The organism is Enterobacter cloacae complex sp. IR5428 (genome assembly GCF_049238585.1).
Classification (GTDB): domain Bacteria; phylum Pseudomonadota; class Gammaproteobacteria; order Enterobacterales; family Enterobacteriaceae; genus Enterobacter; species Enterobacter intestinihominis.
Genome location: NZ_JBMKHV010000010.1, coordinates 1 through 57671, shown reverse-complemented (window position 1 = coordinate 57671; position 57671 = coordinate 1). Strand labels below are relative to the sequence as shown.

Here is a 57671-nt window from a genome sequence, read left to right as displayed (position 1 = left end):
TCAAAGCCCTCGCTATTTTCAGGCGCGGCCAGGTAACCGATCAGATCGCCATGGACCTGATCGTAAATGGTGCGGCCGGTCGGGCAGGTGTGTTCAAACGCGTCCAGCCCTTCGTGGTACCAGCGCACCAGCACGGACTGGGCGGTTTTCTCCAGATACGGCACGTGGATCTGAATATCGTGCGCCTGCCCGATACGATCCAGACGGCCGATACGCTGCTCCAGCAGATCCGGGTTAAACGGCAGATCGAACATCACCAGATTGCTGGCGAACTGGAAGTTACGGCCTTCAGAACCGATTTCAGAGCACAGCAGAACCTGCGCGCCGCTGTCCTCTTCACCAAACCAGGCTGCTGCACGATCGCGCTCAACTATGGACATGCCTTCGTGGAACACGGCGGCGCGAATGCCTTCGCGCTCACGCAGAACCTGCTCCAGCTGCAATGCGGTAGCGGCTTTGGCGCAGATCACCAGCACTTTCTGGGAACGGTGAGCGGTGAGGTAGCCCATCAACCACTCCACGCGCGGATCGAAGTTCCACCAGGTGCCGGTGTCGCCTTCGAATTCCTGATAAATCTGCTCCGGGTAGAGCATGTCGCGCGCGCGATCTTCCGCAGATTTACGGGTACCCATAATGCCGGAGACTTTAATCGCCGTCTGGTACTGGGTCGGCAGCGGCAGTTTGATGGTGTGCAGCTCGCGTTTCGGGAAGCCTTTCACGCCGTTACGGGTGTTACGGAACAGCACGCGGCTGGTACCGTGGCGATCCATCAGCATGTCGATCAGCTCTTTACGCGCGGATCCCGCATTATCGCTGTCGCTGTTCGCGGCCTGAAGCAGCGGCTCAATATCCTGCTCGCCAATCAGATCGCTGAGAGTGTTAAGCTCATCATTAGAGAGACGATTACCGGCCAGCAGCAGCGCGACGGCGTCCGCCACCGGGCGGTAGTTTTTCTGCTCTTCAACAAACTGCTCAAAATCGTGGAAACGGTTGGGATCGAGCAGACGCAGACGGGCGAAGTGGCTCTCAAGACCCAGCTGCTCCGGCGTGGCGGTCAGGAGCAGAACGCCCGGTACGCGCTCGGCAAGCTGCTCAATCGCCATGTATTCACGGCTTGGCGCGTCTTCGCTCCAGACGAGGTGGTGCGCTTCGTCGACGACCATCAGATCCCATTCAGCGTCGCACAGATGCTCCAGGCGCTGCTTGCTGCGGCGCACGAAGTCCAGGGAACAAATGACCAGCTGTTCGGTTTCAAACGGGTTGTCCGCGTCGTGCTGGGCTTCGGCATAGCGCTCATCGTCGAACAGGGAGAAGCGCAGGTTAAAGCGGCGCAGCATTTCAACCAGCCACTGATGTTGCAGCGTTTCTGGAACCACAATCAGCACGCGCTCGGCAGCGCCAGAGAGCAGCTGCTGGTGCAGGATCATGCCTGCTTCGATGGTTTTACCCAGGCCCACTTCGTCAGCCAGCAGCACGCGAGGCGCATGGCGACGGCCCACGTCATGGGCGATATTCAGCTGATGGGGAATAAGGCTGGTACGCTGACCGCGCAGGCCGCTCCACGGCATGCGGTACTGCTCACTCTGGAACTTACGCGCGCGGTAGCGCAGGGAGAAGCGATCCATTCGGTCGATTTGCCCGGCAAACAGACGGTCCTGCGGCTTGCTGAACACCAGTTTGCTGTCGAGCAGCACTTCACGCAGGATGACATTCGTCTCGTCGGTATCAAGACGCGTTCCGATGTAGGCGAGCAGTCCATTCTCTTCTTTTACGTCTTCAACCTTCAGTTGCCAGCCGTCATGGCTGGTCACGGTATCACCCGGATTGAACATTACGCGGGTAACAGGGGAGTCATTGCGAGCGTACAGGCGGTTTTCACCGGTAGCAGGGAAAAGGAGGGTAACCATGCGCGCATCGACGGCAACGACGGTTCCTAATCCAAGTTCGCTTTCTGTATCGCTGATCCAGCGTTGACCAAGTGTAAAAGGCATAGTTGTTCGGCTCTAATCTTTAATTGCAGGCAATAGTTCGACCCCGTCAAAAAAGACGGTCATCGAAAAATGGGTCCGGGAATGGAAAGGGCGCTATGGTACTGGATGGCAACGGTTTCGTCACGCGTCAAAATAGCCCAAGTTGTCCTGTCACTAGTGTAGCAAAGTCGTCGTTGATGAACGGTAAAATTCCCTCCGCAACAGGCTGAAGCTGGCGGGTCAGGTAGTGATCGTAATCGAGCGGAGACTGCTGGTAATCAACGGGTTCTGGTCCGTTCGTTGTCCAGACGTATTTGATCGTTCCCCGGTTCTGATACTGCGGCGCGCGGCCCCGGCGAACGTTCTCTTCATCCGCCAGTCGCGCCGCGCGGACGTGCGGAGGAACATTACGCTGGTACTCCGCCAGCGGGCGGCGCAGGCGCTTGCGATACACCAGCTGCGCGTCAAGTTCGCCCGCCATCAGGCTGGCTATCGTCTCGCGCACGTAGTCCTGATACGGCTCATTGCGGAACACCCGCAGATAAAGCGTTTGCTGAAACTGCTGTGCCAGCGGCGTCCAGTCGGTGCGCACTGTCTCCAGCCCTTTAAACACCATCCGCTGCTTGTCGCCTTCCTGAATCAGTCCGGCGTAGCGCTTCTTGCTGCCCTGGTCGGTCCCGCGAATGGTCGGCATTAAAAAGCGGGCAAAATGGGTTTCAAACTCCAGCTCTAACGCACTGGTTAACCGCTCTTTTTGCAAACTTTCGCGCCACCAGGCGTTCACGAAGGCGACCAGTTCTTTGCCGATTTGCGCGGCGTCGTCTTCTGAACGGGCCGATTTCAGCCAGACAAAGGTGGAATCGGTGTCGCCATAAATAACGTCATAACCCCGGGATTCAATCAACGCTTTGGTCTGGCGCATAATGTCGTGCCCGCGCATGGTGATGGACGACGCCAGACGCGGATCAAAGAAGCGGCAGGCGCTGGTGCCCAGCACCCCATAAAAGGCGTTCATAATGATTTTCAGCGCCTGTGAGAGCGGCTTGTTGCCGTGGCGTTTTGCCTCGTCGCGGCCGTGCCAGATATTTCCCACGATCTCAGGCAGGCAGTGCTTTTCGCGCGAGAAGCGTGCCCCGAGAAAACCTTCAGTACTGTGCGCATCGTCTGGCTGCGCCATCCCCTCGACCAGCCCTACCGGATCAATCAGAAATGTGCGGATAATCGACGGGTACAGACTTTTATAATCCAGCACCAGCACCGAATCATACAGCCCGGGCCGTGAATCCATCACGTAACCGCCGGGACTGGCCTGCGGCGGCACGTCGCCGAGGTTAGGGGCCACATAGCCCGCCCGGTGCATCCGCGGGAAATAGAGGTGGCTGAAGGCCGCTACCGAGCCGCCGTGCCTGTCGACCGCGAGACCGTTTACCGTTGCGCGTTCCAGCAGGAAGGGCATGATCTCGGTTTTATGGAAAATCTGCGTTACCAGCTCACAGTCTTTCAGGTTATAGGTAGCGAGCGCTGGCTTATCCTCATTAAAGCGCCGGTCGATCTCGTCCATTCGGTCCCAGGGATTGTCGATGGATTTACCTTCACCGAGCAGCGCCTGGGCGACCGCTTCCAGCGAGAAGGAAGAGAAGTTCCAGAAGGCGGATTTCAGCGCCTCGATGCCGTCGACAATCAGGCGACCGTTAGCCTGTGCGAAGAATACGCCGTTCTTAAAACCGTGCTCACGCCACTCCAGCTCCGTGTCTCCGCGCCCTAACGTCAGGGGAATGCGGTACCGCTCGGCATGTTTTTGCAACACGCGCAGGTCAAACTGCACCACGTTCCAGCCGATCAGCACGTCGGGATCGTGCTCGGCAAACCACTGGTTAAGCTTCTCCAGCAGCTGTGGTCGGCTGGTAACGTATTCCAGATGAAAATCCAGCGCGGACGCATCGCCGTTCGGGGGCCCGAGCATATAGACAACCCGCTGCCCGCAGCCTTCAAGGCCGATGCAGTAAAGCTCGCCGTGACGGGTGGTTTCGATATCCAGCGAGACCCACTTCAGCGGCGGGCGATAGTGCGGGTTAGGCTTCAGGCGCGCGTTCACGAGACAACCGTTCTGCTCAGCGCCGTCCACCCAGACGGGGGCGGTGATAAACCGCTCCATCAGAAAACGTTCCGGCGGGCGAATGTCCGCTTCATAGAGCGTCACGCCCGCTTCGCGGAGCAATTTTTCATAGCGCATCAGCTGGCGATGGGCGCGACAGTAGAGGCCATAAACCGGCTGGCGGTGGAAGTCTTTTAGCTCAAGAGGCGTGAGGCGCCAGCCGTTTTCACCGCGCAGCAGCTGCTTTACCTTCTCGACGTGGTGTTCAGGGATAAACGCCACGGACTCCTGAGGCGGCAGGGTAACGTGCAGCGGGCCGTTATCCGTCGCCAGCCAGAACGCAACCTCGGTGCCCTGAGGGGTATCCCGCCAGTGTCGGGTCAGTAAAAAGCCTTCTTGCGCCTGTGCCACGCCGCTATCCCACAAAACAAACCAGGCCTGATTATAGCCTGGTTGAGGGGTGTTTGCTGGGGTTTTATACAGTGCCTGTTTTGCCGGATGGCGCTACGCTTATCCGGCCAACAGGATCCGTAGGCCCGATAAGCGCAGCGCCACCGGACAATGTTTTACTGCCCGTAGTACGCCTTCGCGCCGTGCTTGCGCAGATAATGCTTATCGAGCAGGGTTTGCTGCATATCCGGCAACTGCGGTGCCAGCTGGCGGCAGAAGATCCCCATGTAGGCGACTTCCTCCAGCACGATCGCGTTGTGCACCGCGTCCTCCGCGTTTTTACCCCAGGCAAACGGACCGTGGGAGTGCACCAGCACGCCGGGCATTTGCGCCGCGTCGATACCCTGTTTTTCGAAGGTTTCGACGATCACGTTCCCGGTTTCCCATTCGTACTCACCGCCGATCTCCGCATCGGTCATCAGACGCGTGCAGGGAATGGTGCCGTAAAAGTAGTCCGCGTGGGTGGTGCCGGTGGCCGGAATTGGCTGGCCCGCCTGCGCCCAGATGGTCGCGTGACGCGAATGGGTATGCACAATCCCACCGATGGTCGGGAAGGCCTGATACAGCAGGCGGTGAGTGGGCGTATCGGAGGAGGGCTTTTTATCGCCTTCAACCACTTCACCCGTTTCGATGCTGACCACCACCATATCTTCCGCGGTCATCACCGTGTAATCCACGCCCGAAGGCTTGATCACGAACACGCCTTTTTCCCGGTCAACGGCGCTGACGTTGCCCCAAGTCAGGGTCACCAGGTTATGTTTTGGCAGCGCCAGGTTGGCTTCGAGTACCTGACGTTTGAGATCTTCTAACATTGTCGTCTCCTGCCGGATGGCGCTTCGCTTATCCGGCCTACAGAACCGTAGGCCCGGTAAACGAAGTGCCACCGGGCATTCAGGGCTTAGCGTTTCGAACCGTAATAGACTTCGTTCCAGCGCAGCGCGTCTTTAAAGGCTGGCAGACGGGTGTCGTTATCAATCACGGTCAGTTCGATGTCGTGCAGCTCGGCAAACTGACGCATATCGTTCAGGTCAAGCGCGTGGCTGAAGACGGTGTGGTGCGCGCCGCCGGCCAGGATCCAGGCTTCCGACGCGGTTGGCAGGTCAGGTTGCGCTTTCCACAGGGCGTTCGCGACCGGCAGTTTCGGCAGAGAATGCGGAGTTTCCACAGCATCGACGCAGTTCACCAGCAGGCGGAAACGGTCGCCGAGGTCGATCAGGCTGGCGTTAATGGCCGGGCCGGTACGGGTGTTGAAGATCAGACGGGCCGGATCCGCTTTGCCGCCAATGCCGAGGTACTGCACATCGAGGATCGGTTTCTCTTCAACGGCGATAGAGGGACACACTTCCAGCATGTGCGAGCCGAGCACCAGATCGTTGCCGTTCTCGAAGTGGTAGGTGTAGTCTTCCATAAAAGAGGTGCCGCCCTGCAGACCGGTCGACATCACCTTCATGATGCGAAGCAGAGCGGCAGTTTTCCAGTCGCCTTCGCCCGCAAAACCGTAGCCCTGCTGCATCAGACGTTGTACAGCCAGGCCCGGGAGCTGTTTCAGGCCGTGGAGATCTTCAAAGGTGGTGGTGAAGGCATGGAAGCCGCCCTGTTCCAGAAAACGCTTCATGCCCAGTTCAATGCGTGCGGCATCCAGCACGTTCTGGCGCTTGTCACCGTTGACCTGTGCCGCAGGCGTCAGGCGGTAGCTGCTTTCGTACTCGTCCACCAGCGCGTTCACGTCGCCATCGCTGATGTCATTCACCACCTGCACCAGGTCGCCCACCGCCCAGGTATTTACGGAGAAGCCGAACTTGATCTGCGCGGCCACTTTATCACCGTCGGTTACGGCAACTTCACGCATGTTGTCGCCGAAACGCACCACTTTAAGGTGACGGGTATCCTGCTTAGAGACCGCCTGACGCATCCATGAGCCAATGCGTTTTTGTGCCTGGCCGTCCTGCCAGTGGCCGGTCACCACGGCATGCTGTTGACGCATACGCGCGCCGATGAAGCCGAACTCGCGACCGCCGTGCGCGGTCTGGTTCAGGTTCATGAAGTCCATGTCGATGCTGTCCCACGGCAGGGAGGCGTTGAACTGAGTGTGGAATTGCAGCAGCGGTTTGTTGAGGATAGCCAGGCCGTTGATCCACATTTTGGCTGGCGAGAAGGTGTGCAGCCACACCACCAGGCCAGCGCATTTGTCATCGTAATTGGCATCGCGGCAAATGTTGGTGATTTCGTCCGGGGTAGTCCCCAGCGGCTTCAGCACCAGTTTGCACGGCAGTTTGGCTTCCGCGTTCAGCGCATTCACAACGTGCTCCGCGTGTTTCGTCACCTGCTGCAACGCTTCCGGTCCGTACAAATGCTGGCTGCCAATCACAAACCACACTTCATAATTATTAAAAATGGTCATTATCGTGTCCTTAATGTGTCAGGGTTGCCGTAGTGTCCGCGGTGCTTTTGGCCGGGGCGGCGACAGGGAGATAGTGAAGTTCGGCGCTTTTTGCCCATTGCTGGTAGCGCTGATAAAGCTGTTCAAAGCGTTGTGCCTGCTGAGCCTGCGGCTGAAGCGTACTTTCGACGGCGCTCGCCATATGCTGTTGCGCGGTCGGGATATCCGCATGGACACCTGCGGCCACGGCAGCGAAAATCGCTGCGCCCAGCGCACAGCACTGATCGGAGGCCACAATTTGCAGCGGACGGTTGAGCACGTCGCAGCAGGCCTGCATGATCACCGGGTTTTTACGGGCGATACCGCCCAAAGCCATCACGTTGTTCACGTCAATGCCCTGCCCGGTGAAGCACTCCATAATGGCGCGCGCGCCGAACGCGGTGGCGGCGATCAGGCCGCCAAACAGCGCGGGCGCGTCGGTCGCCAGGTTGAGATCGGTAATCACCCCTTTCAGACGCTGGTTGGCAAACGGCGTACGACGGCCGTTGAACCAGTCCAGCACCACCGGCAGGTGATCGAGAGACGGATTTTTTGCCCAGGCTTCGGTGAGCTGCGGCAGGAGCTGTTTTTTGCTCGTGGTAATCTGGTTTTTCAGTTCAGGATGCGCGGCCGCCAGCTGATCCAGCGGCCAGCCGAGCACCCGGCCAAACCAGGCGTAGATATCGCCAAACGCGGACTGACCCGCTTCGAGGCCGATAAAATCGGGCACCACGCTGCCGTCAACCTGACCGCAGATACCCTTCACCGCGCGGTCGCCAACGGTCGTTTTATCCGCCGTCAGAATGTCGCAGGTGGAGGTGCCAATCACTTTCACCAGCGTGTTAGGCTGCGCACCCGCGCCCACGGCGCCCATATGGCAGTCGAACGCGCCGCCGGAAATGGTCACGTTTTGCGGCAGACCGAGGCGTTTCGCCCACTCTTCGCAGAGCGTGCCGACCGGAATATCGGCGGTGAAGGTGTCGGTAAACAGCGGGTAGGTCAGGTTTTTGTTGATGATCGGGTCGAGTTCATCGAAGAACGCTGCCGGAGGCAGACCACCCCAGCTTTCATGCCACAGCGATTTATGCCCGGCGCTGCAACGGCCACGGCGAATAGCCTGCGGGCGAGTGGTGCCGGAAAGCAGGGCGGGAACCCAGTCGCACAGCTCAATCCATGACGCCGCTGCCTGTGCGACCGACGCGTCCGCGCGGGTAACGTGCAGGATTTTTGCCCAGAACCATTCGCTGGAGTAGATCCCGCCGATGTAGCGCGAGTAGTCGGTTTTGCCCGGCTGGTGGCATAAGCGGGTGATGGCTTCCGCCTCTTCCACGGCGGTATGGTCTTTCCACAGCACAAACATGGCGTTCGGGTTATCGGCAAACTCCGGGCGAAGCGCCAGTACGCGGCCTTCTGCATCAACCGGGGCCGGCGTTGAACCGGTACTGTCGACGCCAATCCCCACGACGTCGGCCCGCTGGGCATCCGTCAGCTCTGCCAGCACGGTTTTGATCGCCGCTTCCATTGATTCAATGTAATCGCGCGGGTGGTGACGGAACTGGTTGTTCGGCGCATCGCAGTAGCGCCCCTCTTGCCAGCGCGGATACCACTCAACGCTGGTTGCTATTTCCTGGCCAGTCGTACAGTCCACTGCCAGCGCGCGAACTGAGTCGCTGCCAAAATCGAGGCCAATTGCAATTGCCATGGTGTTGCTCCATCCAAAACAGGTATGGAAGAACATTAGAGACTGAGGACAAAGATCGTCAGGCAGGATCCGCTAATCTTATGGACTAAATTGCTGTAGCAGCGGAAAGTGTGACGCCGTGCAAATATTCAATGTGGACATTTCTGCCGTACTTATAGACACTTTTGTTACTGCTTAACCGCCCGTGCTGGCGGAGAAATCAGGGGGAAAGGCTGAAACATGGCGGACGTAAAAGAGGCGTGATGCTTTTTGGATCTTTTCGCGGGCCATTTTTATACTGCTTTTATCGATATGGACAATTGGTTTCCTTCAGGACCCTTGGGAGAACTGAATCTATGGCCGAACCGCAAAACGATCCCCTGCTGCCGGGATACTCATTTAACGCCCATCTGGTGGCGGGGCTGACGCCCATTGAGGCCGAGGGGTATCTCGATTTCTACGTCGATCGACCGCTCGGAATGAAAGGGTATATTCTGAACCTGACCGTTCGCGGGGAAGGGGTGATTAAAAACGGCGATCGGCAGTTTATCTGCCGCCCCGGCGATATGCTGCTGTTCCCGCCGGGGGAGATCCACCACTACGGACGCCACCCGGATGCCAAAGAGTGGTATCACCAGTGGGTCTATTTCCGTCCGCGCGCCTACTGGCAGGAGTGGCTCTCGTGGCCGGCCATTTTCGCCCATACCGGTTTATATCGCCCGGATGAGGCGCATCTGGCGCAGTTCCGTGAGCTGTTTGCACAGATTATTGAGGCAGGGCAGGCGGGAGGGCGCTACGCCGAACTGCTGGCCATCAACCTGCTTGAACAGGTACTGCTGCGCCGCATGGAGGCCATCAACGAGTCGCTTAATCCGCCGCTGGACAACCGCGTCCGCGACGCCTGCCAGTACATCAGCGACCACCTTGCCGACAGCCAGTTTGATATTGCCAGCGTCGCCCAGCATGTGTGCCTGTCGCCGTCACGGCTGTCGCATCTGTTCCGCCAGCAGCTTGGCGTGAGCGTACTCAGCTGGCGCGAGGATCAGCGCATCAGCCAGGCGAAACTGCTGCTCAGCACCACCCGAATGCCTATCGCCACCGTCGGGCGTAACGTCGGCTTTGAAGATCAGCTCTATTTCTCTCGCGTGTTTAAGAAGTGCACCGGTGCCAGCCCGAGCGAATTCCGTGCGGGATGTGAATAATCGGTAAACATTCAGGTGAACTTCAGGCGCATCTTGTAAACTATTCAGACAATTGATGCCTTGACGCGGTGCAGGGCGCTAAGCAGAATCGCTGATTCGTTTTCTGACCGGAATAGTTATGCAGGCATTGCTGGAACATTTTATTACCCAGTCCGTTATGTATTCGCTCATCGCCGTGGCGCTGGTGGCGTTTCTGGAGTCGCTGGCGCTGGTCGGGCTGATCCTGCCCGGCACCGTGATGATGGCGGGGCTTGGGGCGCTTATCGGCAGCGGCGAGGTCAATTTCTGGCAGGCGTGGATGGCCGGTATTATCGGCTGTTTGCTGGGGGACTGGATCTCCTTCTGGCTGGGCTGGCGCTTTAAGAAGCCGCTGCACCGCTGGTCGTTCATGAAAAAAAACAAAGCGCTGCTGGATAAAACCGAGCACGCGTTGCACCAGCACAGCATGTTCACCATCCTCGTGGGGCGCTTCGTTGGGCCAACGCGTCCACTGGTGCCGATGGTGGCCGGGATGCTGGATCTGCCCGTCGCGAAGTTTGTGGTGCCGAATATCATCGGCTGCGTCTTCTGGCCGCCGTTCTACTTTCTGCCGGGTATCCTGGCGGGCGCGGCGATTGATATTCCTGACGGTATGCAAAGCGGTGAGTTTAAATGGCTGCTGCTGGGTACGGCTGTGCTGCTGTGGCTGGCGGTTTGGCTCTGCTGGCGCCTGTGGCGCAGCGCGAAAGCGAGCGTCGATCGCCTGACCCGCTATCTCCCGCGCACGCGCCTGCTCTGGCTGGCCCCACTTACGCTCGGCGTGGCGGTGGTAGCGCTGGTGGCGCTGATCCGCCACCCGCTGATGCCGGTGTACGGCGAGATCCTGTTGAAGGTGGTGAGCCGTTAAGGTGTTTTCCCTCTCCCCGTGGGAGAGGGCCAGGGTGAGGGCATCAGACCGCACGAATACCCAACAATGAAGATGCCCCTGCGTTACCACTCAGAAGTTCTTCTGTTTCTCCATCCCACAAAATACGTCCCTCCGCGATCACCACCGATCGCGGCGCGATGCGTGCGGCATCTTCAATGCTGTGCGAAACCATCAGCATCGTCAGTTGCTCGCGCTCGCACACTTCCTCAACCAGCGAGAGCATCTCCTGGCGCAGGGCCGGGTCGAGCGCCGAAAAGGGTTCGTCGAGCAGCAGCAGCGGCTGCTCGCGCACCAGACAGCGTGCCAGCGCCACGCGCTGGCGCTGGCCGCCGGAAAGCTCCCCCGGAAGTCTGTTGATAAACGCAGACAGGCCCATTTGTTCGGCGATCGCCTCCAGCGTCTGCCGCTGCGCAGCACTGAGCTTTAACCCCGGATCCATACCCAGCGCGATGTTCTGCCAGACCGTAAGATGATTGAACAGATTGTTTTCCTGGAACAGCATCGACACCGGGCGCTTAGCCGGCGGAGCGTAGGTATACTCGCCATTATCAATGACGATCGACCCGCTGGCTGGCTGCAAAAAACCGGCAATCAGATTGAGCAGGGTACTTTTTCCGGCCCCGCTGGGGCCAAGCACTGCGATTCGCTCTCCCTGACGAACGGAGAGGGTAAAACGCATTGGCAGGTGCTCATAAAGCCAGGTTACATCAGTCAGTTTTAACATCACGCCCCGGAAGTTTTTCGATAACGGTAAATAACGCAAAGCACAGCAGCAACAGGAGCAGCGCCGTGACGGCGCCGTCCTGGCTACGGTAAGAGCCGATTTGCTGATAAAGCCAGAACGGCAGCGTGCGGAAATCCTCGTTGCCGAAGAGCGCCACTACGCCAAAATCGCCAATCGACAGCACGCAGGCAAACGCCAGCGCCTGGGCGAGCGGACGTTTCAGTGCGCGCAATTCTACCACCTTCAGACGCTGCCAGCCCTGCATGCCCAGCGACTGACACAGCAAGCTGTAGCGGCTGTTGACGTCGCGCATCGGGTTTTCCAGTACCTTGAGCGCGTAAGGGATGGCCATGAGTGCGTTGGTAAAAATGACGATGCCGTCGGCGCTTTCCGGCAGGCCGATGGTGCTGTTGAACAGTAAAAAGAATCCGGTCGCCAGCACAATGCCCGGCATCGCCAGGATCAGCATACCCGTCAGTTCCAGCGCGTGTCCGGCTTTACGGGCATGACGCGCGTACAGCTCGCGGCTGCTCCAGAGCAGCATCATGGTCAGGATCACGCACAGTAGCCCGGCTGCCAGCGCGATGCGCAAGGAGGTCCACGTCGCTTGCCACAGGACAGGTTGTTGCAGTACCGACAACACATTGCGATTCAGTCCATCAACGATAACGGCCAGCAGCGGGGGCAGCAAAAGCAGGAGTGCCAGTGCGATCAGCATAAAATCCGCGACGCGGCTATACAGGCTGTCCTGCGGATCGCGCCAGCCTGTCATGTTATTGCTTCCTGCGGGGATCGTTTTGCTTAGCCTCTGGCTGAGTAACACCAGTGCCAGACAGCATACCATCTGCACGATCGCCAGCAGCGCGGCGCGCCCCGGATCGTAGTCGTAACTTAAAGCCTGATAGATCGCCAGCTCAATGGTGGTGGCCTGCGGCCCGCCGCCGAGAGAAAGTACGGTCGCGAAGCTGGCGAAGCAGAGCATAAAGATTAGCGCGGCAACCGGGGCAATCTGGCGTCGCAGCCACGGCCATTCGACAAAGCGGAAGAACGACCAGCCGCGCATGCCAAGCTGGGCGGCAATCTGACGCTGCTCACCGGGAATGTTTTCCAGCGCCTGTAAAAAGAGGCGCGTGGCCATCGGCATATTGAAAAAAATATGCGCCAGCAGAATGCCTTTCAGGCCGTATGGCGAGAAGGTCCATTCCAGACCAAGCAGGTTGAAAAGGAATGCCAGCCATCCCTGCCGACCGTAGACGCTCAGAATGCCGAACACCGCCACCAGCACGGGCAGGATCAGCGTCATCGCGCACAGCCGCAGCAAGGCAAGCCTGCCGGGGAAACGTCTGCGATAGAGGGCGCGCGCGAGGAAAATGGCCGGGAGCGTCGACAGCAGCGCGGAAAGAAACGCCTGCCAGAAGGAGAAACGGATGACGTGCCAGAGATAGCTGTCGTGCCAGAGGGCAAGCAGATCGCTCTCTGGCGCGTTAAACCACAGCGCAAGGAATGCACCCAGGCTGACGACCACCATCAGTATAGCGGCGAGCAGCCCGGGAACTAACCAGCCGGGGATCAGCGGCTGACGGCGCGTTGCCATTCACTTATCCATGCGGCGCGCTGGGTGGCAACCTGCTGCGGCGTAAATTCCAGGGAGGTTTGCGGTTTGTTCAGCTGCTCAAAACCTGCCGGCAGCGCAACATCAGTGACCGGGTACATCCAGTTTCCTGTCGGAATAGCATTCTGGAATGCCGGTGAAACCATAAACTTCAGGAATTTCTCGGCGAGCTCCGGCTGTTTGCTAGCGGCGGTGCGGGCGGCCACTTCCACCTGCAAATAATGCCCTTCAGCAAAGTTCGCGGCAGCGTAGTTGTCTTTCTTCTCGGCGATAATGTGGTAGGCCGGAGAAGTCGTGTAGCTCAGCACAAGGTCGCTTTCGCCTTTCAGGAACAGGCCGTAGGCTTCGCTCCAGCCTTTGGTGACGGTAACGGTTTTCGCAGCCAGTTTCTGCCACGCCTCAGGCGTTTTGTCGCCATAGACTTTCTGCATCCACAACAGCAGCCCCAGACCCGGCGTGCTGGTGCGCGGATCTTCATAAATCACGCGCCACTTCTGATCGCTTTCGACCAGCTCTTTCAGGCTTTTGGGCGGATTCTTCAGCTTGTTTTTATCGTAGACAAACGCAAAGTAACCGTAATCAAAGGGAACGAAGGTGTCGTTTTTCCAGCCGCCCGGCACGTTGACGGCATCTGCCGCCACGCCGCTTTTGGCGAACAGTCTGGTTTGAGTGGCGGCTTGCAGCAGGTTGTTATCCAGCCCGAGCACCACGTCGGCTTTGCTGTTTTTGCCTTCCATACGCAGCCGGTTAAGCAGAGAGACACCATCTTCCAGTGCCACGAATTTCAGCTCGCAGTTGCAGTCGGCTTCAAAGGCTTTTTTCACCGCCGGGCCGGGGCCCCAGTCGGCGGAGAAGGAGTCGTAGGTGTAGACCGTCAGGACAGGCTTAGCAAAAACAGGCAGCGCAAACAGCGCCAGCAGAGGAAGAACGTTTTTTAACACTTTGCACCTCAGGGTTGAGTGGCAAAGGATTTTGAGAGACAGCCTCAAATCCCTTCGCCGGCGTTATCCGGATCAGGTTCGACGGGTATTATCTCAGCGCACATCAGTGATGCAGCACCCCGTTGAGAACGGCGCTATTGTAATGATTTGGTGAATATTACGAAAGCGTTATGGCTCCGGCGGCGCAAACCACGCGGATTTAAAATCAAACCAGCCCAGGGTATTCATTCGCAGGCCGCGCATGCTGCGCTGACCCTGGATCAGCAGCCAGTGGTGAATCAACGGTACGATCGTCTGCCCGGCCAGCAGCTCCTGACACCAGGCGGCCAGATCCATTTCTCCTGCCCGCCACCGTGCGGCGTCTCGCTGCCAGTCCCGATTGATACAGTGCTGAATCAGGGGCACTTCATACAGGTGAGAGAAGAGCGAAAAATCAAGCGGCAGCGTGAAGTTCGCACTGTTGAGCCAGATATCGCTGATAACATCTCCACGGTGCCATTCATCATAGTCCACTTCCTGTATCGCCAGCGTCACGCCCTCGGCTGCCAGCAGCTTACTCATGATCCTTGCGATAAACCGGTGTTCAATGTGATCGCGATAGTAGCTGAGGGTGATGGTCTCCAGTCCGGCAGGTTTTTCACTGCGTACTGGCTGCGCATGGTGCCAGCGCGGAAGCAGGCCATAGGCCGGGAACCACCAGGTCTGGTATTGCTCCTCTGCGTGATAAATCAGGTTAGCGGGCGCCAGAACATGGCTGATCCACCTGCGTACGTCGTGATTCGCCCCGCGATGGCTGCGGCTATCGAAGAGCAGGTAGTAGCAGCCCTCCTCCAGGCGGCTTTCGAACGCCTTTTCACCGGCTGTTGGCCCTTCCAGCGTCAGGCCTGCGCTCAGCTCTTCGTTGAGATCCGGTAGTACCCAGACGTTGACTTCGTCGATCAGCGCCCTATAGCCAAAGTAATCATCAAAGGCGCGGATCTTCAGCTGATTACTGTTGTTCCGTGAAACGGAGTAGGGGCCCGTACCAATCGGCTGGCTGGAAAAATTGTTCAGGGATCGCCACTCGGCAGGCAGGATCATCGAGGGCACGTAGCCCAGAAGCCACGGAAGCCATTTGTCCGGCTGCGATAGCTCAATATCCAGCGTCCATGCCGTGGGGGAGTGGATCCGCGCGATATGCGAATAGAGCGGCAGCGTGCGGGCGCGCTCTAAGGAATCGATAACGTCGCGCATCTCCAGCTCGCGTCCATGGTGGAAATGTATGCCGGGGCGTAAAAAGAAGCGCCAGTGCAACGGAGACACCTGTTGCCAGTGATGGGCAATATCCGCTTCCAGTTCCCCGTTTTCCTCATTTATCCGCGTCAGGCCGCTAAAAATCTGCCGGGCCATGTGGGTTTCAGAGCGACGTAACGCCGTACCGGGCAACAGATTTTTCATTGGGCGATAGTAAAGCACTCGCAGAATGTGGCGTCCCTGACGAAAGCTGCGTCCCAGATGCGAGACCAGCATCTGGCGCACGGCGGCTTTGTCGCCCACCAGCTGGACCAGCTGATCGATGCGGTCTTGCTCCAGCAGATCCTCCGCCCGCTGTTGCTGCAACGCCAGGCCGGTATAGAGGAAAGTCAGGCGCGAGCGCTTACCGCGTCCGGCTTCGGCCTCCCAGTTTAGCCAGCCCTGCTGCTGCATGGTGTTAAGGAGGGTACGCATATGACGCCGGGAGCAGTTGAGGAGCTCAGCCAGCTCGTTCAGCGTGGTCTCCTGCGATTGCCCCTCGCAGCACTGCCAGAGGCGGATAAATTGTTGTTGCAGACGACCAGAAGGCATAAAAGAGGAACTCCTGACAAAAAATCAGCAATTTATTAATCCCTATATTAAGCCAATAATCCTTATCGATGAAGCGAGGAGGTAAATTATGAAGAGGTCTACCGCACGTCAGTTTTATCAGCACTATTTTTCAGCGACAAAGGGAGTGTCCTGGCTGGCCCGCCAGTGCGCAGAGCAGCGGCTGAGAATACTGGAAGATCTGATGCAGTGGGACGTTACGAAACCGACCTCTTCTCGCTAACTCGCCTCGATCATGTGTGACTGAGTATTGGTGCTAATCACCCGCCAGCAAAATGTTTTTGCTGGCTTTTTTCGTTTACTATTTCACCCAATTTCGATTCGCTTTCATAAGGACTTGCGCATGCTCTGGTTGATGACGATGGGGCGACGCCTGAACGGCGTGTACGCCGCTTTTATGCTGGTGGCCTTCATGATGGGCGTGGCCGGTGCGCTACAGGCGCCGACGCTGAGCCTGTTTCTTAGTCGTGAGGTTGGGGCGCAGCCATTTTGGGTAGGCCTGTTCTACACCGTCAACGCCATTGCCGGGATCCTCGTCAGCCTGTGGCTGGCGAAACGATCCGACAGCCAGGGCGATCGCCGCAAGCTGATCCTCTTTTGTTGCGCCATGGCCGTGGGCAACGCGTTGCTGTTTGCCTTTAATCGTCACTACCTGACGCTTATCACCTGTGGCGTGCTGTTGGCCTCTCTGGCGAACACCGCCATGCCGCAGCTCTTCGCCCTGGCCCGGGAGTACGCCGACAACTCGGCGCGGGAAGTGGTGATGTTCAGCTCGGTGATGCGTGCGCAGCTCTCTCTCGCATGGGTCATCGGCCCCCCGCTGGCGTTCATGCTGGCGCTGAACTACGGTTTCACCGTCATGTTCACCATCGCCGCGGGAATTTTTGCCATCAGCCTGGCGCTGATAGCCTTTGTGCTGCCATCGGTGGCGCGCGTAGAGCAGGTGACGGACAAGCCCATCACCCAGGTAAGCGGCTGGCAGGATAAAAACGTCCGCATGTTGTTTATCGCCTCCACGCTGATGTGGACCTGCAACACCATGTACATTATCGATATGCCGCTGTGGATCAGCAGCGATCTGGGACTGCCCGACAAGCTCGCGGGGATCCTGATGGGCACCGCTGCCGGGCTGGAGATCCCGGCGATGATTCTGGCGGGTTACTACGTAAAACGTTTCGGAAAGCGTCGGATGATGGTCGTCGCCGTGGCGGCTGGGGTGGTGTTCTACGCGGGGTTAATCCTTTTCCATTCGCGGGAAGCTTTGCTGGCGTTACAGCTATTTAACGCGGTATTTATCGGAATCGTTGCCGGGATCGGCATGCTCTGGTTCCAGGATTTAATGCCGGGGCGAGCAGGCTCCGCGACCACGCTGTTTACTAACAGTATCTCTACCGGCGTGATTCTGGCAGGGGTGATTCAGGGGGCGCTGTCGCAAAGCTATGGACATGCATCCGTGTACTGGGTGATCGCAGCGATTTCGGTCATCACGCTTGTGTTAACGTGCCGGGTTAAAGACGTTTGATTCTGGAAGGCGGCTTCACGAAATGAAACGATTTTCTGACAGGAGCAGAGAAGGCGCATAGAGTGCGTGACGGGTGCTTGAGGCTGTTTGCCTCAGGCTTTCGCAAGAGGCAAACAGTGGAGAGTCCCACATCAAAAAACTGATGGGGAGACCAACTTCACAACCAACATTGCGAGGTTAGTCTCTTCATTGCCGAAAAGCAATAAGGAGGCTGGAATGCCAAAACGTACTCTGCTGTTAGGTTTGTTTCTGATCTGTACGACGTTGTTGATCTTCACCTGGATGGTGCGCGACTCGCTGTGTGAGCTGCACTTCAGACAGGAGAAAACAGAGTTGGCGGCAGTGTTGGCTTACGAAGCAAAACGTTAGCGGTATTGGCGGGGTTTTTCCCCGCCTCTCCAGAGTGGTTACGCCTCAACGCACCCTTATCAATGGCCCGCGCCCTGCGGGCCATTGCCTTTAGCCCATAAACGCAGGCTGTTTTTTCTCGTAGGTGGAGATAGCCTCTTCGTGCTGCAGCGTCAGGCCAATGCTATCCAGACCGTTCAGCATGCAGTGGCGACGGAACGCATCAATGCTAAAGCTGTAGGTCTTGTTACCGGCTTTCACCACTTCTGCTTCCAGATCTACTTCAAACGACATCCCCGGATTTGCCTGCACCAGCGCAAACAGTTCATCGACCTGTTCGTCACTCAGCGTCACCGGCAGCAGCTGGTTGTTGAAGCTGTTGCCGTAGAAGATATCCGCGAAGCTTGGGGCGATAACCACTTTAAAACCGTAGTCGGTCAATGCCCATGGCGCGTGTTCACGCGACGATCCGCAGCCAAAGTTTTCCCGCGCCAGCAAAATGGAGGCGCCTTTGTATTCCTGAAAGTTCAGGACGAATTCCGGGTTCGGCACTTCGCCTTTATCATCGAGGAAGCGCCAGTCGTTGAACAGATGCGCCCCAAAACCCGTGCGCGTCACTTTCTGCAAAAACTGTTTAGGAATGATCGCGTCAGTATCGACGTTAGCGGCGTCCAGCGGGACAACACGGCCCGTATGTTGGGTAAATTTCTCTGCCATGATTGTCTCCTTATTTCAGGCTGCGAATATCGGCGAAATGACCGGTGACTGCCGCAGCGGCGGCCATTGCCGGGCTGACCAGGTGGGTGCGCCCACCGCGGCCCTGACGGCCTTCAAAGTTACGGTTGCTGGTGGAGGCACAGCGCTCGCCCGGATTCAGGCGGTCGTTGTTCATCGCCAGACACATGGAGCAGCCGGGCAGGCGCCACTCGAAGCCTGCTTCGATAAAGATCTTATCCAGACCTTCCGCTTCCGCCTGGGCTTTCACCGGACCGGAGCCCGGCACAACCAGCGCCTGCACGCCCGGTGCCACTTTGCGGCCTTTTGCAATTTCTGCCGCAGCGCGTAAATCTTCGATACGGGAGTTAGTGCAGGAGCCGATGAACACTTTATCAATGCGCACGTCGGTCAGCGGTACGCCGGGTTTCAACCCCATGTAAGCCAGCGCCTTTTCCGCACTCGCGCGCTCGACCGGATCGGCGAAGGAAGCCGGGTCAGGAATGCTGTCGTTGACGGAAATGACCTGGCCCGGGTTGGTGCCCCAGGTGACTTGCGGGGCGATCTCTTCCGCCTGCAACGTCACAACGGTATCAAAAATTGCCCCCTCGTCCGTTTTCAGGGTTTTCCAGTACGCTACCGCGTCGTCAAAATCCTGTCCTTTCGGCGCATGAAGACGCCCCTTCACATAGTTGAAGGTGGTGTCGTCTGGGGCTACCAGTCCTGCTTTGGCACCCATCTCAATGGCCATGTTGCACAGGGTCATACGACCTTCCATGCTCAGCGCCTGGATAGCGTCGCCGCAGAACTCAACGACGTGACCGGTACCGCCTGCACTGCCGGTTTTGCCGATAATCGCCAGCACGATATCTTTCGCGGTGATACCCGGCGCAGCTTTCCCCTTCACTTCAATCTTCATGGTTTTGGCGCGGCCCTGCTTCAGGGTCTGCGTTGCCAGAACGTGTTCCACTTCAGAGGTGCCAATCCCGAACGCCAGGGCGCCAAATGCGCCGTGCGTCGCGGTGTGGGAGTCGCCGCAGACAATGGTCATGCCCGGCAGAGTAATACCCTGTTCAGGCCCCATTACGTGGACGATGCCCTGATAGGGGTGGTTCAGATCGTACAGCTCCACGCCAAACTCGTTACAGTTCTTAATCAGCTCCTGCATCTGGATACGCGCCATCTCGCCAGATGCATTAATGTCTTTGGTCTGGGTGGAAACGTTGTGATCCATCGTGGCAAAGGTTTTACCCGGCTGACGCACCGGGCGCTTGTGCGCACGCAGGCCGTCAAATGCCTGAGGAGACGTCACTTCGTGTACCAGATGACGGTCGATGTACAACAGTGGGGTTTCGTCTGGCGTCTCGTAAACAACGTGCGCATCAAACAACTTCTCATATAACGTCTTAGCCATGATTACACCCCTTCAGCGACATAGCGGGCAATGATGTCGCCCATTTCATCGGTACTGACTGCCGCCGTGCCGCGTGCTAAATCACCGGTACGGACGCCTTCTTCTAAAGCCCGGTTAATGGCGTTTTCAATTGCGGTTGCTGCATCGCCTGCATCCAGGCTGTAGCGCAGCAGCAGAGCCAGGGAGAGGATCTGCGCAATCGGGTTGGCGATGTTTTTGCCTGCGATATCCGGCGCGGAGCCCCCCGCCGGTTCGTACAGGCCAAAGCCTTCTTCGTTCAGGCTGGCGGAGGGCAGCATTCCCATGGAGCCAGTGATCATGGCGCATTCATCCGAGAGAATATCGCCGAACAGGTTGGAGCACAGCAACACGTCAAACTGAGACGGATCTTTGATCAGCTGCATCGTTGCGTTGTCGATATACATATGCGACAGCGCAACGTCCGGGTACTGCTTAGCGACTTCACTGACGATTTCGCGCCACAAAATGGAAGACTGGAGCACGTTCGCTTTATCAATCGAGGTCACTTTACGGCGGCGTTTGCGCGCTGACTCAAACGCGATATGGGCGATACGTTCAATTTCAAAACGGTGATAGACCTCGGTATCAAACGCTTTCTCATGCTGACCGCTGCCTTCGCGACCTTTTGGCTGACCGAAGTAGATGCCGCCGGTCAGCTCACGCACGCAGAGAATGTCGAAACCGTTGGCCGCGATATCCGCGCGCAGCGGGCAAAACTCTTCCAGCCCCGGGTACAGCTTCGCCGGACGCAGGTTGCTGAACAGTTTGAAATGTTTACGCAGCGGCAGCAGCGCACCGCGCTCCGGCTGCTCTGCTGGCGGCAAATGTTCCCACTTAGGGCCGCCCACGGAGCCAAACAGCACGGCATCGGCATTTTCACAGCCTTCCACAGTGGCTTTCGGCAATGGCGTACCGTGGTTATCAATTGCAATACCGCCCACATCGTAGTGGCTGGTGGTAATTTTCATCGCAAAACGCGAACGAACGGCTTCCAGTACTTTCAGCGCCTGTGCCATCACTTCCGGGCCAATACCGTCACCCGGCAACACAGCAATATGGTAATTCTTCGACATCACACGGTTTCCTTGTTGTTCTCTTTATTCTGAGCTTTGCGTTGCAACTCTTTTTCGACTTCGGCGGCGCGCCAGATGTTGTTCAGGACATGCACCATCGCTTTCGCGGAGGATTCGACGATATCTGTCGCCAGACCCACACCGTGGAAGCGGCGACCGTTATAATTGACGACGATATCCACCTGACCCAGGGCGTCTTTACCGTGCCCTTTAGCCGTCAGGTCGTATTTCACCAGCTCTACGTCGTACTCAGTGACGCGGTTAATCGCCTGGTAAATGGCATCCACAGGGCCGTTGCCGTTGGCGGCTTCCGCTTTAATTTCATCCCCGCAGGCCAGCTTAACGGAGGCGGTGGCGATGTCGCTTGAGCCGGACTGGACGTTGAAGTAGTCCAGACGGAAGTGCTCTGGCTCTTCCTGCTGTTTGTTGATGAATGCCAGCGCTTCCAGATCGTAATCGAACACCTGGCCCTTCTTGTCCGCCAGCTTCAGGAAGGCGTCGTACAGCTGATCCATGTTGTAATCGCTGTCCTTGTAGCCCATCTCTTCCATACGGTGCTTCACTGCCGCGCGACCAGAGCGTGAGGTCAGGTTCAACTGAACCTGGTTCAGACCGATGGATTCCGGAGTCATGATTTCGTAGTTTTCACGGTTCTTCAGCACCCCATCCTGGTGGATACCGGAAGAGTGAGCGAACGCGCCCGTACCGACAATCGCTTTGTTGGCCGGGATCGGCATGTTGCAAATCTGGCTGACGGTCTGGCTGGTGCGCCAGATTTCGTTGTGATTGATGCGTGTGTGCACGTCCATGATGTCTTTGCGCACTTTGATCGCCATGATCACTTCTTCCAGCGAACAGTTGCCTGCGCGTTCGCCGATGCCGTTCATCGCGCCTTCTACCTGACGCGCGCCGGCGTGCACCGCCGCGATAGCATTGCCAACGGCCAGGCCCAGGTCATCGTGGGTGTGTACAGAGATAATGGCTTTATCAATATTTGGTACGCGGTCATACAGACCAGTAATGATGTTGGCAAACTCAAACGGCATGGTGTAGCCGACGGTATCCGGGATGTTGATGGTTCTGGCTCCGGCATTAATAGCGGCTTCCACTACACGGGCCAAATCGTCAATCGGCGTGCGGCCTGCATCTTCACAGGAAAATTCCACGTCGTCAGTGTAGTTACGCGCCCGTTTAACCATATACACCGCACGTTCGATCACTTCATCCAGCGTGCTGCGCAACTTGGTTGCAATGTGCATGGGGGAGGTGGCTATAAAAGTATGGATACGGAAAGCTTCTGCAACTTTCAGGGATTCCGCGGCCACATCGATATCTTTCTCAACGCAGCGAGCCAGAGCGCACACGCGGCTGTTTTTGATGGTGCGGGCGATGGTCTGCACTGACTCAAAATCACCCGGCGAGGAGACAGGAAAACCGACCTCCATTACGTCTACACCCATGCGTTCCAGGGCCAGCGCAATTTGCAGTTTTTCTTTAACACTCAGGCTCGCCTGTAATGCCTGTTCACCGTCACGTAAAGTAGTATCGAAAATAACGACTTGCTGGCTCATGGGTTAGGTCCTTGTCAGTCTTAGGGCGCCTTGCTACGAGCATAAAAAAACCCGCGCAGTGGCGCGGGTTTTTAGTTTTACTGAAGACGATTCAACGCTGAATTTCGCCCGCCAGTCTACCGCGCACAGTGGATGCGTTTAGTAGTAGTAGACCGGTGAAACGAAGGGTGCGAATCATGAATCCTGCTCCAGGTGAATGCGATATGCTTTTAGTGGTACTGGATACGCCGACTCATGTCAACCCCTCCCGGACAAAACGGAGACCCAACGCAGGGAGAATACATTAGCTAATTGTGCTGGTTTTTGCGTGGCTAACCGATTTTATTGTCTATTATTGGACTGGGGATTCATCTCTGGAATAATTTGAATATAATTGGTAGCAATTGAACATACTATTTTCACCAACATGCTATGAAATGGAATGTGTTTCATATCATTGATTTATAAACTTCATGAATGATTTACGGGTAAGTAAGTTATCAAAATTGATATCAATTTGTTAATGAATATGCGTTGTATACTATTAATAGTTTAATAACGCTTAAGTCATTATTAATGAGAGCGTTGATTGTGTATTTGTCTGGTTTATGGTTTCATGCTCACAATAAAGTTTGAGATATCTTTTGAACGATTTTTAACTCTTCATTTATGGGGTGCGTAAAGCCGCTCGGTGAATGGGGCTCTTTATATATTCCGAATTTTAAATAATTTCCTTTCGCTTGTTGTATATGCATGGTAAATCATATTTTTCGAAGTTATTACTGTACCTGGGCAAAGGGAATTTAGCGTGACGGTGGAGTCAGAAATGCCAGAAAATAATATTAACCAACCACAGACTTATGATGGGGTTAAGCCTCAGTTACGCACAGTGGATCTTAACTTGTTAACTGTATTCGATGCAGTGATGCAGGAGCAGAATATTACGCGAGCAGCGCAATCTCTGGGAATGTCTCAGCCTGCCGTGAGTAATGCCGTAGCCAGACTTAAGGTGATGTTTAACGACGAGTTATTCGTTCGTTATGGGAGGGGAATTCAGCCCACAGCGCGTGCATTCCAGCTATTCGGTTCGATTCGTCAGGCGCTACAGCTAGTTCAAAATGAACTTCCCGGTTCGGGCTTTGAACCCTTAAGCAGTGAGCGGGTTTTCCATCTCTGTGTTTGCAGTCCGTTAGATAATTATTTGACGTCTGTTATATATAATAAAGTTGAACAGATCGCCCCAAATATTCATCTCGTTTTTAAATCATCATTAAATCAAAACACTGAACACCAGCTTCGTTATCAGGAAACAGAGTTTGTTCTGGGATACGAAGAGTTCCGCCGTCCAGAGTTTGCCTGTGTTCCGTTGTTCAAAGACGAAATGGTGTTAGTCGCCAGTAAAAAACATCCCCGTATGAATTCGCCGCTGCGTGAAAGCGATGTTTACAGTGAGCAACACGCCGTTGTTGCTCTTGACAGATATGCCTCATTCAGTCAGCCGTGGTATGACACCGCCGATAAACAAGCCAGCGTGGCTTATCAGGGAATGGCCATGGTCAGTGTATTAAATGTCGTTTCTCAGACGCAGTTAGTCGCTATTGCGCCGCGCTGGCTTGCTGAAGAGTTCTCCGATTCACTTAATCTGCAAATTTTACCTCTGCCGCTCAAGCTTAATAGCCGTACCTGTTATCTTTCCTGGCATGAGGCTGCGGGTCGGGATAAAGGGCATCAGTGGATGGAAGAGCTGCTGATCAATATTTGCCGTCGCTAGGTTCTGGTGAATAAACCGCATGGCGTCATGCGGTTTATTCTGCGGTTTTTAAAACTGGCGATATTATGTTCTGTGTTCATTTTTTCAGTTACTTATGCATGCTCAAAAATAGATGATTTCCTGATCCATCCTCTTTTTAAGAGATGAATTATTATTGTCTCCACTCATACCAGACGAATTCACCATATTCATGTCTGTCAGCTGTTTTTTCTGCTTTTATTGCTCATTCCCGCATCCCGTTTGCTAATTGCCTGCCTCATAACGAGCGGTTAAGGTATCCATCACTCTGCACATTATAAGATGGGTTTACCCTGTCAGAAGACGGCGCGGAAATGAATTCTGTAGACCGTCTATAACAAAAGCCTGGAGGCAAAGCATGGAGATGTTGTCTGGCGCGGAAATGGTCGTCCGATCGCTTATCGATCAGGGCGTGAAACAAGTGTTCGGCTATCCCGGAGGCGCGGTTCTCGATATTTATGACGCGCTGCACACGGTAGGCGGTATTGATCATGTTCTGGTTCGTCATGAACAGGCTGCTGTGCATATGGCTGACGGCCTGGCCCGCGCCACGGGCGAAGTGGGTGTTGTGCTGGTCACTTCCGGGCCGGGGGCGACCAATGCCATTACCGGCATAGCGACTGCGTATATGGACTCTATTCCACTGGTCATTCTTTCCGGACAGGTGGCGACGTCGCTGATTGGCTATGATGCGTTTCAGAAGTGCGACATGGTGGGGATCTCACGCCCCGTGGTGAAGCACAGCTTTCTGGTTAAACAAACTGAAGATATCCCGGGCGTACTGAAAAAAGCCTTCTGGCTGGCCGCCAGCGGTCGTCCTGGGCCAGTGGTTGTCGATCTGCCAAAAGATATTCTCAATCCGGGGAATAAACTGCCTTACCTTTGGCCTGAGTCGGTGAGCATGCGTTCGTATAATCCGACCACGCAAGGGCACAAAGGACAGATTAAACGTGCGCTGCAAACGCTGCTGGCTGCGAAAAAACCGGTGGTCTATGTGGGGGGAGGCGCCGTCAATGCAGCTTGCGAAACGCAACTACGCGAACTGATCGAGAAGCTTAATCTTCCTGTCGCGTCATCACTGATGGGGCTGGGGGCGTTCCCTGCCACGCATCGGCAGGCGCTGGGCATGCTGGGTATGCACGGCACCTACGAAGCCAATATGACGATGCACAATTCTGACGTGATTTTCGCCGTCGGTGTGCGTTTTGACGATCGCACCACGAACAACCTGGCGAAATACTGCCCGAATGCGACGGTGCTGCACATTGATATCGATCCTACTTCTATCTCTAAAACGGTGCCGGCGGATGTGCCGATCGTGGGAGACGCACGACAGGTGCTGGATCAAATGTTGGATCTGCTGGCGCAGGAGACCGCCTCTCAACCGCTGGACGAGATCCGCGACTGGTGGCAACAAATCGAGCAATGGCGTGGCCGTCAGTGCCTTAAATACGACACGCAAAGTGAGAACATCAAACCGCAGGCGGTGATCGAGACGATCTGGCGTCTGACTAATGGCGATGCGTATGTCACTTCTGACGTGGGCCAGCATCAGATGTTTGCTGCGCTGTATTACCCGTTTGATAAACCGCGTCGCTGGATCAACTCAGGCGGGCTCGGCACGATGGGCTTTGGTTTGCCCGCCGCGCTGGGGGTAAAGCTGGCGTTGCCAAACGAAACGGTTATTTGCGTAACGGGTGACGGTAGTATACAGATGAATATTCAGGAACTTTCCACTGCGCTGCAATATGAACTGCCAGTGCTGGTGCTGAACCTGAATAACGGTTACCTCGGCATGGTAAAACAGTGGCAGGATATGATTTATTCGGGCCGTCACTCCCAGTCCTATATGAAATCACTTCCGGACTTTGTCCGTCTGGCTGAAGCCTATGGTCATATTGGCATGCGGGTAACCGATCCGTCAGAGCTGGAAGCGAAGCTCGGCGAAGCGCTTGAGCACGTTAAAAACAATCGCCTCGTCTTCATGGACGTTATCGTCGATGGCACAGAGCACGTTTATCCGATGCATATTCGTGGCGGTGGCATGGATGAAATGTGGTTAAGCAAAACGGAGAGAACCTGATATGCGCCGGATATTATCTGTATTACTGGAAAATGAGTCGGGCGCACTGTCGCGGGTTATTGGGCTTTTTGCCCAGCGCGGCTATAACATTGAAAGCCTGACCGTGGCACCGACCGATGACCCTACGCTCTCGCGCATGACGATCCAGACTGTCGGCGATGCGAAAGTGCTTGAGCAGATCGAAAAGCAATTGCACAAGCTGGTGGACGTACTGCGCGTCAGCGAGCTGGGGCAGGGTGCTTACGTCGAACGTGAAGTGATGCTGGTGAAAATTCAGGCCAGCGGTTACGGCCGTGAAGAGGTCAAGCGCAACACGGATATTTTCCGTGGGCAGATTATTGACGTCACGCCTTCTATATATACTGTCCAGCTTGCCGGAACGAGCGATAAGCTGGACGCTTTCCTGGCCTCTGTCAGGGATGTGGCAAAAATTGTTGAAGTTGCGCGCTCTGGCGTTGTTGGCCTCTCGCGCGGCGATAAAATCATGCGTGAGTAGCGCAATAGGTTCGCCTCTTTCAGCCCGGTAGCCAAAGCCGGGCTTTTTTTTGCGTAATCCGCCGACAACGCAGACAAAAGCGGTTGCCGTGAAGGCTATTCTGCGTTTAGATGTTAAAATATTTAACCATAACCTTGACAGGGCCATGGACTCTTTTCTTTTTTTGAGGGGCAATTGTGAAACTGGATGAAATCGCCCGGCTCGCCGGCGTGTCGAGAACCACGGCCAGCTATGTGATTAACGGTAAAGCAAAGCAGTATCGTGTCAGCGATAAGACCGTTGAGAAAGTGATGGCAGTCGTTCGTGAGCATAATTACCATCCGAATGCTGTCGCCGCAGGTTTACGTGCCGGGCGCACCCGCTCTATTGGCCTGGTGATCCCGGACCTGGAAAACACCAGCTATACCCGCATCGCCAACTATCTGGAACGTCAGGCTCGTCAGCGGGGCTATCAGCTGTTGATTGCCTGCTCCGAGGATCAGCCCGACAACGAGATGCGCTGCATTGAGCATCTGCTGCAACGTCAGGTTGATGCCATCATCGTGTCGACCTCTTTACCACCCGAGCATCCGTTCTATCAGCGCTGGGCGAACGATCCGTTCCCGATAGTGGCGCTGGATCGTGCGCTCGATCGTGAACATTTCACCAGCGTCGTGGGTGCCGATCAGGACGATGCAGAAATGCTGGCTGCCGAGCTGCGTACCTTCCCGGCTGAAACGGTGCTGTATCTTGGCGCTTTGCCTGAACTTTCGGTAAGCTTCCTGCGTGAACAAGGGTTCCGTACGGCATGGAAAGACGATCCGCGTGACGTTCATTATCTCTATGCCAACAGTTATGAGCGCGAAGCGGCTGCCCAGCTGTTCGAGAAATGGCTGGAAACGCACCCGATGCCGCAGGCGTTGTTTACCACCTCGTTTGCTCTGTTGCAGGGAGTGATGGACGTGACGTTACGTCGCGATGGCAAGCTGCCATCCGATCTGGCGATTGCTACCTTCGGTGATAACGAACTGCTCGACTTCCTGCAATGCCCAGTGCTGGCCGTGGCTCAGCGTCACCGCGACGTCGCCGAGCGCGTGCTGGAGATTGTTCTGGCAAGCCTGGATGAACCCCGCAAGCCGAAACCCGGGCTTACGCGTATCAAACGTAATCTCTATCGGCGCGGAATTTTGAGCCGCCATTAATATTTCCACAGGGGCGGTATAACTGCCCCTTTTGCGGCGAATTTATTGCGATAAATAATTCCCGGATAAAAATTAGGATTTATCTCTAAGATTCATAGCCTGCTATTTTTCTGAATCCATTTTGGTGTTAAAAAGCACAATTATAAATTTTTGACTGACATTTCTTTGTATTGTTTTGTTACAAACAGGCGCCAGCCGATGAATATTCAGCCATTTTTCACTCTCCCTCCAGGCCTCAATGTACACGAACGAATCCATATTGCCTCGGGATTAAACTGGTGCTGTTATCCCCCGGCGATATGCCTTAAAATGCTGCCCGCGTCGCAAACTGACACTTTATATTTCCCTGCGATGATATTGAGTGAGTCTTAACGCTCGTGTGCATATTCGGTTTTTTTCTTACAAATATTCATAACGTTAATTTTGCCTCGCCAGTTGTTTAGTTATTAGCCACGTCACTCTTGCTCTGTAAATAGGATGCTTTCGGGTCCGTACAGAGAGAGTCCTGGCTTGACAAGCTTTTCCCTCGCTCCGTAAACTCCTTCAGGTGGGAATTTGTGGGTTAAAGTGGTGAGGAGGGGTGAGGCTGGCATGTTCCGTGGAGCAACGTTAGTCAATCTCGACAGCAAAGGGCGTTTATCGGTACCAACCCGATACCGTGACCAGCTGATTGAGAACGCTTCGGGTCAACTGGTTTGCACCATTGACATCAACTCCCCCTGCCTGCTGCTTTATCCTTTGCCTGAATGGGAAATCATTGAGCAAAAGCTGTCGCGACTGTCGAGCATGAACCCGCAGGAACGCCGCGTACAGCGGTTGTTATTGGGACATGCCAGTGAATGTCAGATGGATAGCGCCGGGCGATTATTGATTGCGCCTGTGTTGCGGCAACATGCCGGTCTGACTAAAGAAGTGATGCTGGTCGGGCAGTTCAACAAGTTTGAACTGTGGGACGAAACGACCTGGTATCAACAGGTCAAGGAAGATATCGACGCTGAGCAGTCTGATTCCGCAACATTATCGGAACGGCTGCAGGACTTGTCTCTATAAATATGATGGAAAATTATAAACATACAACGGTGCTGCTGGATGAGGCCGTTAACGGCCTGAATATTCGTCCAGATGGCATCTATATTGATGGCACTTTTGGTCGCGGTGGCCACTCGCGTTTGATCCTCTCTCAGCTTGGAGCGGAAGGGCGCCTGCTGGCAATTGACCGCGATCCGCAGGCGATTGCCGTTGCGCAAACCATCGATGACCCTCGCTTTTCCATCGTGCATGGACCTTTCTCTGCGCTTGCGGATTATGTCGCCGAGCGCGGCCTGACCGGCAAAATCGACGGGATCCTCCTCGATCTTGGTGTCTCTTCACCACAGCTTGATGATGCAGAACGCGGCTTCTCTTTTATGCGCGACGGTCCGCTGGATATGCGTATGGACCCCACCCGCGGCCAGTCTGCCGCCGAGTGGTTACAAACTGCTGACGAAGCGGATATTGCCTGGGTGATCAAAACCTTCGGCGAAGAACGCTTTGGCAAACGTATTGCGCGCGCCATCGTGGAGCGCAACCGCGTTGAGCCAATGACCCGTACCAAAGAGCTGGCAGAAGTCATCGCGGCGGCAACGCCAGTGAAGGACAAGCACAAACATCCTGCGACCCGTACCTTCCAGGCGGTTCGTATCTGGGTAAACAGTGAACTGGAGGAAATAGAGCTGGCGCTAAAAAGCTCGCTCGACGTGCTGGCCCCGGGTGGGCGGTTATCCATCATCAGCTTCCATTCGCTGGAAGATCGCATCGTTAAGCGCTTTATGCGTGAACAGAGCCGCGGTCCGCAGGTTCCAGCTGGGCTGCCGATGACGGAAGAACAACTCAGAAAGCTGGGAGGCCGTCAGTTGCGAGCATTAGGCAAGTTGATGCCGGGCGAAGAAGAGGTGGCAGAGAATCCACGTGCCCGTAGTTCAGTGCTGCGTATTGCAGAGAGGACGAACGCATGATCAGCAGAGTGACAGAGACCCTAAGCAAAGTTAAGGGATCGTTAGGAAGCAACGAGCGCCATGCCTTGCCTGGCGTGATCGGCGACGATCTTTTGCGGTTTGGGAAGCTGCCACTCTGCTTGTTCATTTGCATCATTGTGACGGCAGTCATGGTGGTAACCACCGCTCACCATACCCGTTTGTTAACTGCGCAGCGCGAACAGATGGTACTGGAACGCGATGCGCTGGATATTGAATGGCGAAATCTGATCCTTGAAGAAAACGCGCTCGGCGATCACAGCCGGGTTGAACGGATCGCAACGGAAAAACTGCAATTACAGCATGTTGATCCTTCGCAGGAAAATATCGTAGTACAAAAATAAGGGAAAACGCGACGCATGAAAGCAGCGGCAAAAACGCTAAAACCAAAACGCCAGGAAGAACAGGCCAACTTTATCAGTTGGCGTTTTGCGTTGCTTTGCGGCTGCATTTTACTGGCGCTGGGTTTCCTGCTGGGACGCGTGGCGTGGCTACAAATCATCGCGCCTGACATGCTGGTACGTCAGGGTGATATGCGTTCTCTGCGCGTGCAGGAAGTTTCTACCTCTCGTGGGATGATCACCGACCGCTCCGGCCGCCCGCTGGCGGTGAGCGTACCGGTGAAGGCGATCTGGGCCGATCCTAAAGAGCTGCATGACGCAGGCGGGATCACCCTTGATAACCGCTGGAAGGCGCTCTCAGACGCGTTGAAAATGCCGCTGGATCAGCTGGCGTCACGCGTTAACGCCAACCCGAAAGGGCGCTTCATCTATCTTGCCCGTCAGGTGAACCCTGATATGGCTGACTACATTAAAAAACTCAAGCTGCCCGGCATTCATCTGCGGGAAGAATCCCGCCGTTATTATCCTTCCGGCGAAGTCACCGCGCACCTGATTGGCTTCACCAACGTGGATAGCCAGGGGATTGAAGGCGTTGAAAAAAGCTTCGACAAGTGGCTTACCGGCCAGCCTGGCGAGCGAATCGTGCGTAAAGACCGCTATGGTCGCGTCATTGAAGATATTTCCTCGACAGACAGCCAGGCCGCGCACAACCTGGCCCTGAGTATTGATGAGCGCTTGCAGGCGCTGGTCTATCGTGAGCTGAACAACGCCGTCGCGTTTAACAAGGCGGAATCGGGCAGTGCCGTGCTGGTGGATGTGGCGACAGGTGAAGTGCTGGCGATGGCCAGTAGTCCCTCATACAACCCGAATAATTTTGCCGGTACAGCAAAAGATGCGATGCGTAACCGCTCCATCACCGATGTGTTTGAACCCGGTTCAACCGTAAAACCTATGGTGGTGATGACGGCTCTACAGCGAGGCATCGTCAACGAAAATACCGTTCTGAATACGATCCCTTATCGAATTAACGGCCACGAAATAAAAGACGTGGCACGTTACAGCGAACTGACCCTGACCGGGGTCTTACAGAAGTCGAGTAACGTCGGTGTGTCAAAACTGGCGTTAGCGATGCCGTCCTCAGCGTTAGTAGATACTTACTCACGTTTTGGGCTGGGAAAGGCGACCAATTTGGGGTTGGTCGGAGAACGCAGTGGCTTATATCCTCAAAAACAACGGTGGTCTGACATAGAGAGGGCCACCTTCTCTTTCGGCTACGGGCTAATGGTAACTCCCTTACAGTTAGCGCGAGTCTACGCAACGATTGGCAGCTATGGCATTTATCGCCCGCTGTCGATCACCAAAGTTGATCCACCGGTTCCGGGGGAACGTGTTTTCCCGGAATCTATCGTTCGTACCGTCGTACATATGATGGAAAGCGTCGCGCTGCCCGGTGGTGGTGGCGTGAAGGCTGCGATTAAGGGCTATCGTATCGCCATCAAAACCGGTACAGCGAAAAAAGTGGGGCCGGACGGCCGCTATATCAACAAATACATTGCCTATACCGCAGGCGTAGCGCCTGCAAGCAATCCGCGTTTTGCGCTGGTGGTCGTCATCAACGATCCGCAGGCGGGTAAATACTACGGCGGCGCCGTCTCCGCGCCTGTGTTCGGGGCTATTATGGGCGGCGTGTTGCGCACCATGAACATTGAACCGGATGCGCTGGCGACGGGCGAAAAAAGTGAATTTGTAATTAATCAAGGCGAGGGAACAGGTGGCAGATCGTAATTTGCGCGACCTTCTTGCTCCGTGGGTGCCTATGCTACCTGCGCGAGCACTGCGAGAGATGGTACTGGATAGCCGCGTAGCGGCTTCTGGCGATCTTTTTGTGGCAGTGGTAGGTCATCAGGCGGACGGGCGTCGTTATATCCCGCAGGCGATTGCGCAAGGTGTTGCTGCCATTATTGCTGAGGCCAAAGATGAGGCAACAGACGGTGAGATCCGTGAAATGCACGGCGTGCCGGTCATCTATCTCAGCCAGCTGAATGAGCGTCTCTCCGCGCTGGCAGGACGTTTTTACAACGAACCTTCCGACCAGTTAAAGCTGGTTGGCGTGACAGGAACCAACGGAAAAACCACCACCACTCAGCTGATGGCGCAATGGGCTCAGCTGCTGGGTGAAACCGGTGCCGTCATGGGCACGGTGGGGAACGGTATTCTGGGCAAAGTAAGCCCGACGGAAAACACTACAGGCTCGGCGGTTGACGTGCAGCGTGTGCTGGCAGGCCTTGCAGAGCAGGGGGCGACCTTCGCGGCGATGGAGGTCTCCTCCCATGGTCTGGTACAACATCGCGTGGCGGCACTGAAATTTGCCGCCTCTGTCTTTACAAACCTGAGCCGCGATCACCTTGATTATCATGGTGATATGGAGCACTACGAAGCGGCGAAATGGCTGCTTTATTCCACTCACCACCACGGGCAGGCGATCATTAACGCCGACGACGAAGTCGGTCGCCGCTGGCTGGAAAAACTGCCAGATGCGGTGGCGGTGTCGATGGATGATCGCATTAATCCGAACTGTCGTGGCCGCTGGCTGAAGGCAGTCGAAGTGAACTACCACGATAGCGGGGCGACGATCCGCTTTGCTTCCACCTGGGGCGAAGGTGAAATTGAAAGCCGCCTGATGGGGGCTTTCAACGTCAGTAACCTGCTGCTGGCGCTGGCGACGCTGCTGGCGCTGGGTTACCCGATGGTGGATCTGCTGAAAACGTCTGAGCGTTTGCAACCGGTCTGTGGGCGCATGGAAGTGTTCAGTGCGCCGGGCAAGCCGACGGTGGTCGTGGATTACGCCCACACGCCGGATGCGCTGGAAAAAGCGCTGGAAGCGGCGCGTCTGCACTGCGCAGGCAAGCTCTGGTGCGTGTTTGGCTGCGGTGGCGATCGCGACAAGGGCAAACGTCCGCTGATGGGCGCCATCGCTGAGCAGTTCGCGGATATTCCCGTGGTGACCGATGACAACCCGCGTACCGAAGAGCCGAGGGCCATTATCAACGACATTCTGGCGGGCATGCTGGATGCTGGGCGTGCGCGCGTGGTCGAAGGCCGTGCGGAGGCCGTGACTAACGCCATTATGCAGGCGCAGGAGAACGATGTGGTTCTGCTGGCCGGTAAAGGTCATGAAGATTATCAGATCGTCGGCAATCGTCGTCTGGATTACTCCGACCGCGTGACGGCAGCGCGTCTGCTGGGAGTGGTGGCATGATTAGCATTACGTTAAGCCAGGCCGCTGCGGTATTGCAGGGGATGCTGCATGGTCAGGATCAGACCATCGAGGCTGTGACCACCGACACCCGTAAGGTGACGGCGGGCTGCCTGTTTGTGGCGCTGAAGGGTGAACGTTTTGACGCCCACGATTTTGCGCAACAGGCTAAAGATAACGGCGCGGGTGCGCTGCTGGTCAACCGTAAGCTCGATATCGATTTGCCGCAGATTGTGGTGAAAGATACGCGCCTGGCGTTTGGTGAGCTGGCGGCATGGGTTCGCCAGCAGGTGCCAACACGCGTCGTGGCGCTGACGGGCTCGTCGGGCAAAACCTCCGTTAAAGAGATGACGGCGGCGATCCTTAGCCAGTGCGGAAACACGCTTTATACGGCGGGCAACCTTAATAATGACGTCGGTGTACCGATGACGCTGCTGCGCCTGACCCACGAGCATGAATATGCGGTGATTGAGTTAGGGGCTAACCATCAGGGCGAAATCGCCTGGACCGTGAGCCTGACGCGTCCGGAAGCGGCGCTGGTGAATAACCTGGCGGCGGCACATCTTGAAGGTTTTGGTTCGCTGGCCGGTGTGGCGAAAGCGAAAGGTGAAATTTATACCGGCCTGCCGGATGACGGCATCGCCATTATGAATGCCGATAACAATGACTGGCTGAACTGGCAGAGCATCATTGGTTCACGCAAAACCTGGCGCTTCTCCCCGAATGCGGCAAACAGTGATTTTTCGGCGACCAACATTCATGTGACGTCACACGGTACCGAGTTCACCCTCACGACCCCAACGGGCGACATCGATGTGCTGCTGCCGTTGCCGGGTCGTCATAACATCGCCAATGCGCTTGCTGCGGCAGCGCTCTCAATGGCGGTAGGGGCCTCACACGCTGCGATAAAAACTGGTCTGGCAAATTTAAAAGCCGTGTCGGGGCGTCTGTTCCCGATCCAGCTGGCTGAAAACAAACTCCTGCTGGATGACTCCTACAACGCTAACGTCGGCTCCATGACGGCGGCCGTGCAGGTCTTGTCTGAGATGCCGGGCTATCGCGTGATGGTTGTTGGCGATATGGCCGAGCTGGGTGATGAAAGCGAAGCCTGCCACATACAGGTTGGCGAAGCGGCGAAAGCCGCCGGGCTTGACCGCGTACTGAGCGCAGGCACGCTGAGCAAGGCCATTTCCGATGCCAGTGAAGTTGGCGAACATTTTGCCGATAAATCTGCACTGATCGAACGCCTGAAGGCATTGATTGCAGAAAAACAGATTGTGACTGTTTTAGTTAAAGGTTCACGTAGTGCCGCCATGGAAGAGGTTGTGCACGCATTACAGGAGAACGGGACATGTTAGTTTGGCTGGCCGAACATTTGGTCAAATATTATTCAGGCTTTAACGTCTTTTCCTATCTGACGTTTCGCGCCATCGTCAGCCTGCTGACTGCGCTGTTCATCTCGTTGTGGATGGGCCCGCGCATGATTGCCCGTCTGCAAAAACTCTCTTTCGGCCAGGTTGTACGCAACGATGGTCCGGAATCACACTTCAGCAAGCGCGGTACGCCGACCATGGGCGGGATCATGATCCTGACCGCGATTGTGGTGTCCGTTCTGCTGTGGGCTTATCCGTCTAACCCCTACGTCTGGTGCGTGCTGACCGTTCTGGTTGGCTACGGGATCATCGGTTTTGTTGATGACTACCGCAAAGTCGTGCGCAAAGACACCAAAGGTTTGATCGCGCGCTGGAAGTATTTCTGGATGTCGGTAATTGCGCTGGGTGTGGCCTTCGCGCTTTACCTGGCAGGAAAAGACACCCCGGCCACCGAGCTGGTGGTGCCGTTCTTCAAAGACGTGATGCCGCAGCTGGGGCTGTTCTACATTCTGCTGGCTTACTTTGTGATCGTCGGCACCGGCAACGCCGTCAACCTGACCGATGGTCTGGACGGCCTGGCCATCATGCCAACCGTGTTTGTCGCGGGCGGTTTCGCGCTAGTGGCGTGGGCGACCGGTAACATGAACTTTGCAAACTACCTGCACATCCCGTACCTGCGACACGCGGGTGAGCTGGTGATCGTCTGTACGGCGATTGTCGGCGCGGGGCTGGGCTTCCTGTGGTTCAACACCTATCCGGCGCAGGTCTTTATGGGCGACGTCGGTTCACTGGCGCTGGGCGGCGCGCTGGGCATTATCGCCGTGCTGCTGCGTCAGGAGTTCCTGCTGGTGATTATGGGCGGTGTGTTTGTGGTTGAGACCCTGTCGGTGATTTTGCAGGTCGGTTCCTTCAAACTGCGCGGTCAGCGCATCTTCCGTATGGCACCGATTCACCACCACTATGAACTGAAAGGCTGGCCGGAGCCGCGCGTCATTGTGCGCTTCTGGATTATTTCGCTGATGCTGGTGCTGATTGGCCTGGCAACGCTGAAGGTACGTTAATCATGGCAGATTACCAAGGCAAAAAAGTCGTTATCATCGGGTTGGGCCTTACCGGCCTCTCCTGCGTGGACTTTTTCCTTGCGCGTGGCGTGACGCCGCGCGTGATGGATACGCGCGTCTCTCCGCCGGGTCTGGACAAGCTGCCGGAGCAGGTTGAACGCCACCTGGGTGGTCTGAATGATGAGTGGCTGCTGGTCGCCGATCTGATTGTTGCCAGCCCGGGCATGGCGCTGGCGCATCCTTCGCTGAGTGCCGCGGCGGATGCAGGCGTTGAGATTGTTGGCGATATCGAACTGTTCTGCCGGGAGCCGCAGGCCCCGATCGTTGCCATTACCGGTTCAAACGGTAAAAGCACCGTCACCACCCTGGTGGGTGAGATGGCGAAAGCGGCGGGCAAAAATGTCGGCGTGGGCGGTAACATTGGTCTGCCCGCGTTGATGCTGCTCGATAAAGGGTGTGAGCTGTTTGTACTTGAGCTTTCCAGCTTCCAGCTGGAAACCACTTCAAGCCTGCATGCGGCGGCAGCGACGATCCTTAATGTCACCGAAGATCATATGGACAGATACCCGTTCGGCTTGCAGCAGTACCGCGCGGCCAAGCTGCGTGTCTATGAAAATGCCAAAGTCTGCGTGGTGAATGCCGATGATGCACTCACCATGCCGGTGCGTGGCGCAGACGATCGCTGCATTAGCTTCGGTATTAACATGGGTGACTATCACCTTAACCGCCAGCAGGGCGAAACCTGGCTGCGGGTGAAAGGTGAGAAGGTGCTGAACGTGAAAGAGATGATGCTCTCCGGCCAGCATAACTACACCAACGCCCTGGCGGCGCTGGCGCTGGCGGATGCCGTTGGTCTGCCGCGATCTTCAAGCCTGAAGGCGCTGACCACCTTTACCGGCCTGGCTCACCGTTTTCAGCTGGCGCTAGAGCACAACGGCGTACGCTGGATTAACGATTCCAAAGCGACCAATGTGGGTAGCACCGAGGCGGCATTGAACGGTCTGCACGTTGAAGGCACACTGCATCTGCTGCTGGGCGGCGACGGTAAATCAGCCGATTTCTCCTCGCTGAAGCAGTACCTCAACGGTGATAACGTGCGCCTTTATTGCTTTGGCCGCGATGGCAGCGAGCTTGCGGCGTTGCGTCCTGAGGTCGCCGAACAAACCGAGACCATGGAACAGGCGATGCGCCTTATCGCCCCCCGCGTGAAGCCCGGCGATATGGTGCTGCTCTCGCCAGCCTGTGCCAGCCTCGATCAATTTAAGAATTTCGAACAGCGGGGCGATGTCTTTACCCGCCTGGCGAAGGAGTTAGGCTGATGCGTTTATCTCTCCCTCGCCTGAAAATGCCGCGTCTGCCAGGGTTTGGTATCCTGGTATGGCTGTTTACGGCGCTGAAAGGCTGGGTGATGGCTTCACGGGATAAAGATTCCGACAGCCTGATTATGTACGACCGCACGCTGTTCTGGCTCACGCTGGGGCTGGCTGCGACCGGCTTTATTATGGTCACCTCGGCGTCGATGCCTGTCGGACAGCGTCTGGCAAACGATCCGTTCCTGTTTGCCAAGCGTGACGGGCTGTACATCATTCTCGCGTTCTGCCTGGCGATGATCACCTTACGCCTGCCGATGTCGTTCTGGCAGCGGCACAGTACGGCCATGCTTATCGCCTCAATCATCATGCTGTTGATCGTTCTGGTCGTCGGGAGCTCCGTTAACGGGGCATCACGCTGGATCGCCTTTGGTCCGCTGCGTATTCAGCCTGCAGAGTTCACCAAGCTTTCGTTGTTCTGCTACCTGGCAAACTACCTGGTGCGTAAAGTCGACGAAGTTCGTAACAACCTGCGCGGCTTCTTAAAACCGATGGGCGTGATTCTGGTGCTTGCGATCCTGCTGCTGGCGCAGCCCGACCTCGGTACGGTAGTCGTACTGTTTGTCACTACGCTGGCGATGCTGTTCCTGGCGGGAGCAAAACTGTGGCAGTTCATTGCCATCATCGGGATGGGGATTTCGGCGGTGGTGCTGCTGATCCTCGCCGAACCATACCGTATCCGCCGTGTGACCTCGTTCTGGAACCCATGGGAAGATCCGTTCGGCAGCGGTTATCAGCTGACACAGTCGCTGATGGCGTTTGGCCGCGGCGAAGTCTGGGGCCAAGGCCTGGGCAACTCGGTGCAAAAACTGGAGTATTTACCGGAGGCGCATACCGACTTCATCTTCTCCATTATTGGGGAAGAACTGGGTTATATCGGTGTGGTATTGGCGCTATTAATGGTATTCTTCGTCGCTTTCCGCGCCATGTCGATTGGCCGTAAAGCGCTGGAGATCGATCACCGCTTCTCCGGTTTCCTGGCCTGCTCAATTGGTATCTGGTTTAGCTTCCAGGCACTGGTAAACGTTGGGGCCGCAGCGGGTATGCTGCCGACCAAAGGTCTGACGTTGCCGTTGATCAGTTATGGTGGTTCGAGTCTATTGATCATGTCGACGGCCATCATGTTTTTGTTACGCATAGATTATGAAACGCGTCTGGAGAAAGCTCAGGCGTTTACACGAGGTTCACGATGAATCAACCGAAGCGGTTAATGGTGATGGCAGGCGGGACCGGCGGACACGTGTTCCCGGGACTGGCGGTTGCGCACCATTTAATGGAACAGGGCTGGCAGGTACGCTGGCTGGGAACCGCAGACCGCATGGAAGCCGACCTTGTACCTAAACACGGTATCGAGATCGACTTTATTCGTATTTCTGGCCTTCGTGGCAAAGGGATCAAGGCGCTGCTGCTGGCGCCGGTGCGCATTTTCAATGCCTGGCGTCAGGCGCGCGACATTATGAAGCGCTTTAAGCCTGACGTCGTTCTGGGCATGGGCGGCTACGTTTCCGGTCCGGGAGGACTGGCGGCGTGGTCACTGGGCATCCCTGTTGTTCTGCATGAGCAGAACGGTATTGCCGGGTTGACCAACAAATGGCTGGCAAAAATCGCCACCAAAGTTATGCAGGCCTTCCCCGGGGCATTCCCGAAAGCGGATGTCGTAGGGAACCCGGTGCGTGTGGACGTGCTGGCGCTGCCGCTGCCAGATGCACGTCTGGCGGGCCGAGAAGGGCCGGTGCGCGTGCTGGTTGTCGGCGGTTCCCAGGGCGCACGTATTTTAAACCAGACGATGCCACAGGTTGCGGCAAAACTGGGTGATGCGGTGACCATCTGGCACCAGAGCGGGAAGGGCGCTCAGCAGAGCGTTGAGCAGGCTTACGCGCAGGAAGGTCAGCCGCAGCATAAAGTGACTGAATTTATTGATGATATGGCCGCAGCCTATGCCTGGGCCGATGTCGTGGTCTGTCGCTCGGGCGCGCTGACGGTGAGCGAAATCGCCGCCGCCGGTTTGCCAGCGCTTTTTGTGCCGTTCCAGCACAAAGACCGACAGCAGTACTGGAATGCGCTGCCGCTTGAGAAAGCGGGTGCCGCAAAAATTTTTGAGCAGCCACAATTTACCGCTGATGCGGTCGCCACTACCCTGGCGGGCTGGAACCGGGATGTATTACTGGAGATGGCGCAACGCGCACGCGCGACCGCTATCCCGGATGCAACGGAACGGGTGGCAAAAGAAGTGAGCCTGGCAGCCCAGGCATAATTCTCGCAGCGCGTGTTGCGCTGCACGATTTTTTTGAAGTAGTCGATGGCGTTTAGAGAATGAATACACAACAACTGGCAAAACTGCGTTCTATCGTGCCCGAGATGCGTCGCGTCCGGCACATTCACTTTGTCGGCATCGGTGGTGCTGGCATGGGCGGTATTGCCGAAGTGTTAGCTAACGAAGGCTATCAGATCAGCGGGTCTGACCTGGCGCCAAACCCTGTTACGCAGCAGCTGGCGTCGCTGGGGGCGACTATCTATTTCAATCATCGCCCGGAAAACGTGAGCGATGCGAGCGTGGTTGTAGTGTCCAGCGCGATCTCCGCGGATAACCCGGAAATCGTTGCGGCGCATGAGGCGCGCATTCCGGTGATCCGTCGCGCGGAAATGCTGGCTGAACTGATGCGTTTCCGTCACGGCATTGCGGTGGCCGGTACGCACGGTAAAACCACAACAACAGCGATGGTCTCCAGCATTTATGCGGAAGCGGGTCTCGACCCAACGTTCGTTAACGGTGGTCTGGTGAAAGCCGCTGGCGTGCATGCGCGTCTGGGCCACAGCCGTTATCTGATTGCGGAAGCGGATGAGAGCGACGCGTCGTTCCTGCATTTGCAGCCGATGGTGGCTATCGTCACCAATATCGAAGCTGACCATATGGATACCTACCAGGGCGACTTCGAGAACCTAAAGCAGACCTTTATTAACTTCCTGCACAACCTGCCGTTCTATGGCCGTGCGGTGATGTGCGTGGACGACCCGGTGATCCGCGAGCTGCTGCCGCGCGTCGGGCGTCAAATTACCACCTACGGCTTCAGCGAAGACGCTGATGTACGCGTGGAAGATTATAAGCAGATTGGTGCGCAGGGACATTTCACCCTGGCACGCCAGGATAAAGAGCTCCTGCATGTCACCCTGAACGCGCCGGGACGTCACAATGCCCTGAATGCGGCGGCGGCGGTGGCTGTTGCAACGGAAGAAGGCATTGATGATGAGGCGATCCTGCGCGCGCTGGAAAGCTTCCAGGGAACGGGCCGTCGCTTCGACTTCCTGGGTGAGTTCCCACTGGAGCCAGTAAACGGTAAGCCAGGTTCTGCGATGCTGGTCGACGACTATGGTCACCATCCGACGGAGGTGGACGCAACCATCAAAGCGGCACGCGCGGGTTGGCCGGAAAAGAATCTGGTCATGATCTTCCAGCCGCACCGTTACACACGTACCCGCGATCTGTATGACGATTTTGCCAACGTCCTTTCGCAGGTCGATACCCTGCTGATGCTGGATGTTTATGCCGCGGGTGAAGCGCCGATTCCGGGCGCGGACAGTCGGTCTTTATGTCGTACCATCCGCGGACGCGGTAAAGTGGACCCTATCCTGGTCCCCGACCCGGTGCAGGTAGCTGAAATGCTTGCCCCGGTCCTGACGGGTAACGATCTGATCCTGATTCAGGGTGCGGGAAATATCGGCAAAATCGCCCGTACCTTAGCTGAAATCAAACTGAAGCCGCAAACTCAGGAGGACGAGCGTCATGGCTGATAAGATTGCTGTCCTGTTTGGCGGCACTTCCGCCGAACGCGAGGTTTCTCTGAATTCGGGCGCTGCCGTGCTGGCGGGCCTGCGTGAAGGTGGCGTGGACGCGCATCCGGTTGATCCGAAAGAGGTGGACGTTACGCAGCTGAAAGCGATGGGCTTCGATAAAGCCTTTATCGCGTTGCATGGCCGCGGCGGTGAAGACGGCACGTTGCAGGGGCTGCTGGAGCTGATCGGTATGCCGTACACCGGCAGTGGCGTGATGGCATCCGCTATCTCCATGGATAAACTGCGCAGCAAACTGCTGTGGCAGGGGGCGGGTCTGCCCGTTGCGCCATGGGTTGCACTGACGCGCCGTGAATTTGAATTGGGCTTGTCGGACAGCGTTAATACACGCATTGCGTCACTGGGCTTACCGGTTATTGTGAAGCCTAGCCGTGAAGGGTCGAGCGTGGGAATGTCCAAAGTTGATAAAGCTGTAGATTTGGCTGACGCTTTAGCTCTGGCATTTCAACATGATGAAGAAGTTCTGATTGAAAAATGGCTTAGCGGGCCGGAATTTACCGTCGCGATGCTTGGTGAAGAAATTTTACCGTCAATTCGCATCCAACCCGCCGGAGTCTTCTATGATTATGAGGCGAAGTATCTCTCTGATGAGACGCAATATTTCTGCCCAGCTGGTCTTGAAGCACAACGTGAAGCGGAATTACAGTCTCTGGTGCTTAAAGCCTGGAATGTTTTGGGATGCCGAGGCTGGGGACGAATTGATGTGATGCTTGACGGTGACGGGCAATTTTATCTGCTGGAAGCAAACACGTCTCCGGGTATGACCAGCCATAGCCTTGTGCCGATGGCGGCGCGTCAGGCGGGAATGAGCTTCTCGCAATTAGTCGTACGTATTCTGGACCAGGCGGGCTGATATGTCTCAGGCTGCGTTGAACACGCGCAACCGCGATGACGAAGAAGAATATTCTTCTTCGCGCCGGAGTAATGGAACGCGTCTTGCAGGGATTATCTTCCTGCTCGGGGTGCTGTGCACCGTGTTTATCAGCGGCTGGATGGTGCTGGGCTGGATGGAAGACGCACAGCGGTTGCCGCTGTCGAAGCTGGTAGTGACCGGAGAGCGTCACTACACGCGTAACGATGACATTCGCCAGTCAATTCTGGCGCTGGGGTCGCCTGGCACCTTTATGACGCAGGACGTCAACATTATCCAGAGTCAGATTGAACGTCTGCCGTGGATAAAACAGGCGAGTGTCAGAAAGCAATGGCCTGATGAATTGAAGATTCATCTGGTTGAATATGTGCCGATTGCGCGTTGGAATGATCAGCATATGGTTGACGTAGACGGAAATTCGTTCAGCGTCCCGAGCGATCGTGTCAACAAGCAGAATTTACCGATGTTGTATGGCCCGGAAGGCAGCGAAAACGAAGTATTGCAGGGTTTTCGTGAGATGGGGCAGGTGCTGGCTAAGGATCGCTTTACGTTAAAAGATGCTGCGATGACGGCGCGCCGTTCCTGGCAGCTGACCTTAACGAATGGCATTAAGCTCAATCTTGGCCGCGGCGACACAATGAAACGTCTGGCGCGTTTTGTAGAACTTTACCCGGTTTTACAGCAGCAGGCGCAGACGGATGGCAAACGGATAAGCTACGTTGATTTGCGCTATGACTCAGGCGCAGCAGTCGGTTGGGAGCCGGCTCCGGTCGAGGAACCTAATCAGCAACAAAATCAGGCACAGGTACAGGCAGAACAACAATGATCAAGTCGACGGACAGAAAATTGGTAGTAGGACTGGAGATTGGCACCGCGAAGGTTGCCGCTTTGGTAGGGGAAGTTCTGCCCGACGGTATGGTCAATATCATTGGCGTGGGCAGCTGCCCTTCCCGTGGTATGGATAAAGGTGGGGTAAACGACCTTGAGTCGGTGGTGAAATGCGTTCAGCGCGCCATCGACCAGGCTGAATTGATGGCAGATTGCCAGATTTCCTCTGTCTATCTGGCTCTTTCTGGTAAGCACATCAGCTGCCAGAATGAAATCGGTATGGTGCCGATTTCTGAAGAAGAAGTGACGCAGGAAGACGTTGAGAACGTTGTCCACACGGCGAAATCTGTGCGTGTTCGCGACGAGCACCGTGTGCTGCATGTGATCCCGCAAGAATACGCGATCGACTACCAGGAAGGTATCAAGAATCCGGTCGGTCTGTCGGGCGTACGTATGCAGGCAAAAGTGCACCTGATCACATGTCACAACGATATGGCGAAGAACATTGTAAAAGCCGTTGAACGTTGTGGCCTGAAAGTTGACCAACTAATTTTCGCCGGACTTGCCGCGAGCTATTCCGTGCTGACCGAAGACGAACGTGAACTGGGCGTCTGTGTGGTCGATATTGGTGGTGGTACAATGGACATGGCTGTCTATACCGGCGGTGCGTTGCGCCACACCAAAGTGATCCCGTACGCCGGGAATGTGGTGACCAGCGATATCGCTTACGCCTTTGGTACGCCACCGAGCGATGCAGAGGCGATTAAAGTGCGCCACGGTTGCGCGCTGGGCTCTATCGTCGGCAAAGACGAGAGCGTTGAAGTGCCGAGCGTAGGCGGTCGACCGCCGCGCAGCCTGCAACGCCAGACGCTGGCAGAGGTAATTGAGCCGCGTTATACCGAGCTGCTCAACCTGGTCAACGAAGAGATTTTGCAGTTACAGGAACAGCTTCGCCAGCAGGGTGTGAAACATCATCTCGCGGCGGGGATTGTATTAACCGGCGGGGCAGCGCAAATTGAAGGTCTTGCGGCCTGCGCTCAGCGCGTGTTCCATACGCAGGTGCGTATCGGTGCGCCGCTGAATATCACCGGTTTAACGGATTATGCCCAGGAGCCGTACTATTCAACGGCGGTGGGCCTGCTGCACTACGGGAAAGAGTCCCATTTAAGTGGTGAGGCAGAGGTGGAAAAACGCGTCTCGGTGGGGTCGTGGGTCAAACGACTTAACACCTGGCTGCGAAAAGAATTTTAATTTTTTTAAGAGACCGGAGAGAATTAGCGGTCTCGGGCGACAGGCACAACGGAGAGAGAGATTATGTTTGAACCTATGGAATTAACCAACGACGCGGTGATTAAAGTCATCGGCGTCGGTGGCGGCGGCGGTAACGCCGTAGAACACATGGTGCGCGAGCGCATCGAAGGTGTTGAATTCTTCGCGGTGAACACCGATGCGCAGGCACTGCGTAAAACGGCTGTTGGCCAGACGATTCAGATCGGTGGTGGCATCACTAAAGGTCTGGGAGCAGGGGCTAACCCGGAAGTGGGCCGCAACGCGGCTGAAGAAGATCGTGAAGCGCTGCGCGCTGCACTGGACGGTGCAGACATGGTCTTCATCGCAGCGGGTATGGGCGGCGGTACAGGTACCGGTGCAGCACCCGTTGTGGCGGAAGTCGCTAAAGATTTAGGTATTCTGACCGTTGCTGTCGTGACCAAGCCTTTCAACTTTGAAGGTAAGAAGCGTATGGCTTTCGCGGAGCAGGGTATCACCGAGCTGTCCAAGCATGTGGACTCTCTGATTACCATCCCGAACGACAAGCTGCTGAAAGTGCTGGGTCGCGGTATCTCTCTGCTGGACGCCTTTGGCGCGGCAAACGACGTGCTGAAAGGCGCGGTTCAGGGTATTGCTGAACTGATTACCCGTCCTGGCCTGATGAACGTCGACTTTGCAGACGTTCGCACCGTGATGTCCGAGATGGGCTACGCGATGATGGGCTCTGGCGTGGCGAGCGGTGAAGACCGTGCGGAAGAAGCCGCTGAAATGGCGATCTCTTCTCCACTGCTGGAAGATATCGATCTGTCTGGCGCGCGCGGCGTGCTGGTCAACATTACCGCTGGCTTTGACCTGCGTCTGGATGAGTTCGAAACCGTGGGTAACACCATCCGTGCATTCGCCTCTGACAACGCGACCGTTGTTATCGGTACGTCCCTTGACCCGGAAATGAACGACGAACTGCGTGTGACTGTTGTGGCCACCGGTATCGGTATGGACAAGCGTCCTGAGATCACCCTCGTGACCAACAAACAGACTCAGCAGCCGGTGATGGATCGTTACCAGCAGCACGGTATGTCGCCTCTGACTCAGGAGCAAAAACCGGCTGCGAAAGTGGTGAACGACCCGACTCCACAAACGGCAAAAGAGCCAGATTATCTGGATATCCCGGCGTTCCTGCGTAAGCAAGCTGACTAAGAATTGGCTGGAATTTGGGGATTTGCGCTCTTTGTGCTAAACTGGCCCACCGTTAGTGATATACACTCTCGGTTGGATAGTTAATTTGGCGAGATTATACGATGATCAAACAAAGGACACTTAAACGTATCGTTCAGGCGACGGGTGTCGGTTTACATACCGGCAAGAAAGTCACACTGACGTTACGCCCTGCGCCGGCCAATACCGGGGTCATCTATCGTCGCACCGACTTGAATCCACCGGTAGATTTTCCGGCCGATGCCAAATCTGTGCGTGATACTATGCTCTGTACTTGTCTGGTGAACGAGCATGACGTGCGGATTTCTACCGTAGAGCACCTGAACGCCGCCCTGGCGGGTCTGGGTATCGACAACATTATGGTTGAAGTCGATGCGCCAGAAATCCCGATCATGGACGGGAGTGCTGCTCCGTTCGTTTATTTGTTGCTGGATGCCGGCATCGAAGAACTGAACTGCGCGAAGAAATTTGTTCGCATTAAAGAGACCGTTCGCGTCGAAGATGGCGACAAATGGGCTGAATTCAAACCGTACAATGGTTTCTCGTTGGACTTCACCATCGATTTTAACCATCCGGCGATTGACTCCAGCACCCAGCGCTATGCGATGAACTTCTCTGCGGATGCGTTCATGCGTCAGATCAGCCGAGCACGTACCTTCGGCTTTATGCGTGATATCGAATATCTGCAATCCCGCGGCCTGTGCCTGGGCGGCAGCTTCGATTGTGCCATCGTTGTTGACGATTATCGCGTACTGAACGAAGACGGCCTGCGTTTTGAAGATGAATTTGTCCGTCACAAAATGCTGGACGCGATCGGCGACCTCTTCATGTGTGGTCACAACATCATTGGTGCCTTTACCGCGTTTAAATCCGGTCATGCACTGAACAACAAACTGTTGCAGGCCGTCCTGGCAAAACAGGAAGCCTGGGAATATGTGACCTTCGAAGACGAAGCTGAACTGCCGCTGGCGTTCAAAGCCCCGACTATGGTCCTGGCGTAACGGTTAAAGCCGTTTCGTAAGAAAAGCGACTGGTTCACCTGGTACTCTCTCCGACCAGGGAAGCCAGTCGTTTTTATTTCTGCCCTTTCTGGATTTGTCTCTCTCACCCCTGGCCTGTGTTGGGTGCCAAATAACGGTGTGTTCGCTGCATTAATGACCGTTTTTACCTGCTGCAAGGTGTCATTCCTGCTGTCGTGTATTGGCTTTAGTGGTAATATCTGGGCGCTAAAAAAGAATAACTGAACTCAGCCTGCACTGGCGGGCGAACGTGGTGGAGCAAGTGAGCGGAATACTGACGCGCTGGCGACAATTTGGCAGACGTTACTTCTGGCCGCATCTCTTATTGGGGATGGTCGCGGCGAGTCTCGGCTTGCCTGTGCTCAGCAACAGCGCAGACGCGGCAACGCCAGCACGTTCCACGACGACCAAACACGATCTCACCACGCGGGTTAACTTCACTAATCTCGCATGGCTTGAAGCCAACCGTCGTCCCAATTTCTCCGTTGATTACTGGCAGCAACACGCGATTCGCACGGTTATTCGCCATCTGTCGTTCGCGATGGCGCCGCAGACGATGCCTGTTGCTGAAGAAACGCTGCCGGTCCAGGCTCAGCACCTTGCTCTGCTCGATACGCTCAATGCGCTTCTGACGCAGGACAACCAGCCGCCTGTGACCGTGAGTCAGACGGCGCAAACTGCTTTTGTTTCCCCCGCATCCTTCTCTGTTTCGACCTGGATTAGCCAGGTTCACGGCATCCGTGCCGGGCCTCAACGCCTCAGCTAAATTAACCCTTTTTCAATACCTTAATTTATCTGCCCGACTGGGGCGTTTGAGAATTTATTATGCTAATCAAATTGTTAACCAAAGTTTTTGGTAGTCGTAACGATCGTACCCTGCGCCGCATGCGCAAAGCTGTGAACGTCATCAACGGTATGGAACCGGCGATGGAGAAGCTCTCTGATGATGAACTGAAAGCAAAAACCGCGGAGTTCCGTGCGCGTCTGGAGAAAGGCGAAACCTTAGAAAGCCTGATCCCGGAAGCCTTTGCCGTAGTACGTGAGGCCAGTAAACGCGTGTTCGGCATGCGTCACTTCGACGTGCAGCTGCTGGGCGGGATGGTGCTCAACGAGCGCTGCATCGCGGAAATGCGTACCGGTGAAGGTAAAACCCTGACTGCAACGCTGCCGGCTTACCTGAATGCGCTGACGGGTAAGGGCGTTCACGTTGTTACCGTCAACGACTATCTGGCGCAACGCGACGCCGAAAATAACCGTCCACTGTTCGAATTCCTCGGCATGACCGTGGGCATTAACATGTCCGGCCTGCCGGCACCTGCCAAGCGTGAAGCCTACAACGCGGACATCACCTACGGCACCAACAACGAATACGGCTTCGACTACCTGCGTGACAACATGGCGTTCAGCCCTGAAGAGCGCGTCCAGCGTAAACTGCACTATGCGCTGGTGGATGAGGTTGACTCCATTCTGATCGATGAAGCGCGTACCCCGCTGATCATCTCCGGCCCGGCCGAAGACAGCTCCGAGATGTACCGTAAAGTCGACAAAATCATTCCACACCTGCTGCGTCAGGAGAAAGAAGACTCCGATACTTTCCAGGGTGAAGGTCACTTCTCCGTGGATGAAAAAGCGCGTCAGGTCAACCTGACCGAACGCGGCCTGGTGAAAATCGAAGAGCTGCTGGTGGCTGAAGGCATTATGGAAGAGGGCGAGTCTCTGTACTCCCCGAGCAACATCATGCTGATGCACCACGTAACGGCTGCACTGCGCGCGCACGCCCTGTTCACCCGCGACGTTGACTACATCGTTAAAGACGGTGAAGTCATCATCGTCGATGAACACACCGGTCGTACCATGCAGGGACGTCGCTGGTCCGATGGTCTGCACCAGGCCGTGGAAGCGAAAGAAGGCGTGGATATTCAGAACGAAAACCAGACGCTGGCCTCCATCACCTTCCAGAACTACTTCCGTCTGTACGAGAAGCTGGCGGGGATGACCGGTACCGCAGATACCGAAGCGTTTGAGTTTAGCTCCATCTATAAGCTGGATACCGTGGTAGTACCAACCAACCGTCCAATGATCCGTAAGGATATGCCGGACCTGGTATACATGACCGAAGCGGAAAAAATCCAGGCGATCATCGAAGATATTCGCGATCGTACCGCGAAGGGCCAGCCGGTTCTGGTGGGGACCATCTCCATCGAGAAATCTGAAGTGGTGTCTAACGAGCTGACCAAGGCGGGCATCAAGCACAACGTGCTGAACGCCAAGTTCCACGCTAAAGAAGCAGATATCGTTGCGCAGGCGGGTTACCCGGCTGCCGTAACCATCGCTACCAACATGGCGGGTCGTGGTACCGATATTATGCTCGGCGGTAGCTGGCAGGCCGAAGTGGCCGAGCTGGAAAACCCAACCCCGGAGCAAATCGCGCAGATCAAAGCCGACTGGCAGGTGCGTCACGACGCGGTGCTGGCATCCGGTGGTCTGCACATCATTGGTACCGAGCGTCATGAATCTCGTCGTATCGATAACCAGCTGCGCGGTCGTGCGGGCCGTCAGGGTGATGCCGGTTCTTCCCGCTTCTATCTGTCCATGGAAGATGCGCTGATGCGTATTTTCGCCTCTGACCGTGTGTCCGGCATGATGCGTAAACTGGGCATGAAACCAGGCGAAGCGATCGAGCACCCGTGGGTTACCAAAGCGATTGCCAACGCCCAGCGTAAAGTAGAAAGCCGCAACTTCGACATTCGTAAGCAACTGCTGGAATATGATGACGTTGCCAACGACCAGCGTCGTGCAATCTATACCCAGCGTAACGAACTGCTGGACGTGTCCGACGTGAGCGAAACCATCAACAGCATTCGCGAAGATGTGTTCAAAGCCACTATCGACGCGCACATTCCACCGCAGTCTCTGGAAGAGATGTGGGATATCGAAGGCCTGCAGGAACGTCTGAAAAACGACTTCGACCTCGAACTGCCAATCAAAGAGTGGCTGGACAAAGAGCCTGAGCTGCACGAAGAGACCCTGCGCGAGCGTATCTACGAAACCGCGCTGGACGTCTATAAGCGTAAGGAAGAAGTGGTTGGCGCTGAGATGATGCGTCACTTCGAGAAAGGCGTAATGTTGCAGACCCTGGACTCCCTGTGGAAAGAGCACCTGGCGGCGATGGACTACCTGCGTCAGGGTATCCACCTGCGTGGTTATGCGCAGAAAGATCCGAAGCAGGAGTACAAGCGTGAATCCTTCTCCATGTTTGCTGCCATGCTGGAGTCGCTGAAGTATGAAGTCATCAGCACTCTGAGCAAAGTTCAGGTGCGTATGCCGGAAGAAGTGGAAGCGATGGAGCAGCAGCGTCGTGAAGAAGCTGAGCGTCTGGCACAGATGCAGCAGCTGAGCCATCAGACCGATGAGAGCGAAGCCGCAGCGGCAATCGCAGCGCAGACGGGCGATCGTAAAGTCGGTCGTAACGATCCGTGCCCATGCGGTTCCGGCAAAAAATACAAGGCGTGCCACGGCCGCCTGAGCTAAGAACATAACAAACCGAAAAGGCGCAGATATCTGCGCCTTTTTTATGGACGTGACATGATGAAAACACTGCAAATTGCTGTCGGGATCATTCGCAACCCGCAAAACCAGATCTTCATTACCCAACGTGCCGCCGATGCGCATATGGCCAACAAATGGGAATTCCCCGGCGGGAAAATCGAATCAGGTGAAACGCCGGAGCAGGCGCTGGTGCGTGAGCTTCAGGAAGAGGTGGGGATCACCCCGCTTGGCGCAACGCTGTTCGATAAGCTGGAGTACCAGTTTCCGGACAGGCACATCACGCTGTGGTTCTGGCTGGTGGAAAACTGGGAAGGTGAGCCATGGGGAAAAGAGGGGCAGCCGGGTAACTGGATTGAGCTTCAGGCCAGCGATGCGGAAAAATTCCCGCCTGCCAATGAGCCTGTGATCCTCCGGCTGGTCGCACAACCGTAGGCCTGCTAAGCGAAGCGCCAGCAGGCTTTTAATGTTACTGCTGGTTTTCGCTCCAGTCATCGCTATCCGAGAGATCGCCTTCGCTCGGAATGCGTTTCTCTTCCGCCGCCCATTCGCCCAGGTCTATAAGTTGACAGCGTTTGCAGCAGAATGGGCGAAATGGACTCACTTCTCCCCAGACGACAGTTTTCCCACAGGTTGGGCAGTTTACGGTGGTTACGTCAGACATCGGCACTCCTTAACAACAGGCCAGTTCAAAATCGAGGCGTTCCGGCACGGTGCCATGCTCACTGTCCAGCGGCATAAAGCGGATCGCGAAACGGCTTTTATGTCCGGAAATTTGCGGGTAAAGCTGCTCGCCAAGAGAGAGATTCAAACGCAGAAGATCGGCGTCGTCGCCGTTATCCTGATAAAAACCGTTGAGACTGGTCTGCTTGCGGAACGGGGCAGAGTTACGCACAAGATCGAGGATCAGGGATAACGTTTGATTCATCGGCTCCAGACTGCCCATCCAGCTGTTCACCTGGCGATCGCGCTGTTCCTGCGGCATGTGCAGCCACATATGCAGCGTTGGAAGGTCAAAGCTACAGCAACCGCCCGGTATGCTCAGACGCTGACGCACCAGCGCAATCAGACGGTCCTCGCGTAAAAATTGTCCAACGCGCGGCGCGGCCATCAGCGTCGCGCTGCTGTTTTTTAGCTGCTGGCGTAAAGCGTCAATTCGACTTTGATCTACGCCCGGTACTTCGGCCCAGGCCTGTAATTTACGCTGCTGGCGCTCCAGCTCTTTCAACAGCTCAGTGCGGACATCGCCGCGTTCAATCACATCCAGCAGATCGCCCACGTTGCGGAAAAAATGCAGCGCGGTGGCATGATCGTTGACGGGCAGATGTTGTGAAAGTTGTTGAATAAGAAATTCTATGCGTAGCCAGGTACGCATTTTTTCGTTAAGCGGATGCTCAAAAAGGATATGAGTCGACATTATGGTTTTTCCTGTGCAACGGCCTGCGCGGCGAAGGTCAGATACTTCGCGTGCAGACGAGCAACATCCGATGCAATGGCATCTGGTGCGCCGTTATTATCAATAACATCATCCGCAACGGCGAGGCGCGCTTCGCGCGTGGCCTGTGCGGCAAGAATTTGTTCAGCATGCTCGCGTGAAACATGGTCACGCGCCATGGTTCTCTGGATTTGCGTTTCGCGGGAAACGTCAATCACCAGCGTTCTGTCTGCTTTATTTTGAAGCTGATTTTCCACCAGTAACGGGATCACCCACAACACATAGGGCGAACTGGCTGCGGCAATCTGACGCTGAGTTTCATGGTGGATAATGGGGTGGAGCAGGGCATTAAGCCAGGCTTTTTCCGCCGGATCGGAAAATATGCACTCACGCAGCTGCCGACGATTCAGGGTGCCGTCAGCCTGTATCACACGGCGACCAAAATGCGCTTCGATGGCGTTTAAGGCGGGTGTATTGGGTTCTACCACCTGACGGGCAATGATATCGGCGTCGATAATCGTGATGCCGAGACGAGCAAACGCGTGCGCAACGGTGCTTTTACCACTACCGATGCCGCCGGTTAATGCGACGATATACCCCATTAAATCAGATCCTGGGAATTATTCAGTTTTAAAATCAGTTGCTTAAAATTCAAACTTACAACAGCCAATGTTTAGCTCTCTTTACCCGCTTTTTACCAGGTAAATTTATAGGATTGTAGCGTAAAAAAAGAGAATTTCGCAGTCTTGCGGAGCAGGTATTAGTGCGTATGATAGCGTCACTGGAGTTGTGCTTTTAATATATTTGCCTCTAACCCCAGGAATCCGCACATGCGTATCGAAGAAGATCTGAAGTTAGGTTTCAAAGACGTTCTTATCCGCCCTAAACGCTCTACACTGAAAAGTCGCTCAGACGTTGAACTCGAACGTCAATTCACCTTTAAGCATTCCGGTCAGACGTGGTCTGGCGTGCCGATTATCGCGGCCAACATGGATACCGTCGGGACCTTCGAGATGGCGACCGCGCTGGCGCAATTCGACATCCTTACTGCGGTACATAAACACTACAGCCCTGAGGAGTGGAATGCGTTTGTCGCCTCCGCCTCGGCTGACGTGGTGAAGCATGTGATGGTCTCGACCGGTACGTCTGATGCAGATTTCGAGAAAACCAAACAGATCCTGAACGCCAATCCGGCGCTGAATTTTGTCTGCATTGACGTGGCAAATGGTTATTCCGAGCATTTCGTCCAGTTCGTCAGCAAGGCGCGTGAAGCCTGGCCAACCAAAACCATCATCGCGGGCAACGTGGTGACCGGTGAAATGTGTGAAGAGCTGATCCTCTCCGGGGCCGACATTGTGAAAGTAGGCATTGGCCCGGGGTCCGTTTGCACCACGCGCGTGAAAACCGGTGTGGGTTATCCGCAGCTGTCTGCGGTAATTGAATGCGCTGACGCCGCGCACGGTCTGGGCGGCCAGATCATCAGCGACGGTGGCTGCACCATGCCAGGCGATGTGGCGAAAGCCTTCGGCGGCGGCGCGGACTTCGTGATGCTCGGCGGCATGCTGGCAGGCCACGAAGAGAGCGGCGGTACCGTGGTGGAAGAGAACGGTGAGAAATTCATGCTGTTCTACGGAATGAGCTCTGAATCTGCGATGACCCGTCACGTGGGTGGTGTCGCGAAATACCGTGCGGCGGAAGGTAAAACCGTGAAGCTGCCACTGCGCGGCCCGGTCGAAAACACGGCGCGCGATATCCTCGGCGGTCTGCGTTCTGCCTGCACCTACGTGGGGGCTTCCCGCCTGAAAGAGCTGACTAAACGCACGACGTTTATCCGCGTTCAGGAGCAGGAAAACCGCGTATTTAATAGCCTCTGACGGCTACGGCTGGCGCGCGTCCGTGCGCCAGCATTACCCCGCGCTCATTGCATCCCCCAGATGGAAAATCGGCAGATACATTGCCACCACCAGCGTGCCAATAATCAGACCTGTCACGACCAGTAGAAAAGGCTCAAGAAGCGCCGCCAGATTGTCTGCCTGCTGAAATGTCTGTTCCGTATGATGGCGGGCCAGATTCATCAGCATCACATCCAGTGAACCCGATACTTCTCCGGTGCGAATGAGCTGAATACACAGTGGTGTAAAAACAGAGGCCTTCTGGAAGGAGGACCACACGGGCATCCCCTGTTCGATATCGCTGCGTATCTCACGGAGTTTCTCCTGCCAATAGCCACTCTCAACGGTTTCCTCCACACTCTCCAGTCCTTGTAAAAAGGCAATCCCGGCCTGCTGGGTTAATGACAGCACGGTAAAAATTTGCCCCAGTTTTTGCCCACGCATCAGCGTGCCCATCACCGGTACGTGTAATAAGACGTACTGCCAGCGCGGATGCCGCCGCAGCTTACAGGCGATGACAACCATTGCCACGAGCAGGGCCAAAAGGGTGAGGATATGCGCCTGAACCAGGGCCGCCAGCCCCATGACTGCCTGCGTGAGCAAAGGGAGCGGGGTGTTGAACGTTTTGTAGATTGCAGCAAACTCAGGCAACACCAGCGTGACCATCGCCAGCACCACGAAAACGGCCAGCGTCAGGATGATCAGCGGATAGCGCAGCGCTTTCTTCACCTTTGCACTGAGCTGCTGCTGGGATTTTTGTTGCTGCGCAAGCTGACGGCAGCAGGCTTCGAGCTTACCCGTCAGCTCACCCGTCTTCACCATCGAGACATAAAGGGGGCTAAACACCTCTGGCCATTTCTTCATGGCCTCTGACAGGGCGCAACCTTCGCTCAGGTCATCGGCAAGACTGTGCAGCAGCGCCTGCCAGTGCTTCAAAGGATGCTGTTCCGCCAGCATGTGCAGGCTTTGGGACAGCGTAAGTCCGGCCTGTAGCAGCGTGGCGAGCTGGCGAAAAATATCGTAGCAGTGTTGCACCTGCCATCGGTGTCGCTGCTGGCAGCGTTTTAGCGCCAGCGGGTGCAGCTGTTTAAGCACCAGAGCCGTGTAAGCTGCGTTACGGTCGATGGCCCAGAGGGTGCCGGTTTGCACCTCCCCCTCGGTGGTCAGGGCACGCCAGCGCCAGAGCGAATTAGCAGCCATCGGGCATTCCCAGGACGCGCAACAGCTCTTCGAGCGTGGTCAGCCCTTGCTCTACGGCCATGCAGCCGTGCTCAAACAAAGAGGTCATTCCCGCCTGACGAGCGCTGGACCCAATCACCTCCGTGCTTGCTCCGCTGGCGATGGCCTGCCGCAGCGTGTCGTCGATGACGAGCACTTCAAAAATGGCTACGCGACCATAAAAACCGTGGTAGCAGCGCTCGCAACCGGTGGGTTGCCAGCGAGGAAGCTGCCGGGGCCACAGCGTGCGAGGTAATTCGGTGTGGCGGCTGGCTTCCTGTCGGCAGTACGGGCATAAACGACGCACCAGCCGCTGGGCAATCACCATCGAGAGCGCCGAAGAGATCATCCAGCGCGCGACGCCCATCTGTTGCAGCCGTACCAGCGTTTCAGTCGTCGAATTAGTATGGAGGGTGGACAGCACCAGATGCCCGGTTTGCGCCGCCTTAATGGCAATTTCTGCCGTTTCGCCGTCACGAATTTCACCCACCATAATGATGTCAGGATCCTGCCTGAGCAGGGCACGCAGCACGCTCTGGAAGGTCAGCCCCGCGCGCGGATTAATCTGCGTCTGGTTTAAGCCTGCAAGCGGGATTTCAACGGGATCTTCCACGCTGCAAATATTAACGTCAGGGGTATTTCGCGCCTGTAACGCACTGTACAGCGTCACCGTTTTCCCGCTACCGGTCGGGCCGGTGACCAGAATCAATCCCTGAGGGCTGTTAAGCGCCCCGGCAAAACGGGCCTGCTGGTCTGCACTCATCCCCAGCAGTTCAAGCTCCAGTGCCTGCTGCACCTGGTGAAGCAGACGAAGCACGATTTTTTCTCCACCGCTACAGGGAAGGGTTGCGATACGAAAAGAGACGGTGACGCTTGCCAGCTCCACCGTAAACTGACCGTCCTGCGGCAGGCGGCGCTCCGCAATATCCAGTTGACCCAGCACCTTCAGGCGTGCGGCAAGCGTCGTACCGAGGGCGGCGGAAACCGGCGGTTGCGGGTAGAGAACACCGTCGATTCGCAAACGGATCTGGTAGCCGTGCTCCGTCGGTTCAATATGGATGTCAGAAGCCCGCTGGTTCACTGCCTGCTGCAACGTTGTACTGAGCACGTCAGCGGCTGAGTTTGGCACTATTCCCGGCAGGTGTGATGATGAGAGGGACTGAAGCCGTTTTTCCATCCGTTCGGCCGTCCAGCACTCAATATCAATACGTTTCTGCGTGGCGAAGCGTAACGCTTCCATCAGCTCAGAGGCAGGATTACCCACCACCGCAATGCTGATCATCTCGGTGTCGCTTGCGAGTAGCAGTGCGTGATGGCGCTGACAGAGCGTCATAAGCTGTTCGGTGTTCATTGTCCACTCCTGTCAGTTGTTGTCGAAGCGGAAAACATCTTCACAGGCTTGTCTGAGCGCCGTGTCGGACGCAATGTTGCAGGCACGCGTCCAGCCCGTCATACCGTTACCGTCGCTCCAGATCGGTGTCATGAGCACTTCAAGTCCGTTAAGACTCTCCTGTCCTGTTAACGATACGACCCCCTTCGCCACGCTCATCGCTGAAACGTAACGCGTTGTAGTCGGGGAGGGGATACCATTGGTTCCTGCGTCGCAGCGATCCACACCACCACGATCCAGGGCGCAAAGCTCAATAGCGGTGCGGTAGGGAATGAACGTTTGAAGCATATCGGTGAGCGCTGCTTTTCGCAGGTAGTTCTGATAAGCCGGGATGCCAATCGCGCTCAGGATGGCAATAATGCCAATGACCACCATTAACTCAATCAGGGTAAATCCTTGTTGTCTGTTCATATCTGCTCCTTACGTTAAGTGGCGCTACTGTGGCAGTACCGGCGCGCAGAAACGAGGGGCAAAAGCGCGAACGTGAAAGGGCTTTCAGGGAAATGATTCAGTGTTGCAGAGAAGGACAGCGTAATTGCGAGCGGTTTCGTATTTCCCCTCTCCGGGCGGAGAGGGGAAGATCAGTTATTTGAAGCGCATCGAGAGGTCCAGGGCACGTACGTGCTTGGTCAGGGCTCCCACGGAGATATAATCGACGCCGGTTTCAGCAAATTCGCGGAGGGTGTCGAACGTCACGTTGCCGGACACCTCAAGCTGCGCCTGGCCGTTTGTGCGTTTGACCGCTTCACGCATCTGCTCCGTGTCGAAGTTATCGAGCATGATGATGTCAGCCCCCGCTTTAATGGCCTCGTCCAGCTCATCCAGCGTTTCCACTTCCACCTCAACCGGCACATCCGGATGCAGCCAGAAGGCTTTTTCCACGGCCTGACGTACCGAGCCAGAGGCAATAATGTGGTTCTCTTTGATCAGGAAGGCATCGGATAGCCCCAGACGATGGTTGGCGCCGCCACCGCAGAGCACGGCGTATTTCAGCGCGGTGCGCAGGCCCGGCAGGGTTTTACGGGTATCCAGCAGCTGCGTGCGGGTGCCTGCCAGCAGGTCAACGTAGCGGCGTACTTCACTGGCAACGCCAGAGAGCGTTTGCACAAAATTGAGCGCGGTGCGTTCACCGGTCAGCAAGACGCGGGACGGGCCGTCCAGCTCGAACAGTGGCTGATTTGCCGTGACCGCATCACCGTCCTCAACGTGCCATGTTACCTGCACCTCGTCGCCCGCCAGCTGGGTAAAGACCTCCTCAACCCAGCGTTTGCCGCAGAAAACCCCCGCTTCGCGGGTGATGACTACCGCGTGCGACCGTGTCTCTTTTGGCAACAATTGGGCGGTAATATCGTTATCGGCACTGACGTCACCGCCGAGGTCTTCTCTCAGGGCATGGGCAACGCTTGCCGGGATATCACTATTAATACGTTCCAGAAGCGCGTCACGTCGGTGGTCGGGGTTATAGCGGCGAGGCGGCATGATAAAACTCCAAATTGGTAACGAATCATAATATTGAAACATGCTACTCTGAACCGAGTAACAGCACCATAGATAAGGAGTTCTAGGGAAGGTGCGAACAAGTCCCTGATATGAGATCATGTTTGTCATCTGGAGCCATGGAACAGGGTTCATCATGAGTCATCAACTTACCTTCGCCGACAGTGAATTCAGCAGTAAGCGCCGTCAGACCAG

Annotated in this window: 50 protein-coding genes and 1 riboswitch (1 of these 51 running past the window's edge); of the genes, 29 read left to right on the top strand and 21 right to left on the bottom strand. The window is 55.9% G+C overall.

Translation table 11 applies throughout. The annotated features are described in order from the left end of the window. From rapA to araB, 5 genes are all read right to left on the bottom strand, one after another. Positions 1-1991: the 5' portion of an RNA polymerase-associated protein RapA gene (gene rapA / locus ACOTXC_RS15595; RefSeq protein ID WP_046619877.1), read on the bottom strand. The gene continues 916 nt to the left of window position 1, outside the view; only the first 1991 of its 2907 coding nucleotides appear in the window; its start codon is at positions 1989-1991; the stop codon falls past the left edge of the window. Positions 1992-2118: 127 nt separating this feature from the next. Further along, the gene (polB, locus tag ACOTXC_RS15590) at positions 2119-4476 is read right to left on the bottom strand and encodes a DNA polymerase II (RefSeq protein ID WP_421767818.1); all 2358 of its coding nucleotides are present in this window, start codon (positions 4474-4476) and stop codon (positions 2119-2121) included. 155 nt (positions 4477-4631) lie between these two features. Next, positions 4632-5327 (bottom strand): L-ribulose-5-phosphate 4-epimerase, encoded by a 696-nt coding sequence (araD, locus tag ACOTXC_RS15585; RefSeq protein WP_022647024.1) that lies wholly within the window; start codon positions 5325-5327, stop codon positions 4632-4634. A gap of 86 nt (positions 5328-5413) precedes the next feature. Continuing rightward, positions 5414-6916, bottom strand: a complete 1503-nt coding sequence (gene araA, locus ACOTXC_RS15580) for an L-arabinose isomerase (RefSeq protein WP_015572656.1) — start codon at positions 6914-6916, stop codon at positions 5414-5416. A gap of 10 nt (positions 6917-6926) precedes the next feature. After that, complete coding sequence (gene araB, locus ACOTXC_RS15575; RefSeq protein WP_126490020.1) at positions 6927-8636, bottom strand: ribulokinase; 1710 nt, start codon at positions 8634-8636, stop codon at positions 6927-6929. A 335-nt stretch (positions 8637-8971) separates the two neighbouring features. Between araB and araC the strand changes: the two genes are divergently transcribed. After that, a complete protein-coding gene (araC, locus tag ACOTXC_RS15570) occupies positions 8972-9817 on the top strand; it encodes an arabinose operon transcriptional regulator AraC (protein WP_022647026.1) in 846 nt (281 codons plus the stop codon). 118 nt (positions 9818-9935) lie between these two features. After that, a complete protein-coding gene (locus tag ACOTXC_RS15565; protein WP_017383796.1) occupies positions 9936-10703 on the top strand; it encodes a DedA family protein in 768 nt (255 codons plus the stop codon). Positions 10704-10746: 43 nt separating this feature from the next. Here the strand turns inward: ACOTXC_RS15565 and thiQ are convergent, their stop codons facing one another. The 4 genes from thiQ to sgrR all read right to left on the bottom strand — a co-directional run bounded on the left by thiQ (position 10747) and on the right by sgrR (position 15825). Then, positions 10747-11448, bottom strand: a complete 702-nt coding sequence (gene thiQ, locus ACOTXC_RS15560) for a thiamine ABC transporter ATP-binding protein ThiQ (RefSeq protein ID WP_045308058.1) — start codon at positions 11446-11448, stop codon at positions 10747-10749. Continuing rightward, positions 11432-13042: a thiamine/thiamine pyrophosphate ABC transporter permease ThiP gene (thiP, locus tag ACOTXC_RS15555; protein ID WP_022647028.1), complete on the bottom strand. Its 1611-nt coding sequence runs from the start codon at positions 13040-13042 to the stop codon at positions 11432-11434. The genes thiQ and thiP overlap by 17 nt, the downstream gene beginning before the upstream one ends. Next, on the bottom strand, positions 13018-14001 hold the full coding sequence (thiB, locus tag ACOTXC_RS15550; protein ID WP_022647029.1) for a thiamine ABC transporter substrate binding subunit: 984 nt from the start codon (positions 13999-14001) through the stop codon (positions 13018-13020). Before thiB ends, thiP begins: the two co-directional genes overlap by 25 nt. A gap of 31 nt (positions 14002-14032) precedes the next feature. Beyond that, a riboswitch (TPP riboswitch) is annotated at positions 14033-14133 on the bottom strand. 36 nt (positions 14134-14169) lie between these two features. Continuing rightward, positions 14170-15825 carry an HTH-type transcriptional regulator SgrR gene (sgrR, locus tag ACOTXC_RS15545; protein WP_022647030.1) on the bottom strand — a complete coding sequence of 552 codons (1656 nt, stop codon included), beginning with the start codon at positions 15823-15825 and terminating at the stop codon, positions 14170-14172. A gap of 88 nt (positions 15826-15913) precedes the next feature. Between sgrR and sgrT the strand changes: the two genes are divergently transcribed. The 3 genes from sgrT to ACOTXC_RS15530 all read left to right on the top strand — a co-directional run bounded on the left by sgrT (position 15914) and on the right by ACOTXC_RS15530 (position 17734). Beyond that, positions 15914-16066: a glucose uptake inhibitor SgrT gene (gene sgrT, locus ACOTXC_RS15540; RefSeq protein WP_003856388.1), complete on the top strand. Its 153-nt coding sequence runs from the start codon at positions 15914-15916 to the stop codon at positions 16064-16066. A 120-nt stretch (positions 16067-16186) separates the two neighbouring features. Further along, the gene (locus tag ACOTXC_RS15535) at positions 16187-17365 is read left to right on the top strand and encodes a sugar efflux transporter (protein ID WP_022647031.1); all 1179 of its coding nucleotides are present in this window, start codon (positions 16187-16189) and stop codon (positions 17363-17365) included. Between the two features lie 216 nt (positions 17366-17581). Beyond that, positions 17582-17734 (top strand): Hok/Gef family protein, encoded by a 153-nt coding sequence (locus ACOTXC_RS15530; RefSeq protein WP_010427008.1) that lies wholly within the window; start codon positions 17582-17584, stop codon positions 17732-17734. 90 nt (positions 17735-17824) lie between these two features. Here the strand turns inward: ACOTXC_RS15530 and leuD are convergent, their stop codons facing one another. The 5 genes from leuD to leuL all read right to left on the bottom strand — a co-directional run bounded on the left by leuD (position 17825) and on the right by leuL (position 22684). Then, a complete protein-coding gene (gene leuD / locus ACOTXC_RS15525; RefSeq protein ID WP_421767817.1) occupies positions 17825-18430 on the bottom strand; it encodes a 3-isopropylmalate dehydratase small subunit in 606 nt (201 codons plus the stop codon). A 10-nt stretch (positions 18431-18440) separates the two neighbouring features. Continuing rightward, positions 18441-19841: a 3-isopropylmalate dehydratase large subunit gene (gene leuC / locus ACOTXC_RS15520; protein WP_421767816.1), complete on the bottom strand. Its 1401-nt coding sequence runs from the start codon at positions 19839-19841 to the stop codon at positions 18441-18443. 2 nt (positions 19842-19843) lie between these two features. Further along, entirely contained in the window at positions 19844-20935 is a 1092-nt protein-coding gene (leuB, locus tag ACOTXC_RS15515; protein ID WP_022647034.1) for a 3-isopropylmalate dehydrogenase, read from the bottom strand. Further along, a complete protein-coding gene (gene leuA / locus ACOTXC_RS15510; protein WP_022647035.1) occupies positions 20935-22506 on the bottom strand; it encodes a 2-isopropylmalate synthase in 1572 nt (523 codons plus the stop codon). Before leuA ends, leuB begins: the two co-directional genes overlap by 1 nt. Positions 22507-22597: 91 nt before the next feature. After that, a complete protein-coding gene (gene leuL / locus ACOTXC_RS15505; RefSeq protein ID WP_057979999.1) occupies positions 22598-22684 on the bottom strand; it encodes a leu operon leader peptide in 87 nt (28 codons plus the stop codon). 627 nt (positions 22685-23311) lie between these two features. Between leuL and leuO the strand changes: the two genes are divergently transcribed. The 23 genes from leuO to mutT all read left to right on the top strand — a co-directional run bounded on the left by leuO (position 23312) and on the right by mutT (position 50479). Continuing rightward, the gene (gene leuO, locus ACOTXC_RS15500) at positions 23312-24256 is read left to right on the top strand and encodes a transcriptional regulator LeuO (RefSeq protein ID WP_022647036.1); all 945 of its coding nucleotides are present in this window, start codon (positions 23312-23314) and stop codon (positions 24254-24256) included. 376 nt (positions 24257-24632) lie between these two features. Then, complete coding sequence (gene ilvI, locus ACOTXC_RS15495; protein WP_421767815.1) at positions 24633-26357, top strand: acetolactate synthase 3 large subunit; 1725 nt, start codon at positions 24633-24635, stop codon at positions 26355-26357. A gap of 1 nt (position 26358) precedes the next feature. Then, on the top strand, positions 26359-26853 hold the full coding sequence (ilvN, locus tag ACOTXC_RS15490; protein WP_001252742.1) for an acetolactate synthase small subunit: 495 nt from the start codon (positions 26359-26361) through the stop codon (positions 26851-26853). 176 nt (positions 26854-27029) lie between these two features. Further along, positions 27030-28034 (top strand): catabolite repressor/activator, encoded by a 1005-nt coding sequence (gene cra, locus ACOTXC_RS15485; protein WP_003856369.1) that lies wholly within the window; start codon positions 27030-27032, stop codon positions 28032-28034. Positions 28035-28625: 591 nt separating this feature from the next. Next, a complete protein-coding gene (gene mraZ / locus ACOTXC_RS15480) occupies positions 28626-29084 on the top strand; it encodes a division/cell wall cluster transcriptional repressor MraZ (protein WP_014830641.1) in 459 nt (152 codons plus the stop codon). Positions 29085-29086: 2 nt separating this feature from the next. Beyond that, positions 29087-30028 carry a 16S rRNA (cytosine(1402)-N(4))-methyltransferase RsmH gene (gene rsmH, locus ACOTXC_RS15475; protein ID WP_003856366.1) on the top strand — a complete coding sequence of 314 codons (942 nt, stop codon included), beginning with the start codon at positions 29087-29089 and terminating at the stop codon, positions 30026-30028. Continuing rightward, positions 30025-30390: a cell division protein FtsL gene (gene ftsL / locus ACOTXC_RS15470; RefSeq protein WP_003856363.1), complete on the top strand. Its 366-nt coding sequence runs from the start codon at positions 30025-30027 to the stop codon at positions 30388-30390. Before rsmH ends, ftsL begins: the two co-directional genes overlap by 4 nt. 15 nt (positions 30391-30405) lie before the next feature. Beyond that, entirely contained in the window at positions 30406-32172 is a 1767-nt protein-coding gene (ftsI, locus tag ACOTXC_RS15465; protein WP_022647040.1) for a peptidoglycan glycosyltransferase FtsI, read from the top strand. Further along, positions 32159-33646 (top strand): UDP-N-acetylmuramoyl-L-alanyl-D-glutamate--2,6-diaminopimelate ligase, encoded by a 1488-nt coding sequence (gene murE, locus ACOTXC_RS15460; RefSeq protein WP_421767814.1) that lies wholly within the window; start codon positions 32159-32161, stop codon positions 33644-33646. The genes ftsI and murE overlap by 14 nt, the downstream gene beginning before the upstream one ends. Next, positions 33643-35001, top strand: coding sequence for a UDP-N-acetylmuramoyl-tripeptide--D-alanyl-D-alanine ligase (gene murF / locus ACOTXC_RS15455; protein ID WP_421767813.1), 1359 nt, complete (start codon positions 33643-33645; stop codon positions 34999-35001). Before murE ends, murF begins: the two co-directional genes overlap by 4 nt. Beyond that, the gene (mraY, locus tag ACOTXC_RS15450; protein ID WP_003856353.1) at positions 34995-36077 is read left to right on the top strand and encodes a phospho-N-acetylmuramoyl-pentapeptide-transferase; all 1083 of its coding nucleotides are present in this window, start codon (positions 34995-34997) and stop codon (positions 36075-36077) included. Before murF ends, mraY begins: the two co-directional genes overlap by 7 nt. 2 nt (positions 36078-36079) lie before the next feature. After that, complete coding sequence (gene murD, locus ACOTXC_RS15445; protein WP_421767812.1) at positions 36080-37396, top strand: UDP-N-acetylmuramoyl-L-alanine--D-glutamate ligase; 1317 nt, start codon at positions 36080-36082, stop codon at positions 37394-37396. Next, the gene (ftsW, locus tag ACOTXC_RS15440) at positions 37396-38640 is read left to right on the top strand and encodes a cell division protein FtsW (protein ID WP_022647044.1); all 1245 of its coding nucleotides are present in this window, start codon (positions 37396-37398) and stop codon (positions 38638-38640) included. The genes murD and ftsW overlap by 1 nt, the downstream gene beginning before the upstream one ends. Then, entirely contained in the window at positions 38637-39701 is a 1065-nt protein-coding gene (gene murG / locus ACOTXC_RS15435; RefSeq protein WP_038415340.1) for an undecaprenyldiphospho-muramoylpentapeptide beta-N-acetylglucosaminyltransferase, read from the top strand. The genes ftsW and murG overlap by 4 nt, the downstream gene beginning before the upstream one ends. Before the next feature lie 59 nt (positions 39702-39760). Beyond that, a complete protein-coding gene (murC, locus tag ACOTXC_RS15430; protein ID WP_022647046.1) occupies positions 39761-41236 on the top strand; it encodes a UDP-N-acetylmuramate--L-alanine ligase in 1476 nt (491 codons plus the stop codon). Next, positions 41229-42149 carry a D-alanine--D-alanine ligase gene (locus ACOTXC_RS15425; RefSeq protein ID WP_023299324.1) on the top strand — a complete coding sequence of 307 codons (921 nt, stop codon included), beginning with the start codon at positions 41229-41231 and terminating at the stop codon, positions 42147-42149. The genes murC and ACOTXC_RS15425 overlap by 8 nt, the downstream gene beginning before the upstream one ends. A gap of 1 nt (position 42150) precedes the next feature. Further along, entirely contained in the window at positions 42151-42993 is an 843-nt protein-coding gene (gene ftsQ / locus ACOTXC_RS15420; protein ID WP_003856342.1) for a cell division protein FtsQ, read from the top strand. Then, positions 42990-44246, top strand: coding sequence for a cell division protein FtsA (gene ftsA / locus ACOTXC_RS15415; RefSeq protein ID WP_003856340.1), 1257 nt, complete (start codon positions 42990-42992; stop codon positions 44244-44246). Before ftsQ ends, ftsA begins: the two co-directional genes overlap by 4 nt. A 63-nt stretch (positions 44247-44309) precedes the next feature. Next, positions 44310-45461 carry a cell division protein FtsZ gene (ftsZ, locus tag ACOTXC_RS15410; protein ID WP_022647048.1) on the top strand — a complete coding sequence of 384 codons (1152 nt, stop codon included), beginning with the start codon at positions 44310-44312 and terminating at the stop codon, positions 45459-45461. A 101-nt stretch (positions 45462-45562) separates the two neighbouring features. Continuing rightward, entirely contained in the window at positions 45563-46480 is a 918-nt protein-coding gene (gene lpxC, locus ACOTXC_RS15405) for a UDP-3-O-acyl-N-acetylglucosamine deacetylase (protein WP_003856337.1), read from the top strand. Positions 46481-46760: 280 nt separating this feature from the next. After that, a complete protein-coding gene (gene secM, locus ACOTXC_RS15400; RefSeq protein ID WP_032621757.1) occupies positions 46761-47264 on the top strand; it encodes a secA translation cis-regulator SecM in 504 nt (167 codons plus the stop codon). 59 nt (positions 47265-47323) lie between these two features. Further along, positions 47324-50029, top strand: coding sequence for a preprotein translocase subunit SecA (gene secA / locus ACOTXC_RS15395; RefSeq protein WP_022647050.1), 2706 nt, complete (start codon positions 47324-47326; stop codon positions 50027-50029). Between the two features lie 57 nt (positions 50030-50086). Next, positions 50087-50479 (top strand): 8-oxo-dGTP diphosphatase MutT, encoded by a 393-nt coding sequence (gene mutT / locus ACOTXC_RS15390; protein ID WP_046619985.1) that lies wholly within the window; start codon positions 50087-50089, stop codon positions 50477-50479. 34 nt (positions 50480-50513) lie between these two features. Here the strand turns inward: mutT and yacG are convergent, their stop codons facing one another. Genes yacG through coaE form a run of 3 tightly spaced genes read right to left on the bottom strand, consistent with a single transcriptional unit; the run spans position 50514 to position 52081 of the window. Continuing rightward, positions 50514-50708: a DNA gyrase inhibitor YacG gene (gene yacG / locus ACOTXC_RS15385; RefSeq protein WP_003856332.1), complete on the bottom strand. Its 195-nt coding sequence runs from the start codon at positions 50706-50708 to the stop codon at positions 50514-50516. Between the two features lie 9 nt (positions 50709-50717). After that, on the bottom strand, positions 50718-51461 hold the full coding sequence (gene zapD / locus ACOTXC_RS15380; protein WP_063146424.1) for a cell division protein ZapD: 744 nt from the start codon (positions 51459-51461) through the stop codon (positions 50718-50720). Continuing rightward, the gene (gene coaE, locus ACOTXC_RS15375) at positions 51461-52081 is read right to left on the bottom strand and encodes a dephospho-CoA kinase (protein WP_038415344.1); all 621 of its coding nucleotides are present in this window, start codon (positions 52079-52081) and stop codon (positions 51461-51463) included. The genes zapD and coaE overlap by 1 nt, the downstream gene beginning before the upstream one ends. 228 nt (positions 52082-52309) lie before the next feature. Here coaE and ACOTXC_RS15370 point away from each other — a divergent pair, with 228 nt between their 5' ends. Further along, positions 52310-53353, top strand: a complete 1044-nt coding sequence (locus ACOTXC_RS15370; protein WP_022647054.1) for a GMP reductase — start codon at positions 52310-52312, stop codon at positions 53351-53353. Positions 53354-53386: 33 nt separating this feature from the next. Here the strand turns inward: ACOTXC_RS15370 and hofC are convergent, their stop codons facing one another. The 4 genes from hofC to nadC all read right to left on the bottom strand — a co-directional run bounded on the left by hofC (position 53387) and on the right by nadC (position 57458). Continuing rightward, on the bottom strand, positions 53387-54571 hold the full coding sequence (hofC, locus tag ACOTXC_RS15365) for a protein transport protein HofC (RefSeq protein WP_126314609.1): 1185 nt from the start codon (positions 54569-54571) through the stop codon (positions 53387-53389). Beyond that, on the bottom strand, positions 54561-55940 hold the full coding sequence (gene gspE / locus ACOTXC_RS15360) for a type II secretion system protein GspE (protein ID WP_421767811.1): 1380 nt from the start codon (positions 55938-55940) through the stop codon (positions 54561-54563). Before gspE ends, hofC begins: the two co-directional genes overlap by 11 nt. 12 nt (positions 55941-55952) lie before the next feature. Continuing rightward, on the bottom strand, positions 55953-56390 hold the full coding sequence (gene ppdD / locus ACOTXC_RS15355; protein ID WP_023299332.1) for a prepilin peptidase-dependent pilin: 438 nt from the start codon (positions 56388-56390) through the stop codon (positions 55953-55955). Positions 56391-56564: 174 nt separating this feature from the next. After that, on the bottom strand, positions 56565-57458 hold the full coding sequence (gene nadC, locus ACOTXC_RS15350; RefSeq protein ID WP_022647058.1) for a carboxylating nicotinate-nucleotide diphosphorylase: 894 nt from the start codon (positions 57456-57458) through the stop codon (positions 56565-56567). Between the last annotated feature and the right edge of the window lie 213 nt (positions 57459-57671).

Excerpts from the sequence above, each read along its gene's own strand:
- araD (WP_022647024.1), bottom strand. The coding sequence starts at position 5,327 with ATGTTAGAAGATCTCAAACGTCAGGTACTCGAAGCCAACCTGGCGCTG.
- araA (WP_015572656.1), bottom strand. The coding sequence starts at position 6,916 with ATGACCATTTTTAATAATTATGAAGTGTGGTTTGTGATTGGCAGCCAG.
- araB (WP_126490020.1), bottom strand. The coding sequence starts at position 8,636 with ATGGCAATTGCAATTGGCCTCGATTTTGGCAGCGACTCAGTTCGCGCG.
- araC (WP_022647026.1), top strand. The coding sequence starts at position 8,972 with ATGGCCGAACCGCAAAACGATCCCCTGCTGCCGGGATACTCATTTAAC.
- ACOTXC_RS15565 (WP_017383796.1), top strand. The coding sequence starts at position 9,936 with ATGCAGGCATTGCTGGAACATTTTATTACCCAGTCCGTTATGTATTCG.
- thiQ (WP_045308058.1), bottom strand. The coding sequence starts at position 11,448 with ATGTTAAAACTGACTGATGTAACCTGGCTTTATGAGCACCTGCCAATG.
- thiP (WP_022647028.1), bottom strand. The coding sequence starts at position 13,042 with ATGGCAACGCGCCGTCAGCCGCTGATCCCCGGCTGGTTAGTTCCCGGG.
- sgrR (WP_022647030.1), bottom strand. The coding sequence starts at position 15,825 with ATGCCTTCTGGTCGTCTGCAACAACAATTTATCCGCCTCTGGCAGTGC.
- sgrT (WP_003856388.1), top strand. The coding sequence starts at position 15,914 with ATGAAGAGGTCTACCGCACGTCAGTTTTATCAGCACTATTTTTCAGCG.
- ACOTXC_RS15535 (WP_022647031.1), top strand. The coding sequence starts at position 16,187 with ATGCTCTGGTTGATGACGATGGGGCGACGCCTGAACGGCGTGTACGCC.
- ACOTXC_RS15530 (WP_010427008.1), top strand. The coding sequence starts at position 17,582 with ATGCCAAAACGTACTCTGCTGTTAGGTTTGTTTCTGATCTGTACGACG.
- leuD (WP_421767817.1), bottom strand. The coding sequence starts at position 18,430 with ATGGCAGAGAAATTTACCCAACATACGGGCCGTGTTGTCCCGCTGGAC.
- leuC (WP_421767816.1), bottom strand. The coding sequence starts at position 19,841 with ATGGCTAAGACGTTATATGAGAAGTTGTTTGATGCGCACGTTGTTTAC.
- leuB (WP_022647034.1), bottom strand. The coding sequence starts at position 20,935 with ATGTCGAAGAATTACCATATTGCTGTGTTGCCGGGTGACGGTATTGGC.
- leuA (WP_022647035.1), bottom strand. The coding sequence starts at position 22,506 with ATGAGCCAGCAAGTCGTTATTTTCGATACTACTTTACGTGACGGTGAA.
- leuL (WP_057979999.1), bottom strand. The coding sequence starts at position 22,684 with ATGATTCGCACCCTTCGTTTCACCGGTCTACTACTACTAAACGCATCC.
- leuO (WP_022647036.1), top strand. The coding sequence starts at position 23,312 with ATGCCAGAAAATAATATTAACCAACCACAGACTTATGATGGGGTTAAG.
- ilvI (WP_421767815.1), top strand. The coding sequence starts at position 24,633 with ATGGAGATGTTGTCTGGCGCGGAAATGGTCGTCCGATCGCTTATCGAT.
- ilvN (WP_001252742.1), top strand. The coding sequence starts at position 26,359 with ATGCGCCGGATATTATCTGTATTACTGGAAAATGAGTCGGGCGCACTG.
- mraZ (WP_014830641.1), top strand. The coding sequence starts at position 28,626 with ATGTTCCGTGGAGCAACGTTAGTCAATCTCGACAGCAAAGGGCGTTTA.
- rsmH (WP_003856366.1), top strand. The coding sequence starts at position 29,087 with ATGATGGAAAATTATAAACATACAACGGTGCTGCTGGATGAGGCCGTT.
- ftsL (WP_003856363.1), top strand. The coding sequence starts at position 30,025 with ATGATCAGCAGAGTGACAGAGACCCTAAGCAAAGTTAAGGGATCGTTA.
- ftsI (WP_022647040.1), top strand. The coding sequence starts at position 30,406 with ATGAAAGCAGCGGCAAAAACGCTAAAACCAAAACGCCAGGAAGAACAG.
- murF (WP_421767813.1), top strand. The coding sequence starts at position 33,643 with ATGATTAGCATTACGTTAAGCCAGGCCGCTGCGGTATTGCAGGGGATG.
- mraY (WP_003856353.1), top strand. The coding sequence starts at position 34,995 with ATGTTAGTTTGGCTGGCCGAACATTTGGTCAAATATTATTCAGGCTTT.
- murD (WP_421767812.1), top strand. The coding sequence starts at position 36,080 with ATGGCAGATTACCAAGGCAAAAAAGTCGTTATCATCGGGTTGGGCCTT.
- ftsW (WP_022647044.1), top strand. The coding sequence starts at position 37,396 with ATGCGTTTATCTCTCCCTCGCCTGAAAATGCCGCGTCTGCCAGGGTTT.
- murG (WP_038415340.1), top strand. The coding sequence starts at position 38,637 with ATGAATCAACCGAAGCGGTTAATGGTGATGGCAGGCGGGACCGGCGGA.
- murC (WP_022647046.1), top strand. The coding sequence starts at position 39,761 with ATGAATACACAACAACTGGCAAAACTGCGTTCTATCGTGCCCGAGATG.
- ACOTXC_RS15425 (WP_023299324.1), top strand. The coding sequence starts at position 41,229 with ATGGCTGATAAGATTGCTGTCCTGTTTGGCGGCACTTCCGCCGAACGC.
- ftsQ (WP_003856342.1), top strand. The coding sequence starts at position 42,151 with ATGTCTCAGGCTGCGTTGAACACGCGCAACCGCGATGACGAAGAAGAA.
- ftsA (WP_003856340.1), top strand. The coding sequence starts at position 42,990 with ATGATCAAGTCGACGGACAGAAAATTGGTAGTAGGACTGGAGATTGGC.
- ftsZ (WP_022647048.1), top strand. The coding sequence starts at position 44,310 with ATGTTTGAACCTATGGAATTAACCAACGACGCGGTGATTAAAGTCATC.
- lpxC (WP_003856337.1), top strand. The coding sequence starts at position 45,563 with ATGATCAAACAAAGGACACTTAAACGTATCGTTCAGGCGACGGGTGTC.
- secA (WP_022647050.1), top strand. The coding sequence starts at position 47,324 with ATGCTAATCAAATTGTTAACCAAAGTTTTTGGTAGTCGTAACGATCGT.
- mutT (WP_046619985.1), top strand. The coding sequence starts at position 50,087 with ATGAAAACACTGCAAATTGCTGTCGGGATCATTCGCAACCCGCAAAAC.
- yacG (WP_003856332.1), bottom strand. The coding sequence starts at position 50,708 with ATGTCTGACGTAACCACCGTAAACTGCCCAACCTGTGGGAAAACTGTC.
- zapD (WP_063146424.1), bottom strand. The coding sequence starts at position 51,461 with ATGTCGACTCATATCCTTTTTGAGCATCCGCTTAACGAAAAAATGCGT.
- coaE (WP_038415344.1), bottom strand. The coding sequence starts at position 52,081 with ATGGGGTATATCGTCGCATTAACCGGCGGCATCGGTAGTGGTAAAAGC.
- ACOTXC_RS15370 (WP_022647054.1), top strand. The coding sequence starts at position 52,310 with ATGCGTATCGAAGAAGATCTGAAGTTAGGTTTCAAAGACGTTCTTATC.
- hofC (WP_126314609.1), bottom strand. The coding sequence starts at position 54,571 with ATGGCTGCTAATTCGCTCTGGCGCTGGCGTGCCCTGACCACCGAGGGG.
- gspE (WP_421767811.1), bottom strand. The coding sequence starts at position 55,940 with ATGAACACCGAACAGCTTATGACGCTCTGTCAGCGCCATCACGCACTG.
- ppdD (WP_023299332.1), bottom strand. The coding sequence starts at position 56,390 with ATGAACAGACAACAAGGATTTACCCTGATTGAGTTAATGGTGGTCATT.
- nadC (WP_022647058.1), bottom strand. The coding sequence starts at position 57,458 with ATGCCGCCTCGCCGCTATAACCCCGACCACCGACGTGACGCGCTTCTG.